Raw genomic sequence first — 57,671 nt, 5'->3', positions numbered from 1 at the left:
TTTGATCAGGAACCGATTGAGCTAACGCATTGAGTGTTTGCCTGATATCGTGAATGCTGCCTGTAGTAGATACGACTCGGATGACTTCGTCCTTCTCATCACGCAGCTCCAGCACTTCCCCGCCAATGCGCGATTTCAATTCCTGCGGTGTACCGGTGGCTACGACATGACCGGCGGAGATAACGGATACCATATCAGCTAGCTGATCGGCTTCTTCCAAGTATTGCGTCGTAAGAAAAATGGTAATCCCGCGTTCTTTCAACTTCAGAATGATTTCCCACAACGCGCGACGGCTAGCCGTATCTAGACCTGTTGTGGGTTCATCCAGGAATAGCACTGGACGATCAATTACCAAGCTGATAGCGAGATCTAACCGGCGTCGCATACCGCCCGAATAGGTTTTTACACGCTTATTTGCAGCTGGCGTCAGATCAAAGTGGCGGAGCAGCTCAGCGGTCCGAGCACGGGCTTCCGCTGAAGTAAGCCCGGAGAGCCTGCATATCATCCGTAGATTTTCCTCACCGGTGAGCATTTCATCGACAGCTGCGAATTGGCCGGTGAGACTGATGGACCCGCTTGACTTCATGCTTGTCGGCAGCAACATCGTAACCGAACACTTTCGCGGTACCTTCATCGGCCTTCACTAGTGTTGTTAGAATGTTAATTAGCGTTGTTTTACCGGCACCATTGGGTCCTAGCAGAGCATAAATCGTGCCGGCAGGAACCGCAAGATCAACACCGTCAAGTACGACTTGATTTCCGAATTTTTTGCGCAAGCCTGTCACTTCAATGGCCAAGTTACTCATATCAACTCTCCTTTTGCTATTCGCAATAATTGCGGATGACATAAATAGTATATCACGTATACAGTATATTATGTATACAGTAATTGAGCAATGGCAAATCTACAAATGAACCCGGAAGGATGAACAATGTTCTTTATTAAATATTGCTGGCGTTTCTCCAAACTGCAGTCCTCCATTCCAGTGTAGTTATGCCACTTGAGATTGTGTATTCCCATTTTACGAAAAGTACCGCGAAACAAAATTTTTGTAATCGGATTACCGAATATCCACTTATATACGAAATTAGGCGTACTCATGACGGTCAATAAAGAAACTCCTTTTATTTTTGGAAGCAAGCTGATAAACGGACGCCCAGGCTTGGGATCATCAAATAAAATTCCTTTAACAAACACCTTATCAATAAAGCCTTTCGTGAGTGCGGGCATCGACTCCCACCATATCGGAAAAATAAAAATAATGTGATCCGCCGCAATGAGCCACAGCTGATAATTGACACTTTGCAAATGCGTCCAAAGTGGAACATGAAAAGTCGGATAGATCGAAGTCTGTCATGTTACTCTAGTCGTGAAGGGAGGTGCGCATTGATCATGCTTGAGTCTATGAATCGTGCTTTAAACTACATTGAAGAGAATCTTGCGGATGAGATGGATTGGAATGAAATAGCGAAAATCGCGCTTTGCTCCGAGTATCATTTTAAAAAAATGTTTTCATTTCTTTCAGGCGTTTCACTTTCGGAAAATATTAGGCGCAGACGGTTGACGCTTGCGGCTTTTGACCTTCAAAACAAAGAGGTCAAAATTATTGATATAGCGATCAAATACGGGTATCATTCGCCCGATTCTTTTACAAGAGCTTTCCAGCACTTGCATGGCATAACGCCATCAGAGGCTAGAAATAATGGTCAATCTCTAAAAGCGTATCCTAAAATGACCTTTCAATTAATCATTAAGGGAGGAAATGAAATGAACTTTCGAATTGAGAATAAAGAAGCATTTCGCATTTTAGGTATCAAGAAAAGAGTGCGGATTGTTTTCCATGGGGTCAATCCGGAAATCGCATCGATGTGGGCAAGCTTAGATGATGAAGCGATCCGTATGCTTAAGAGTCTCTCAAATGTTGAGCCCATTGGATTAATCAGTGCATCGACGAATTTCTCAGAGGAAAGAATGGAAGAGAAAGGGGAGCTCGATCATTACATTGGGGTGGCGACGACGAAGAAATGTCCGGATAACCTGACGCAGCTTGAAGTGCCGGCATCGACATGGGCTGTATTTGAAGCCATTGGACACTTTCCGGGTACGTTGCAAGAAGTTTGGGGACGTATCTATTCCGAGTGGTTTCCCTCCTCAAATTATGAGCAGATAGATGGCCCTGAAATATTGTGGAACGAATCGAAAGATATCACATCACCAACGTTTAAAAGTGAAATATGGATTCCGATTAAGAAAAAGCAGAAATCATTTGAAGATTGAAAATAGACGTAAAGAAGCCGCTGCGATACAAGGGATCGAAGCGGCTGTTTCGTGTCCTTATATAGAAAGTTGTTTTCTAGGGCTAAATATGTTGTTTCTTAGCAAAATACACACCGCACTTAATATCAACGATAGTAATCCCCCTACTACGATGTATTGTGTACCGATTGCTGAAATAAATAATCCACCTACAGCTGTACCAATGGTTGTTCCTATATTAGCGGATGATAAAAATAATCCATTAGCGAAATCAGGAGCTTTGGGAGCTGCGGACGTGATCCAATATTGAGCGATATTACCTCCAATACCAGCTAATATTCCCCAAACCAAAGTAATGATAGCCATAGGTACAGTGAACTGTCCAAATGAGAATAATACGATATAAACTGCTCCTAATGCGAAAGGAAAAGCCGCTACAGTTTTGATGGCATTTTTAGTAAGTAACTTCCCTGCCACAATGTTTCCAATAACATTTGCCCCACCGTATACTACTAACATTAAACTAATCGTTTTCCCAGAAATATTAGTTATGGTTTCAAGATACTCAGCAAGGTAGCTATAAACTCCAAATATTGCTGAATTTATAAATATAACAGCGGCAATGGAAAGCCAAGTTATTGAATTTTTTAATACGCTTAATTGTGATCCGTAAGAAAGTCTTTCCTTAACAGGCATGGATGGTACAAATAGTAATGTAGCAATGAATGTTATAGCGTTAATGGCAGCAAAGAATAACATGGCCATTTCAAACGAAGTTTCACTAGCAATAAAACTAGTGATTGGCACTCCAAGTACCATACCTGCTGATACTCCCAACATTATTTTAGCAACCGCTTTTGGAGCTTCTTCATTGCTAACTGAGTTAGCAGCTACTGTAAATGCCATTGAACAATAAATGGGATGAAAAATAGCTGGAATCACACGAGCAATTAATGCAATTGTAAAGTTAGATGCAAATATCGAGACAATGTTACCCAGAACGAAAACACCGAGTACAAGTAACATTGCCTTCTTGCGATTTATACCTGAAAACAATAGCGGCATACTTGGAGCAGATATTGCAACAGCAAGTGCAAAGAGACTCACAAACAACCCTGCTTTTGCCACACTGACATCATAGTAATCAGCAATCAAAGGCAATATACCAATAACACCCATTTCGGTATTTAAAATTCCGAAAACTCCTACTGTCAATATAAATATAAGCAGATTACTTCGTTTAGCCATAAAGGTTCATCTCCAACCTTCCTTACTTCTCTTTATTTTCAAAGCAACAATAACCCTTAAAGTCGACTTTAAGTCAAGAGACAACTTAAATTCCCAGAAGAAGATGAAAACGCGATGTTGCATTAAAGTGTACTTTAAGGTCTATAATAAGCCCTACGGGTTTGATCACAGTAGTAGTAATAAGAACAAAATAATAAAAAAAGTTATGGAGGATACAATGGAAATTCATATAAAAGAAGCAGCAGAAAAGATAGGTTTGCCTACACATACACTCCGATATTATGAACAAGAGGGTCTTCTACCTTTTATAAAAAGAGATGGAAATGGAAATCGTATTTTTGACGAAGCTGATTTATTATGGTTAGAGCTTATTGTTTGTTTACGGAAAACTGACATACCTCTTTCAGAGTTACGTGCGATCGTGGAATTGACAAAAGAAGGAGACAGCACAGCCTCGCAACGCAAACAGATATTTGAAAAACATAAAGAGAAAATGATGGAGAAACAAAGAGACTTGGATAACGCTTTTATAAAAATTGATTCAAAAATAGAATTCTACGATGAATTAGAAAAGAAGTACCATAAAGAAAAGCTTAATTAAGAACTTACTTATAATTTTCGAAAAAACCCTTGCCTTAAAGTCAACATTAAGGATTAAGCTATTTTTGTAGCTTTTAAATACATTAAAAAATAAGTTTTGAAAGGATTGTGTTATCTTTTATGTGCAATAATCATAAAAACATGACTTCGACACATGTTCTAAGTGTCCCAAGTGCAAAAGCATCATTTGAAAAGACCACGATTGAGCGGAGAGAATTACGGCCACACGATATCTTAATAGATATTAAGTTTAGTGGCATTTGCCACTCTGATATTCACAGTGCATTCGGTGAATGGGGTGGTGGAATCTTCCCAATGGTTCCTGGTCATGAAATTGCCGGAGTCGTAGAAGCAGTAGGAACAGAAGTGACCAAATATGTCGTTGGTGATCGCGTTGGCGTTGGCTGCTTTGTTGACTCCTGCGGAGAATGCGAATATTGCCTCAGTGGTGAGGAGCAGTATTGTACGAGAGGTGTTATCAACACATATAACGGTCTAGACTACGATGGTAATCCAACATACGGTGGATATAGCCAAAAAATCGTTGTAACAGAAGGGTTCGTTGTCCGTATCCCAGACGGTCTGGATATGGATAGGGCAAGCCCACTATTATGTGCAGGCATTACCACATTCTCTCCCTTGAAACACTGGAACGCTGGCCCAGGTAAGAAGGTTGCCATTGTGGGAATGGGAGGTCTTGGCCACGTAGCGATCCAATTTGCTCACGCTATGGGTGCTGAAGTAACAGTATTGAGTCGCTCTAATAATAAGAAAGAGGAAGCATTGGAATTTGGCGCAGATCATTATTATGCGACAAGTGATCCCTCAACATTTAAAGAATTAGCAGGTCGTTTTGATCTGATCTTAAACACCGTGTCTGCAAATCTGGATGTTGATGCGTATTTATCACTGCTTCGCATTGATGGGACACTTGTAAATGTTGGAGCACCAGCTGAACCAGATAAGTATCATGTATTTTCATTAATTATGGGTCGTCGCAGCATTGCAGGTTCACTCGTTGGTGGAATTCGTGAAACCCAGGAAATGCTCGATTTCGCAGCTGAACACGGCATTGCCCCTATGATTGAAGTGATCCGCGCAGACCAAGTCGACGAAGCGTATGAGCGTGTGCTTCGCAGTGATGTTCGTTATCGTTTCGTTATTGACATATCGACCTTATAATCATATTTTCTATCATCTTCGAAAAGGCTCTGATGGAAGATGGGTTAGCCAATTCAATTGGTTGACCCATCTTTTTGTTATTTGTATATTTGTCCGGAGAATTTTCAATCTAGTTTGTAATTTATGTTTAGTCCGATTGGTTTTAACCTTTTCTCCTAGGCGAATAAGTTGAACAATAAATAGGATTGCTTTATAATTTGCTAAATGTAGAGGCTTAAAAATAAGATTCGTTTCGAACAAGAAGTCGATCGGAATTTCAATGAGGAGAGGAGTGTTCATAAATGAGTACCGCAAATCGTGGAGTTAACATAGGGCCTCCTCGTTTCAAAATTGCCGTGCATTCCGTTGTGTGGTTAGCTAAAAGCGGAAGTATATTATCGAGCAGCATGATAGCCAGCCAAGTGAATTCGCACGCTACCTTTATGCGGAGAGTCATGCAGGCTTTAGCGGCCGAAGGGATCGTTGAGTCTAAGGGCGGCCGCGATGGCGGATATATTTTACGGAAATCTGCAGATCAGATCACCTTGGGCGATATTTACGCAGCAGTCGCCTCGGGAGCGGGCGAGCAAGAATTCGACGTGGACTGCGGAGAGGCTGGCGAACAATTGGATGTGGAACTGGAGAAAATTCTCTATGAAGCGGAACAGCAAACGATTGATTACCTCCGTAAATATACCATTGCATGCGTAATGGATCGCGTGGATTTTTTCGTGAATTAATTTTTTCGAAAAGGGTCTAGGCAGACGGTTAGAAACCGATTATAATGTGCTTAATGAAGTTGCAGTTATGCTGCGCTTTTATTTTTGGATTTAAATGTGCTTATCCGAAGCACATTTAAAGGAGTGTATCATAGGGGAAAGCCGAATGTCGTCTTAAAAGGGGAGAGGGTATGGCGATATAACTGTTCGTTGCATTTATTTTGTTTTTTTAATTTTAAATGTGCTTCAGAGAGTTGCATATAAAAAACGAAAAAGGAGATTTTAAAATGAATATTCTTTCAATCGTATTACAAAGTATATTGGCACTTATGTTTCTAATGGCCGGGATCGGTAAAATTTCGGGAGCTAAAATGCATGTTGAAGGATTCAATAAATGGCGTTTACCGCAATGGTTCCGTGTTGTAACGGGTATTGTTGAATTTGTCGGAGCAGCTGCAATGGTTATCGGGTTTTGGGAACCGAGCTGGGCAGCTGCCGGAGCGCTTTTGCTCGGTGTTACATCTATCGGCGGAATCATGACCCATGTTCGTGTCAAGGATTCGTTTAAGGATACGTTTATGATTGTGCTGCTCGGTGTTTTATCTTTTGCCGTGTTTTTTATCCATATATCCAAATTATCTGAATTTCCGGGATTTAACTAATAGATAGAACCTATTCACAAATAACTATCTGAGTGAACAAAGGGCTGGGCTATCGATTATGAATATAAGGCACTCCGATAGCTGACGGTCATCAGACCATCATCAGGGCTATGGAAAAAATGCGAGTTAATAGGTTTATCACACTAGCGACACCGACGGTACAATCAAAGGATGACCGTAAAAATTTCACGACCGTCGTCCCGGGAATCATGGCAAAAATACTTTTTCCGAATGCTTATCGAGAGATGAAAAAAATAGAACAGCTGATAAAAAATTCGGAATTGAATTGGACCGTTGTCCGGATTATTAATCCGAACGTTAAACATAAGAAAGATACGTATGATGTTTCTCTAGGCGACACAACAGCCAAAATGGCGGTATCACGAGAAAATATTGGTAAGTTTATGTATTTGGTGGCTTTGCAAAATTCATATGTAGGTCAGATGCCAATCGTGTTTAATAAGTAAGAAGCATGCTTCATCTTAATAGAATAAACTTGATAAGCCAGCAACAGGGTACCTGCTGCTGGCTTTTTTTTGATCATATTTTGTATCAGTTGATGTGCAGTATCAAATCCGCCAGAAAAATCGCTTCCGTCACCGCCCACGACAATGACTGGGGCAACTACTTTTTCCATTCAGTTCAAGAAAGCGTATTAGGCCAGCTTTGAACCGAGTGCCTTCACTTTATTCAGCCATTTGGCGCGAAGCTCCGGTGATGAAGGCTTAACCGGACCGATCTCAGTTACGCGGACAGGAGTGATCCCGCAAAACTGTAAAATGTTGCGTTTCATTACATTATGACCGGCACGTCTGTAAATCCACCGGTTATACCAGGACGGAGTGTCCATTGTGACAATGAGATGCGCGGATTTGCCTTTTAACAGCTTATCCCATAGGCTGGAATTTTCGCGGTATTTGAATGCGAAACCGGGTAAAAATACACGGTCAACAAAGCCTTTCAGAATGGCAGGCATCGCGCCCCACCACGTGGGATAAACGAATACAAGATGATCGGCCCAGCTGATTAGCTTTTGGGCTTCGATAAGATCCTTCTCGAGCTCGGTTCTTTGACGGTATCCGTACTTTAGGTTCAGCTCAAAATCGAGTTTGCTTAGATCAATCGTTCGCGTTTCGACTCTATTGACGGAAGCGGAAGCCCCTTCCGCGTAAGCCTCGGACAAAGCTGTGCAGAAGCTTTGGGAATCGGGATGTCCGTTAATAACGACTATTTTTGATTTCATATCGATGTTCCTCCTCAGGTTAAAGCCGTTTATTCTAATGAGTGCTGTCCATCATGCTTGTTTTCGATATATGATAGTGGTGCAGGACTACAATTAGCTTAGTATGAAATGAGCGATAAATGAATGAACAACGACGCAGAAATGTTGCTGAATCGCGCAAAGGAGGAATAAAGCTTGAAAAGCGACGGGGTCGCGATCTCGATGGTTTATCCGATTATGAAATCCATCGTTCAAAAAGGATATGATACGGAGCAATATTGCCGTTATGCTTCATTTGACGCTAGTATGATGCAGGATGTGGAAGCCCGTATTGCAGGCGAGGAATTGGAGCGGTTAATGATTGCAGCCGCGGAATATACGCAGGATGATTATTTCGGCCTCCATCAAGGGCAAATAACGGAGTTCGTCGATTTGGGCATTCTCGGTTACGTTATGATGCATTCACTTACGATTGGCGAAGCATTAGCGGCATACCAGAGATATAACGTCATTCTTTGCAGCGGATTCATTTTGGATTGGGAAGTGCAAGGAAACGATGTTCTTATCCGCTTGTTCTTACAGTCTCCCGGGCGGATGTCCAGGCATTGCGTGGAGGATATGGCGAGCTCGTTGTATCGTTTAATCGGCAGGCTCAGCAACCGGCGGATCCCCTTAACCGAAATACAGTTTGAGCATGCTGCGCCGGCTGATTTGGCTCCCTATTTGACCGCGTTTGGAAAAGCGCCCCGGTTTGGCGGGGATGGGACGGTTTTGCGCATGGGAAAGGAAGTACTGGATTATTCGGTCATGTATTCCGATGCAAGGCTCTTAAGCGTATTTGAAGCCATTGCGCAGGAAACAAAAGATGATCTGACTCAGGCAAGCTTGTTTTCAGAGCAAATTGTCCAATGGATGAGAAAAAGCATGCCTTCTTTTTTTCCGACGCTGCAGCAAACGGCCGCATTTTTCGGAACGAGCACGAGAACGCTGCAAAATAAATTGAAAGAAGAAAATACGACATATAATGATTTATCCATCCGCGTTCGTAAGGAAATGGCAATGGGTTATTTGAAGAAGTGGGAGTATTCGGTGGGCGAGATTGCCTATGTTCTGCATTTTTCAGAGCCGAGCGCCTTTCAAAGCGCCTTCAAAAAATGGACGGGAATAACGCCTGGGCAATATCGGGCTAAAATAATGAACACGAAGTAGGAGAGTGTGAGTCAACCTTGTTTTTTATTCGAGCCTGCCTCTCGCAAGAGGCAGGCTATTTGCGATGAAAAACCCAAAAAGATTCCCCTTATCCAACTATTTTCTCCCGTGCTTTCATTCCCAATGAAAGGTCTAAACGCTACAATAAGAAGAGATGATTGTTTCGCAATACGTCTAAGGGGATGTGATGATGATATCAACTAAAATGGAAATCTTGGTTGTCGACGATGAACCCAAGCAGCGGCGCGGTTTGGCTGCTATGGTGCGCTCCCTGAGGCCGGACTATAAGGTGCATGAGGCGAAAAATGGAAAGGAAGCGCTTGAGCTTGCGGAAAACCGTTCGCTGGACATTATATTTACGGATATACAAATGCCGATTGTGAATGGCATCGAATTTCTAATGGCGTTAAACCAAAAGGGATATAACGTGCCCAAGGTTGTTTTTGTAAGCGTATTCCATGAATTTGGTTATGTGCAGCAGGCGCTTCGGCTCGGAGCGAAGGACTATTTGGTTAAGCCTGTTATTACCGAGCATTTGGAACCTATCATTTCCGATTTGGAGCGGCAGCTAGAAAAGGAAAGCACGGTTCAATTAGAGACGAAGAGCCTTAATGATCAATTGGCTCATACGAAGCCTGTATACATGGAGCATCTGCTGTATAAGTGGATGACGGAGGAATTGCAAGCCGCAGAACGGAACGAGGTAATGCGGCATTTTACAAGCAACGGTCACGGCACGGTGCTGATCCTGGAAACCAAGCCTGACGACCGCATGGCGGATGAGCTCGAATGGAGGAGCATCTTGAAACGGGCGATATTACAAGCTTATACCCCTTTGGCAGAAACGATGGTCGTGGCGCCCGAGCATGAGAAGGACAGGCTTTATGTGATTGCAGTCTGGAAACAAGGCATCTCGGGAGCGGAATGCCTGGATCAGCTTAGGAGGGCGCTGAGCCAGCTAGAGAATGTATACAATCGGTCCATTAGCGCGGGAATCGGAAAGGAATTTGCATGTATAGAAACGGAGATCCGCGCGTGCTGCGAAAGCGCAAAGCTTGCTTTGCAATATTTGTATTATTTTCCGGAAGGCATGTGGCTCTCAGCCAATGAGCTTCAAAGGATGCTGAACACGGACGGAAGCCCATTGGTTGCAACCAAAGATACCGATGCGCTCGAGAAGGCTGTGACGGAAAGCCAGCTTGAGCTCGCTGTATTATCGCTTGCTTCCCTGCTCGATCAAATGGCAGCCGCTTATCCATCGCCTTTCCGGCTTAAATGCAATGCAACGCAGCTGCTGCTCACATGCTTAAAACGCGTGGAGCTTGTCATTGACGATGATCAGTACCGCATTCTGGCTAATCGCATCGATCAAGACATCATCGCAGCCAAATCCTTTCGAGACACGCAGCATACGGCAGCAGTCCTGCTTGCGGATATGATCAAGCAAATGAAAAAAGACAAATCCTCGCGCAGCGAGATGATTATGCAGAAATGCCGAGAGTTCGTGGAAGCGAATTTGCACGAGGATTTGGGGCTGGAGCTGATCGCACAGCGTTATTTCTACAATCCGTCCTATTTTAGTATTTTATTTAAAAATAATTTCGGCCTTTCGTTTACCGATTTCCTGGTGAAAGCACGTATGCAGAAGGCACGCAGCCTGCTGCTGCAAACGGATCTGAAAATCGTAGAAATCGCAAAGCAGGTCGGCTATAAAGATATTAAATATTTCAACAAGGTGTTCAAAAAAATGTTCTTATATTCACCAGAAGAATTCCGAAGAATGTTCTCATCCTGATTAAACGAGGCCAAACCGATGCGCATCCTGAGAAAAATGGCGGACATGGCTGCCAACGCAAAATTCCGGATCAAACTGCTTGTCTCTTATTTCGTGCTGGTTAGCTTTATTATTTTGATTCTTGGTTTTGCTTATTATCAGATCAGTGCACGGAATATGCTGTCCAACGTAAGGGAAAGCCTTGGAAATGTCGTCATTAACAATAACCAGCTGCTCGACGAGAAGCTCCAGTATATCCGTGACAAAAGCGAAATGCTTCCGATCGACAATGAATTGTACCGTGTCATTACGGAGGTAGATGCCAGCGATAATGAATCTTTATTGAAAGCGGATCGGCGAATTACGCAAATCCTGTTCAAATATTTCGGCGGCGACACCGATATGTATGCTTCCTTTATCTTGACGCCTGAATATAACTTTGGAAACACAGCGAGAATGTTCGTGATGCCGCAAGGTTTTTTTGCGTCCTCCCTGTATCGCCAAGCGATCTCCGGCAAAGGAGATTTGGTGTGGATTCCAACTTATCGTTTTGCTGAAACCTTAGGCGAAAAGGATATGTCCAATCTAAATTTTGAGTTTAGCAAGCTGGTATCGGCCGTTAAAGTGTTGAACCTCACCTTTCTCGATGAGAAGGGCATTTTCCATTCGCTGCCGCAGACGATGCAGAAACCCATTTTAATGGTCAACTTGACGACCGATTATGTCGGAAAGCTGTTCGCAGACTACGCGCGGCAAAGCGAGTTTCATCATTTGTCGTATGGCATTGTCGACGAGAGCGGTAATGTAGTGATTGATTCTGATCCAGAACGGGTCGCAAGTCTTGATGCGCCTTCCTGGCTTGGCGAAGCCATAGCGAAGAAGAATGGCAGCATTCAGAAGGAGATTAACGGCAAGAGCATGGTCATCAGCTTTAGCCGTATGGAAAGCACGGGCTGGATTTCCTATATCGAAATTCCCGTGAAGGATGCGCTGCAGGATTTGAACGCGCTGCGCAGGTATTCTTCTCTGTTTCTCATTGTCATGCTGCTTGTTTCTATCCTTCTCGCCTATGTGATGTCGGTCTACATTACAAAGCCGATCAGCCGGATGAAGAAGGCGATGAAGCTGATGGAACGCGGCAACTTTCATATTCATATCCCGGAGCATGGCCGTGATGAATTTGGACATCTTATCCGAACATTCAATCATATGAACGGCCGCATTCAGACGTTAATTGAAGAGAATTACGCATCGCGGCTGAGGGAAAAGGAAGCGGAGCTTATGGCGCTCAACCTTCAGCTAAATCCTCATTTTCTCTATAATACACTCACGACCCTTTACTGGATCGCGGTGGAGAACAATCAGCAGGAGATGAGCTTAATTATCCACAATCTAGCGGATATGCTGCAGACCTCGACAAGGAACAAGAAGGAAACTTGGCCGCTGCGGACGGATCTGGATTGGTTGAACAAATACATCTATATTATGTCGAGCCGGTTTGAGAATCTGTTCCATGTCGAGATGGAAGTAGAAGAGAAGCTGCTGGACATGGAAGTCCCTAAGCTGTTTTTGCAGCCTTTTGTAGAAAATGCGATTATTCACGGATTTGCGGAGAAGGAGCAAGGAGGGAAAATCGGTATTAAAGGCTGGTCTGACGGCAATCATGTGCAATTTTCTATCGTTGATAATGGGAGCGGTATGGATAAGGAGCAGATTGATAGAATAAGATCGGGCAAGGCGCATTCGACAGGCATGCCGAACGTGGAGAAGCGAATCAAGCTTTTATACGGACTCCATTATGGGTTTGATATTTACTCCGCCGAGGGCAGCGGAACGACGATAATACTTCGGATGGGCATGTACCCCGGCCAGCAGGACAAGACTGAAGTCCAATGAGCGCGGAGAGAAAGGAGCTAACAGGTGAAAAGAAACAGGCGTGGAATCACGGCGTTATTGATTTTATATGCCATGCTGCTTGTTGCGGGCTGCGACGAGTCACGCGGTGCTGTGAATCGAGATGCGGCAAGCGATGCTGCAGCCATGAAAAATAAAGAAAAAGTCGTCTTGACCTATGCTTCCTGGGGCTCTCCGAACGAGAAGCAGGCCAAGGTGAGAATGATTGAAAAATTTATGGAGAAATATCCATGGATTACGGTCCAATACGTGTATGAGCCGGGCGATTATAATACCAAGCTTACGACGATGTATGCGAGCAACAAAGCGCCTGACGTCTTTATGCTGTACAAGCATACCGCGCTGCAATGGGCGGAGCAGGGGAAGCTCTATAACTTGAAGGAGTTTCTAGACACCGATACTCAAATCAATGAAGCTTCGCTCATTCCTAACGCCCTAATGTACTGGGAGCAAGGTAAGATAGCAGGCGTCAAGGTTGCTGAGGAGTCGTTCGCCCTCTATTATAATGCCGATCTCTTTAACGAAGCGGGTGTAGCACTGCCGCCTGCAAAAGCGGAGGATGCGTGGACGTGGCCGCAATTCCTGGATGCAGCAAAAAAGTTGACGTTCGACGGCAGCGGAAATAATGCTTTGAGCCCGGATTTCGATCCCAATCACATTGTCCAGTTCGGCGTACGCTTCAACACCTGGATGTGGCACTTAATGGTGCCTTCCAATAATGCGAGCGTGATCGCGCCTGACGGCAGTAAAATGAATCTGGACGATCCGGCTGTCATTGACGCGGTCCAAAAGCTTGCAGATCTTATCTACGTTCATCATGTCGCGCCATCGCCGATTCAGGAGAAAAATCTGCCGCAGCCGGCACTTGCCGTGCAAAGCAGAAAGGTAGCCATGAATCTCGATGGCCAATGGGTTCAGCTTGACCTTGGCGCAGCCGGCGTCAACTACGGTGTCGGCGTATTGCCTAAGCTGAAGACAAGCACAACCATTCAGTTTGGGGAACCGCTTGTCATGGCCTCGACAACAAAGCACCCAAGGGAAGCCTGGCTGTTCTATAAATGGCAGCTCGATTCCGAGAATTCCATCGATTTGCATGCCAGCGGCTTGTGGATGCCGCTGCTTAAGGATTATTACACGAAGCCTGAGCTGATTGCGCGCTGGGCGGATGTAAATCCCGGGCATCCGAGCGGCTATCAGGATGCCGTAATGCGGCAGACGTTTGAGAATGGCGTCAATTCATATGACTACTATTTAAAAAACAATGAAAATATATCTGCGATTTTGCAGCCGGCGTTCGATCAAGTGTGGTTAGGCAAAAAAAGCGTCAAAGAAGCCTTCGAAAGCGTGTCGGATAAAATTGCCGAAGCCTTTCAGGGCACATATTCCGACAGCAATCATTAAGTAAAAAAGCCGCGGCGCAGCCGTGGCTTTTTTGATATATAAGAATTTATATGTTTTCACATATAAATGTGCTTATATATCTCCGCGAAACGACTGCTTTGCCACAGAGGACGGCGACAGCCGTTTACGCTTGCTGCGCGCTAAAGTTTATGAGCGGACGACTACCTAATCATCGTCACCGAAATCCAATGATTTTCCGTATTGTTCGCTTTGAAAACGCTTGCTAACATTAAGGCTGTCAAGAGCTGCAGCCGAGACAGCCGGTCTAAACGGATTAACCGATCTATTTTCTTATCGAATATGTAAGCGATATCAAAGAAGAAAAAGGGAGGCCATGCAAGATGAAAAAAACGTTAATCCTTGTTCTGACAGCATGTTTATGCACCATATTAATCGCAGGGTGCAGCAATAACGGCGGCAATCAGGAGTCCTCAAACACAGGTACCGATAAAGGCAGCGCAGGCGGTGCGAAGGTGAAATTAACCGCAATCATCTCGAAGCATCCCTTGACGAAGCCGCTGGCAGAGATGGAATGGCTGCAAAAGGCAGAGGATGCCGCAGGCGTGGATATTGAATGGCAGGAAATTACTGCAGACTGGGCCCAGAAGAAAGGCACGATGCTGGCAAGCGGCGATACGCCGGATTTGTTTGTCGGACCTAATGTCATTACGGACGCCGATTTTGCACAGTTCCAAGGTCTGTTCCAAGATCTAACCGAGCTGCTGCCGGAAGCGCCGAATGTGCAGCAAATGTTTGATGATAAGCCGGAGACGAAAATTATTGCGACGCAGCCCGATGGTAAAATCTATGGATTGCCTAAATACCAAAGATTTTGGCCGGCGTCCGCAACTAGACAATATATAAACCAAACATGGCTGGACAATCTGGGACTGAGCATGCCGACAACCTGGGACGAATTGTATGACGTGTTAGTCGCGTTCAAGGAGAAAGATGCAAACGGCAACGGCAATCCGAACGATGAGATTCCGATGGACTGGCCGGGCGGTATTGGCGGCTTCTTCAACCCTGCAGTTCTTCTTGGCGGCCTAGGCATTACGTTAACTGACGGAAGCGGACAAGGCTATTTCGTCGAAGACGGAAAAGTGAAAAACTTCTTAACGGATGAACGTTACCAAAAAATGGTTGTTTTCCTTAATAAGCTGTATAAAGCCGGATTGATTAACCCGGAGGTATTTACCCATGACTATACGAAATTCCAGTCTGTTGCACGCGGTGAAGGAGATACGGCGAAGGTAGGCTTTACTTGGGGCTGGGTTGCTTCAGACCGCTTTGGCGAGCAGCTTGCGCCGCAATATACATCGATGTCACCGCTTAAAGAATCGGCCGGTTTTTCAGGCAAATTATCATGGAGCTATGATTTCTCGACATTGAATTATGGCGTGAATCAGATCGTGATGTCAGCAAAAACAAAAAATAAAGAAGCAGCTATGAGATTTATCAATGAATTGTATAAACAAGAAGTGAGCATGCAGGTTTTATTCGGTTCGTTAGGAACGAATATCAAGGATAATGGTGACGGTACATACAGCGTGCTGCCGCCTGCGGATTCGAAAATGGATCCAGGGACATGGAAATGGACCTCTACATGGGCAGATAACGGGCCTATGTATCTCCCAGACTCGTTAAATTTAACGCTGGGCAAAGATATGCAGGAGGTTCTCGTTCAGTCGGAGCCCTTGAAGGATGCTTTAGCAGTCGATGCGGTGAAGGATGTTTTCCCAGGCATGTTCATTAAGTATACGACAGCAGACAATAACACGATGAGTCTCAGCAATACGAATGTGATGAACCTCGCCAATACCAATTTTGCCAAATGGGTAACCAAGGGCGGAATTGAAGCGCAGTGGGACGAGTATGTGAAGCAAAGCAAAAAAGCAGGCTTGGACCAAAACATCGAGATTATGCAAAAATACTATGATGATTACATGAGCAAGAAATAAAAAAGACGTGATGCAGGGAGCTATGCCGCTCTTAAACAGGGTATAGCTTCTTTTCAAAAAGAAGGGGGAATTTCTTATGGGCTCTTGGTCGATCTTCAGCACCTTCAAACGAGATATTCAATTGTGGTTGATGATATTTCCGGCAATAGCCGTTATTTTCGTATTCAACTATATTCCCATGTACGGCATTCAATTGGCATTCAGGGATTTCGATTTCAGCAAAGGGCTTACCGGAGGAGAATGGCGGGGTTTATTTTATTTCAAGCAATTTATCGATAGCTTTTTGTTTGTCGATCTCCTGACCAATACGTTCTTTATCAGCTTCACAGCGATCATAATCGGATTTCCCGCACCGATCATTTTAGCGTTAGTACTCAATCAAATTCGCAGGAAAAAAATGAAGCAGCTGATGCAGACGACGGTTTATTTGCCTCACTTTATTTCGATAATCGTACTGGTGGGTATGCTGAATGTCCTGTTATCGCCGGAAACGGGCATAGTCGGATATTTCATGAAGTCCATCGGTTTTGGGCATATCAATTTGCTTGCTTCAACCTCTACGTTTATTCCGGTTAATATCATTTCCGATATTTGGCAGCATTGCGGATGGAACAGCATCATCTATCTAGCGGCGCTTTCGACGGTGGATCCGCAGCTATATGATTCGGCGAAAATGGATGGGGCCAGCAGATGGCAAACGATTCGTTACATCGATTTCCCTGCTCTTATCCCGACGATCGTCATTCTGTTCATTCTTAGCATGGGAAATATACTAAGCACAGGCTTTGAGAAAATCTTTCTGATGCAAAATTCATTAAACCTGCCTGTTTCGGAGGTTATTGCTACCTATGTGTACAAGATCGGTATCGTATCCAATCAGTTTAGCTACGCTTCGGCGATTGGTTTGTTTAATACCTTGATTAATTTTGTTTTCTTGTTTGCGATGAATGCCATTTCAAAAAAAGCTTCCAATACGAGTTTATTCTAAATGGCTGTCGAAGGAGGAGTGGTTATGGTCCATAACCGTGTAAGCGGTAGTGAACTTGTATTTCGAATCGTATTATTCGTGATGTGCGCGCTGATCTTTTTGGCCATTGTTTATCCGCTTTACTTTATTATCATCGCCTCGATCAGCGACTCAACTCTTGTTTCGACCGGAAAAGTGCTGTTCATGCCCAAAAATATCAGCTTTTTCGGTTACAATCAAATCTTTCAGGACGAGCGTATATGGAACGGATACCGCAATACGGTTTTTTATACGTTTGCAGGCACGCTGGTCAATTTGTTGATCACCTTACCGGCAGCCTACGTGCTGTCCAGACGTGAATTCCGGGCGAGACGGATTATCATGCTGTTATTTGTTATCACCATGTTCTTTAATGGAGGCTTGATTCCGACTTACTTGCTGATGAAGGACCTTCACTTAACCAATACGGCTTTGATGTTTATCCTGCCGTTTTGCGTGAATGTGTTTTACCTCATTATCGCAAGAACGTTTTTTGAGTCGTCTTTGCCTTCCGAATTGTATGAAGCGGCGGCCATCGACGGCTGCTCCCATTTCGGATTTTTTATCAAAATCGCGCTCCCGTTGTCAAAAGCTTTAATATCAGTCGTTGGACTGTATTATTTAGTCGGCCATTGGAATGATTTCTTTACTGGATTGATTTATATTCGGGACAATAAGCTGCAGCCGCTGCAAATTATTTTAAGAGATATCCTTTTATCTAACCAGGTTTTTCAAAATGGAGCTGGCTCCGGCGGGAACGCTGGGGGCTACGCGCAAAAGTATGCGGACCAAATCAAATACGGGGTTATCATCGTATCGACTTTGCCGATTTTGGTGCTCTATCCTTTCCTTCAAAAATATTTTGAGAAAGGCGTTATGATTGGTTCCGTAAAAGGCTGACAGAAAACGCAGGATGCGGATGATAGATCCGTTATCCTGCGTTTTTTAGGCTTGCATAGATGAATAGCTGGTCCAGATTCAAGTAAGAATATAGGCAGGTGAAGAAACATAAGGAAATGGACAACCTTTTCGGTTAAAAATTTACAATCCGATGACCATCCATTAATACCTGTATGAAAGTCGCCTTGTATGATGAACTCAAACTACCGCTTGAATGGGGAGAGTATATGACATCGGATCAAATTTCACAATTTGAAAAGAAGGTAATTATCCGTAACATTGGACCGGCAGATTTTGCGAAAATTATTGCGCTGCAGCATATTTGTTTTCCGAATATGATTCCTTGGAAGATTGAACAATTGGAAAGTCATATACGTATTTTTCCCGAGGGGCAAATATGTGTAGAGCTGGATGGCGAAATCATCGGCTCCTGTTCAAGCTTGACCGTTAATTTCGATGATTATTTAGAGCAGCATACGTATTCGGAAATTACGGATAAGGGCTATATCCGCAACCACAACCCGCATGGCGGAAGCTTGTACGGCATGGAAGTCATGGTCCATTCAGACTATCGCCGAATGAAAATTGGCAGACGGCTGTATGAGGCCCGCAAGCGGTTGGCAGAAAAGCTGAATCTTAGAGGAATTATCGTCGGGGGACGTATTCCGGGGTATCACAAGCATAGCGACAAAATGACGCCTAGAGAATATGCGGAAGAAGTGCTGCAGCAAAATATTTACGATCCTGTTCTCACCTTTCAAATGATGAATGGCTTCACGTTAAAGCGAATTATTACGAATTATTTGCCCGATGACGATGACTCGAAAAACTTCGCCGCTTTGCTGGAATGGAACAATATCGACTATAAGCCGAGCAATAGCAAGACACACTATAAGCTGTCATTTCCCGTTCGAATTTGCGTCATTCAATATATGATGAAAAAAATCGATTCCTTTGAGGAGTTTGCGACCCAGTGCGAGCATTACGTCGATGTCTCGGCGGATTATAAATCGGACTTTGCCGTTTTCCCGGAAAATTTTACGATGCAGCTGCTTTCTTTCTTGGAGGAACGCTCGCCAAGCCTTGCCATACGGAAACTGACCACGTTTACTGTGCAGTATGTCGAGTTATTCTCCGAATTAGCGGTTAAGTACAACGTAAACATTATTGGAGGCTCCCATTTCGTCGAAGAAAATAATCGGATCTATAACGTCGGCCATCTATTTCGGCGCGATGGGACCATCGAGCAGCAGTATAAGCTTCATATTTCACCGAATGAACGCAAGTGGTGGGGGATAAATGGCGGCACGAAGCTGGAAGTATTCGATACCGATTGCGGTAAAATATCGATCCAGCTTAGCAGTGATATTGAATATCCGGAAGTCTCGCGAATTGTGGCAGAGGAGGGCGCTCAAATTATATTTGTCCCTTTCTGCGCAGAGGATCGCCAAGCCTTTCTCCGTATCAAATATTGTGCGCAAGCTAGGGCGATTGAGAATCAGGTGTTTACCGTTACTGCGGGAACGGTAGGCAATCTTACGCATGTGGACAACGTGGATATTCAGTATGCACAGTCAGGTGTATACACACCTGCCGACTTTTCGTTCCCGCGAGATGGCATTGCAGGAGAATGCAGTGAAAATACAGAAACGGTTATTATGGCCGAGGTGGATATGGAAATCTTGCAGCGTCATCGCAAATCGACGGATGTACTCACCTTCCGTGATCGTCGAACAGATATTTATTCGCTTCAAATTCGATCTTAAATTAGATCTCCAATAAAAAGCGCTCTAACAGCCGGTTGAAGGTATTGGGGGCATCTGCATTTGCGCAGTGCCCCGCCTCCTCCAAAAATACCAATTGAACCTCTTTCTCTAACTTTTGAAGTTCGATAGCTGCTTCTTTAATGATTTGAAGATCATATTCGCCCACGATGATCAGAAGGGGATAAGGCATTGGCGTATCCTTACGGATAAAGAATGTGTTCATTCCAGCCATTGCGGTAAAGGAGCTTCTGTTAAAATGCTGGGCTCCCCGCGCAAAGCTTTCTCGGCCGGCAGCAGTGAAGCAGGAAACGGAAGTCACATGATTTCTGAACCTTTTCATTGAGAATAGAAGATACAGCATCCATTTTAACCCTTCGGTTTTTTGCCTCCTCAATACCTGCTCATTCGCTTTATGAATGGAATATCCTCCAACGATAATGACCGACTTTACCTGATGCGGACAACGATCAGCAAACGCCTGTGCGACAAGCGAACCCATGGAGACACCGAGCACATGACAGGCATCCAAGTTGTTTTCAGATAAAATTTGGCTTATCGCCTCAGGCATATCTTTTATGGTCATTTTAGATACTCCGATATGATTATTCCGATTGCCGTGACCAGGCAGATCGATCACGATGATTTGATAGTTATTTTTAAAATAAGCAAGCTGGTTTTCGAATATCGTGTGGTCAGCAAATGCGGGATGAAGCATCAAAAGGGTATCTTTACCTTCATTTTCAAACATAAAATAAGTCAGTTGACCCTTTTGACCCATCTGGCTTGTTTTTCTCTTAAGTTTGCTCTCCACCTAGCTCAGCCTCCAGTTCCATTGCGAATTTTTCAAACCAGGTCAACATGCTTTGGTGATAATAGAGTCCTAAATCTAAAGTTTTAAGTTGGTAGGCTACGACTGAAGTGACATTCTCAGGGACTTCTTTCCGATTTGCCTCAACAGAGGCAGCACTGAATTCCTGAACAGAGGTTTCTAATTGTGCAACGACTGCTCTTATAATGGCTAGACGCTCTGCAGGTGTCATAAACCCTAAAAAAAACAATCGAGTTGTTACCTCTTGCTCGAAACGGCTTGGCGTAATAGAAGAAAGCATCCATTCCATAAAATGTTCTCTTCCTAAGTCGTTCAATGTATAAAGCTTTTTTCTTCGGCCGTTCTCGGTGACCTCTTGAAAGGTTACATGGCCATCATTCTCCAATTTCTTTAATGCTGCTTGTATGCTCCCGAGACTTGCGCTTATAAAGGGAGATATTTTTTGCTGAAGCACGTTTCTGATATCGTATTGCGATAGATTGCGAAGCATGAGCAGCCCTAAAATAACAAACGCCATGGAAATCACTTCCTAATTTTAGTAATAAGCCAATCATAACATACCTATTAGGTGTATGTAAGTGTCGTTTTTATTTAAATTTAAAGGCTGCTTGGAGAGCGCTTACCATCGGGGCGGAATGCAGCTATAATTGGGTAATGAAGGAATGAATTACAAGTCATTTTAGCGCCGAAGGGAGACGTTTATGGAAAAGAATCGCAAGCTTATTCCTGTGCAAGAAGGGCCTTGGGAGCTGCTTTTTCAACCGGTGAAAACAGGTGGCTATGTTAATGATCACAGCTTAATCTGTGCTGATGACGGCAGCTGGAACATAACGACATGCGGGTGGAGAGGGATGGGAACGCCTCATGAAGGGGCAGTATCTATTGCGCGCTTTATTTGGGAGGAAGAAGCGGATGAATAGGACAAGCAATAAAGCTAAATCAACAATGACCGGCGAGCAGCAGGTAGCAGACTTCATGCAAAAGCTTGAGCATCCTCAAAAACAGGAAATAGCAGCGGTCAGAACTATTATCCTAAGCGCAGATCAGCAATTGCATGAGCATATCAAGTGGAATGCGCCAAGCTTTTGCGTGGACAATGAGGATAGAATCACGTTTAACCTGCGAGGTAAAGGATATTTCATGCTCGTTTTTCACTGCGGCGCGAAAGTAAGAGAAAGAAATGGAGAAGGACCTTTCATTGACGATACGTCTGGTTTATTGGAATGGGCGGCTCATGACCGGGCAACTTTGAAGTTTACAAATATGGCGGACGTAGAAGACAAGAGAGATAGGCTGACGGAGATTATACGGAAGTGGCTCGCAGCTGCAAGCTCCGAGTAGCTTAAACAAATGATGAGAGGTGCGAAGCGGTATGCAAAAAATCACGCCATTTTTATGGTTCAATGACAATGCGGAAGAAGCTATGCTTTTTTATATCTCTGTTTTTAAAAACGCAAGCATAAAGAGCGTTACGCGGGGTGGCGAAATCGGTCCAGGAGGGAAGGGGGCTGTCATATCCGGGACATTTGAAATCGAAGGTCAACGATTTATGGCATTGAACGGCGGCCCCCATTTCGCCTTCACGCCTGCCATATCGCTGTTCGTAAGCTGCGAGACGCAACAAGAGGTAGATGAGCTGTGGGAGAAACTCTCAGCGGGAGGCTCCAAGGAGCGATGCGGCTGGCTTAAGGACAAGTTCGGCTTATCCTGGCAGATCATTCCTACGATGCTGGGCGAGATGCTTCAAGACAAGGATGCTGAAAAATCAGGCAGAGTCATGCAGGCGATGCTTCAAATGGATAAGATCGACATCGCGCTTCTGAAACAAGCCTATGAAGGTTAATATGTAGAATTAAAGCTTTTTTCATTCCCCCATTCAAGCTTGATTTTATGGAATTATTATTTGAAACGAATAACATAGAATCAGTCAACCGCGTGTTTTGCACGTGGTTTTCTGTTTTATTGGTCGCTTTCCTTTTTTATATTATAATAGCTAGTATCGCTTATTTTTATCAGGGCAATTAAGCATGGCTAAATATCCTTTTATAGATTGGAGCAACAAAATGATATATCGCAATTTAGATGAATGCATCATTGATTTGGAGAAAAACGGGCATTTGGTTCGTATTCGCGAAGAGGTAGACCCTCATCTTGAAATGGCTGCCATTCATATGAAGGTTTTTGAAGCGGGCGGTCCCGCGTTGTTGTTTGAAAATGTAAAAGGATCAAAATTCCGTGCCGTGTCCAACCTTTTCGGAACGGTTGAACGCAGTAAATTCATTTTCCGGAAAACTTGGGAATCGGTTCAAGATGTCATTGCACTGCGCAATGATCCGATGAAAGCTTTAAAAAATCCGTTCAAACACATTGGGGCGGGACTCGCGGCGAAAAATGCACTGCCCTTAAAAAAATCAGACGGCATGCCGGCTGCCATGCGGGAAATTAACATAGCCGACCTGCCCCTCATCAAGCATTGGCAAGAGGATGGAGGAGCTTTCGTCACTCTTCCTCAAGTTTATTCTGAGGACCCGGAAAAGCCGGGCATCATGAACTCCAATCTGGGGATGTACCGCGTTCAGCTTAACGGGAACGAATATGAATTAAATAAAGAGGTCGGCATCCACTATCAGATTCACCGCGGCATTGGCATCCATCAGGACAAGGCAAATAAACAAGGAGCTCCCCTAAAGGTGAGTATCTTCATTGGCGGTCCCCCTGCGCACACATTATCGGCTGTTATGCCTTTGCCGGAAGGCATGAGCGAGCTGACCTTTGCAGGTTTGCTTTCAGGCCGGCGCTTCCGCTACAGCTATGTTGACGGTTTCTGCGTAAGCCATGATGCGGATTTTGTAATTACGGGAGAGATTCACCCAGGCGAGACGAAGCCGGAGGGGCCTTTCGGCGATCATCTGGGTTACTACAGCCTCACGCATCCGTTTCCGGTTATGCGAGTGCATAAAGTGTATGCCAAGCAAAACGCAGTTTTTCCGTTTACCGTCGTTGGCAGACCGCCGCAGGAAGATACCGCGTTTGGCGCACTGATTCATGAGCTGACCGGATCGGCAATCAAACAAGAAATTCCAGGGGTAAAAGAGGTTCATGCCGTTGATGCTGCAGGTGTGCATCCGCTGCTGTTTGCTATTGGAAGTGAACGTTATACGCCTTATCAGGAGATAAAGCAGCCAGCGGAACTACTTACCATTGCCAATCGGATATTAGGAACGGGACAGCTGAGCCTAGCCAAGTATTTGTTCATTGCGGCGGAGGATAAGAAACCAATCGATACGCATCAAATCGAGGAGTTCCTAACCTTTATCTTGGAACGCATCAATCTTCGCAGGGATATTCATTTTCAGACCAATACGACCATAGATACCCTTGATTATTCGGGTACGGGATTGAATACCGGAAGCAAGGTTGTTTTCGCGGCAGTCGGCGATAAGAAAAGAGAGCTGTGTCATGAGGTTCCGGGCATTTTGAATGAGATTCCAGGGTTTGAGAAAGCTGCTTTGGTCATGCCTGGCATTGTGGCGATACAAGGTGCCGCCTTTACGGATTATACGGAAGCGCAGGAGGAAATGAAGGGCTTAAGCAGTTCTATAAGTGAAAAGGGCGCGCTCCCTTCCTGCCCGTTCATCATTCTTTGTGATGACAGTACATTTATGAGCGCGGATTTGAATAATTTTCTCTGGGCAGCATTCACTCGCAGCAATCCTTCACATGATATTTACGGCGTTAACAGCCAATACGAAAATAAGCATTGGGCTTGCGACAACGTCATTATCGATGCCCGTGTTAAACCGCATCAAGCGCCGCCGCTGATTCCGGACCCAGCAGTGGAAGAAAATATCAAACGCTTATTTAGAAATGGAGCCAGCTTAGGCGGGATTTCGATCTCGTAAGCGAGCAAGAGCAATAAGCGGATCAAGAAGCCATTTGCTATCGAGACAACAAGGGGACCACCCTTTTTCTAAAGGAACCCTTTACGTTTTCACTGCTCATCGGTCTTGTTTTCATCCTTCTAAGCATTTATTTTGTAAACCGACAGCCTTCTCGCAGACAGCAAAGAGGCCGGGTATAAGCATGAGGAGCGATAGGTGAAAGCGCAGGAACAAACATATGCTTCAGAAAAAAAAGCTCTCGGGATCAATGGATCTCGAGAGTTTTTTTCCTTTTTCCTTTATCTTTGTTCTTCCCCTCTTTTATTCAAGAAATTTTCTGCGATACTCCCCTGGAGATAAGCTGTTTTCACGCTTGAAAATGTTATGAAAAGACGTCGTACTAGTATATCCGACCCGCTCGGCGATCTGTTCAACGGTATCATCCGTCGTCTCGAGCAAATGCATAGCCACATCCAGCCGGATGCGGATGACATATTGAATAGGGCTGAGCCCGGTTTCTTCTTTGAAAAAATGACTTAAGTACGACGGACTCGCCCAAGAAGCCCTTGCAATGTGAGCTAATGTAATGGGCTTGTTGTAGTTTTCGGCTATGAATTTTTGGGCTAATGCTGCAGAGTCTGCCCGGTGAGTCCGCTTCTTTTTCTCCGCTTCGGGCAGGTAATGCAAATGCCGGCATAGATAAGAGATGAATATCGCAAGCTGCTGGTCAGCAATAAACGCGGACTCGGGAGCGCTGCTATTCGCCTCCCGGTAGAGTTCGCGAATGATCCGCGAGGCCTCAGCGGCAAACGAAGGAAGGAAAATGACTGCCGCCTTTGTCCTCTCGAGAATGAAATTTTCGGGAAGTCCGGAAAGCTGAAGCCCTGAAAAACCCAAGCAAAAAAATTCGATAGGCTTGCCCGGCAAGCTCCATTCCTCATGCCATACGCCTTGCTGGAATAGAACGAAAGCATTCTTTTCTGCTTCGTAGCCGTTCCCGTCTATGGTATATTTTGCTCCCCCATCCGCAATAAATAAAAGCTCGGTCAGTTCCGGATGATGATGCAAGGGATAATGCATGCCGGACTCTGCTGAGTAGGAATAACGGGAAATGAACTTGAGCTTCGGCAGCTCGTTAATAAGCGAACGCTGCATTTCAAGTCTCCTTTCAATAAAAGCAAGAACGAAGAGCCTAATAGCAAGAAATAGAATAAAAATCCATATAACTATAGGATATAGTAGGCTTATGATTTTCACAATATTCAATAAAGGAGACATTAGCCGATGCTCAAATTCCACAAGAGGAAGCTCTCTGATGAACGTTACGAGTCATGCTCCGTATTTGATGTTAACGGAGACGGCATCTTAGACATCGTTAGCGGTGCTTATTGGTATAAGGGACCCGATTTTCAAAATAAACATCGAATCTGCGAAGTCGCTGAGATCGACGGTTACCATGATGACTTCTGCGATTTTCCGATGGATGTTGACGGCGACGGGAATATGGATATCATAACGGCCTCTTATTGGAGCCTAGCCGTTCGTTGGCGCAAAAATCCCGGAAGAACGGATACTTTATGGGAAACCATAGATGCGGGTCCGACAGGGAATGTAGAGACGCTTCGTTTTTATGATATCGACGGCTGCGGCATGCCGGAAATATTTCCGAATGCGGTGGATGAGCCGCAGGCGTTTTTTAAGCTCCTGCGCGATGAATCGGGCAAGGGAACGGGTGTTTTTCGAAAAGTGGTTATTGGCACAGAGCCGGCCGGGCATGGGATGGGCTTTGCCGATATCAACGGGGATGGAAGGATGGATATCGTACTTCGCGGAGGTTGGCTGGAGCAGCCGGATAATCCGTATGCGGGCCCGTGGACTTTCCATCCAGAATTTGAACTGGGGTCAGCAAGCATACCGATTGTTGGCCATGATGTAAACGGAGATGGGCGATGTGATATCATCTACGGCTCGGCACATGATTATGGGCTGTTCTGGTTGGAACAACGAATGGCTGATAATGGGCAGCGCGAATGGATAAAGCATGAGATCGATACAAGCGGATCGCAATTTCATGACATGCAGCTCGTTGACTTGGATGGTGACGGCCGATTGGAGCTTGTAACGGGAAAACGGTACCGGGCGCACAATGACGGTGATCCAGGAGCTTTTGACCCTATAGGGTTGTACTACTATTCGATCAAGGACGGCTGCTTTAGCAAACATATTATTGACTTTGGGGAAGCATCGGAAGGGGCTTCGGGAGTCGGCATCTATTTTTGGGTAACGGATTTAAGCGGTAACGGTTATCCGGATATTATCGCGCCGGGCAAGGATGGTTTGTTCCTTTTTGAGAATCGGGGGCCGGGGAGTGATTAACATGAAAAAATTGAAAATTGCTTTTGTAGGAACAGGCGGGATGGGACAGATGGCACATCTCTCCAACTATGCGGTGCTTGGCGATTTATGTGAAGTTACCGCGATCGTGGAGCCCCGTCCGCAGCTGGCCGCTATGATAGCTGCCCGCTACGGAATCGAACAAGTCTATTACGATCACCTGTCACTGCTGGAGAATGGTGGATTCGATGTGATCGTAGCACCGCAGCAATACCGGAAGCACAGCATCCTTATTCCTGATATACTGCGTGCCGGCATTCCGGTGCTTACAGAGAAGCCGCTGTGCCTGACGGTAGAAGCAGGCGAAGAGCTTGTTCGGTTAGGTGAAGAGCGTCAGGTACTGCATATGGTCGGCTATCATAAAAGGTCAGACCCCGCAATGGAATATGCCAAAGCCTGCGTTCAAGAGTGGAAGCAATCCGGTGAATTCGGCCAGCTTCGATATATTCGGATTTCGATGCCGCCAGGCGACTGGGTAGCGGGTGCGGACAAACCGCTGATGACCGAAGAGCCATACCCGGACGGCGGGTGGGAGCCCGAATCTTCTATATTTACGGAACAGCAGAACCTTGAGTATGACAGCTTCGTCAATTATTATATTCATCAAGTCAACGCTATCCGATTTTTCCTAGGGGAGCCTTACCGCTTGACCTTCGGTGATCGCTCCGGCGTTCTGCTGACCGGTGAAAGCGCAAGCGGCGTATGCGTCGCTCTTGAAATGGCAGCCTATCACACGAGCATAGAGTGGCATGAAACCATTTTAATTGCGTTTGATAAAGGCTATTTAAAGATTGAGCTTCCAGCTCCATTAGCAAGGCAGCAAGCCGGGAAAGTGACGATAATGACCGATAACGGGCAAAGTCCGCCCGCATATACCATCCCAATCCTGCCTAATCAGTCGGCAATGCGAAAGCAAGCCATCAATTTTTTGGCAGCAATCCAAGGGACGGTTCAACCGCCTTGTACCGCAAAAGAAGCGCTTGAGGATTTGAAAATAGCAAGAGATTATATCCAACTTATGTCCGCCTATACCTCTGATTAACGGAGCAGATGATTAACTGAACCTGATCTCATCATTTCGCTATCAAGCATACTGCCCGATATGATACTATGAAACTATTATTTCTATTATTCGAGAGCAGGTGCAGGAAATGGCATCACAAAAAATAGATAAAACGACCTCTGGCAATACGGGAGCTGCAAAGTCTGCCCCTAGCAGCACAACGGCTTCCCTGACTGCTGAAGCTGCACATACAAAACAAGCTGCGGGCATACAGCCGAATACGCTGCTGCAGCTTCAGAGTAAAATTGGCAATCGCGGCGTCACTCAGCTGGTTCGATCTCATACGGGAGCCGGTGCCTCTAATGCGGCGGTTCAAAGAAAAACGAATCGGACGGGAATGCCGGATCAATTGAAATCAGGGGTTGAGAGCCTTTCGGGGCTGGCGATGGATGATGTTAAAGTCCATTACAACTCCGCCAAGCCGTCGGAGGTAAATGCGCTTGCTTATGCGCAAGGATCGGATATCCATCTTGGCCCCGGGCAAGAGAAGCATCTGCCGCATGAGGCATGGCATATTGCCCAGCAGAAGCAAGGCCGCGTGAAGCCGACAGTTCAGATGAAGGGCGCTTCGATTAATGATGACGCAGGATTAGAGCATGAAGCGGACGTTATGGGAGCTAAGGCCATATCTGAGCATAGGGACAAATAAATGCCTGGAAAACGGAGACGCTGGGGTTGGAGCGTTATTCTATTATGCGTGCTTTATGTTCTGTACACGGCGTATTCCATAGCAGCTTTTGCCAAGGAGAGCGGGTTTACGCGAACGTACGCGGCCATTGTGCTCGGTGCGGCAGTGATTGAGGATGAGCCTTCACCGGTAAACAAATTTCTACGTTTACCATTGTAAGCGATCCGCTCCATATGAAGCGTGCGCTCCGGATGGCTGAAGATCTCGGCATGGATGCGTATTCCTCGCCAACCCAAACATCCGTATACAGAAGCTGGCGTACAAAGCTGCCCTTTCTATTAAGAGAAGTATTTTTCTATATCGGATATCAAGTCAAAGCACAGACCTGAAGCCGGTAATGCCACGTGTATTTTGAAGGTGCACTTGCGTCCTACCTGTGAAACCGGATTTTTAAATATGGATGAAGAAGCGCTGCGAGGAGTATTGGCTCCTGCAGCGCTTCTTTTTTTAAATCCGAATCTATTATTTTACAAGGCCTTGTGCTTACTCATTTTCATGGTTGGCTCACTCAGGAATGAGAGCTATAATTAAATGACTGATCTGAGAGGCTAGGCGATTGCAGAAACGAAGAGGAGGCTAACAAATGACTAGATTGTTTCAAACGAATGAGCTTCGCAAGGTGCAGCCGCTTGACGGCAGCTGGGATTTCACTGCTGTTCAGGATGAGGAGCTAAAGCTGGAGGAGCTCGTTTATTCCTATAAGCTGACGGTTCCAGGCTGCTGGGAAATGCATCCCGATTTTCTGACCTATAGAGGCAGAGGGGCATATAGAAAGCGAGTAACAATCAAGAACAAAACCTCGCTTCGTTTCGTGTTCAAAGGAGTCAGCCACACCGCCCGCGTGTTTTTTGACGGTGTGCTATTGGCCGAGCATTACAACGCTTATACGGCATTCGACGCGATTGCTAGAGATGTGGAGCCAGGAGAGCATGAGCTTGTCGTGGTTGCGGATAACAGCTTTGGCGAATTTTCCGCCCTGCATGTACCTAACGATTACTATACATACGGCGGTATTAACCGCTCCGCTGCAATGGAGGAAATTAAGGATCTTTATTTGGAACGAATCGCATTTTCCCCGATTTGGGAAAATGGTGAATGGAAGGCTCATATCAAAGCCATTGTTCGACACCTGCAGAGCGAGAAGCAGGATTATCGGATCTGCGTCGAGCTCGGCGGAAAGGAATATGAGCTGGGTGAACTTCATGCTGAAGCTGAGTGCACAACCAGCCTGAGCGGAACCTTCACATTTCCTGAAGCCGAGGCGTGGTCGCCCGAAAAACCTGTTTTGTATGCGCTTAAAGTTGTTTTGTCCGTTGGAGAAGCGAAGATCGATGATCTAATCGAACGGGTAGGTTTTCGCGTTGTAACCACTGAAGGGGGCAAAATACAGCTCAACGGCAAGGATATTGTATTTAAGGGTGTCAATCGCCATGAGGATCACCCGATGGTGGGCTCTGCGATTCCGCATCAGTTAATGGCGGTTGACGCTGATTTAATATCGAATATGGGCTGCAACTCGGTACGGACAAGCCATTATCCGAATGATGAGCTTTTTCTCGATCTATGTGACGAGCGGGGCATACTGGTTTGGGAGGAAAATCATGCTAGGGGCCTAAGCCTGGATCAGATGCAAAACCCTAATTTCCGTTGGCAGTGCGAGCAGGTAAATCGCGAGATGGTGGAGCAGCATTTTAATCATCCATCGATTGTAATATGGGCCATTTTAAATGAATGCGCAAGCCATACCTTGGAAGGCCGGGAGATGTACAAGGAGCAGCTTGAACAAATTCGTGAGCTTGATGCGAGCCGTCCGCTGACCTTCGCTTCCCACCATAGAGAAAACGAGCTTTGCTTCGACTTAGCGGATATCGTATCCTTTAATTTATACCCAGGGTGGTATGGAGACGAGGACCCGGGAGAGCTTTGCGATTTGGCGCGAGGCTGGGCTGACGCAAACGGAGGATTAGGCAAACCGATGATCATGAGCGAGTTCGGCGGTGACGGCTATTACGGCCATCGCGATGCAAGCAGAGTCCGCGGAACAGAGGAGCGGCAAGCGGATATCATTGAAGCCAACTTGTCGGCCTATACTAAAAGAGAGTTCATCTCGGGCATGTTCATCTGGCAGTATTGCGATTGCAGGGTGACCGAAGGAACGGACTGGCTTATTACCAGAGCGGGCACGCAGAACAGCAAGGGGATTGTCGACCGTTATCGGCGACCGAAGCTCGCTTATGCGACCGTGCAGAAATATTTCAAATCATAAAAGAAAGATTGAGCTGAGGGATAGGATTCGGTTCTTCTTCATAAATGGTATGACGGTAATAAATGGCGTGCTAAGCTTAATTCTGCACGCCATTTTTATTTTGATTTACAATGACGCATTTCGTTTAAAAGAACATAAAGGGTTTTGATCAAGCGAATTGAATAATTATCCCAAAACCCTCCAATATTATAATGAAGAAGTTAATTGCTTCCCATAAACTTACAGGCAAAGGTTAGGAAATCGCAGTAACGGTGCACATCTAAATACATGTATGGTATGATATTAATAACAAGTAAAACAAGCTAAAAAGTAAAGCTGCCATAATGAAGGAGTTTTTATTTTGAATGATGCGATGATCATGTTGAAGAAAACGAGCCGTACTTTTTATATCCCTATAAGTCGGTTGAAAGCAGGTTTAAAAGAGGCGGTCGCATCCGCTTATTTATGCATGAGAGCGATTGACGAGATCGAGGATCATGAATCGATTTCAGATGATTTGAAAGTGCAGCTATTACTTGGTGTTCATGAAGTTTTTCAGTCCTCTGACGTGGTCGCGGAATCCCAAAAGCTGCTCTCGCCCTATCGTGATGTGCTGGCTGACGTTACGATGCAGATTCATGAATGGGCACTCCTTTGTCCGCCAACCGTCAATGAAGTGGTTTACCGCCATATAGCCAAAATGTCCAAGCAAATGGCAGATTGGGTCCATGTGAGCTGGAATATTAGAACGGAAGAGGATCTTGATCGCTACACCTATAGTGTCGCTGGCATGGTGGGAGAGATGCTTTCTGAAATCTGGTTTTGGTTCGATGGCACTAAATCGGATCAAGATAAAGCGATAGCTTTTGGCAGAGGCTTGCAAGCCGTAAATATTCTTCGCAATCGCGACGAGGATTTGTCGCGAGGCGTGGATTTCTTCCCGGATGGCTGGGGTGCGAAAGAAATGATTAAATACACGCGCCGCAATTTGAAAATAGCGGATTCTTATATCGTAGATTTAAAGGGCGGACCCGCGTTGGATTTCTGCAAAATCCCTCTCACACTGGCGCATGCAACCGTCAACCTGATCGCGGCTGGCGGCAACAAGCTCACGAGAGATGCGGTTATGAAGCTTGTAAGCAGTATAAATTAATGATCGAATGAAAAAAGCAAGGCTCATGAGCCTTGCTTTTTTGTTATTTTTTGATAGGCATTATACAGACGCCTGCATGCCGGAATTTCTTGTCAAAGAAGAAGGCAGCAATGAGTAAACATTCTGAAGCATAAGCAGCTTAGGACTTAGTTTGAATTTTGAGCCCGAAAAGGTGCACCGGTCATAATTGAATAGCAGTGATTCGATATGGATGGTGCAGTCTGTAAAGGAGCAGCCGATATAATGAGAGCCGTCGAAGTAAACATCCTCGTTTTTATATGCTTTGTTCATAATGTATTCCATATTTTTTTCCCCCTATGATTAAGTGCAACTCTATTAAATGATATGCAGCTTCTTTATTTCTAATGTGTATAACCGCTTTTCCGGCATTTGAAACAATAGATTGATAGCTTTATATTAGGGAAAAATCAGGATTGGACGGTTGATTTGCTATCTACTCTGTTCAATGGTGCCCATATGACGGAAAGCAAGCAATTAAAAGGTGAAGAACTTTCTGATCAATGCGATATATTATGTTATATAATATAACATACAATCATTGTTTTTTGTTAATTTTTCAAAATTAATGTATTCTCATTATTTTTATATGGTTATATGTCATGTATAGTGACATAAAGGTTGAAATCTAATCGATATTGACAAATCGATTGTTCCATCTTATTATTAGTTTGAATTCAAACTAATTTAAGGGGTGAGACTCCGCATGGGCCGAGAATCCTTTATCACCCGTTTTCCTTGGGAGCAAGAGGACAGCAGTACCTTATTGATTAAGCTCGCCTTCATCAACATTCGCCGTGAAATCGAAACCGCTCTTCGTCCGCTTGGCTTGACCCCCCAGCAATCGCAGTCGCTTCATTTGCTTGCGATGAAACCCGGGGCGATGAATGCCGATTTGGAGAAGCTTCTTTACATCGACAAGTCGAGTGTAACCAGCATAATCAATGGCATGGTGAAACGCGGATGGGTAGTCCGCCGCGAGCATGAGCAAGATGCCAGAATGAAACGTATCTTCTTGACGGATGAAGGACTACAGATGTACAAGCTAACTACCCACGCCGTTCAGCAGGCAAAGGATAAATCGAATCAGCTTCTAACAAAGGATGAAACAGCTACCCTTCATGATTTATTGAAAAAAATTATAAAAGCTTACGAATAGCGAAGGTGCCTGCTAAATTTTTTTGTAATTTTGTTTGAATTCAAACGATATACTATTTTAAAAAAAGAAAGGATGTTTAGAAAATGGAAGCCGCAGTCGTACAAAACAATGGCGAGAAGCTGATGCCTATTTTAGCATTTACGTTAGTCTTCTCGATTATGAATGCTTCGATGTTTAATGTGGTTATGCCTGTCATCAGCAAGGAGTTTGGCATCACGCCCTCGCAGGTCAGCTGGCTCCTAACGGGTTATATGATCGTTTACGCCGTAGGCTCCGTTACATACGGTAAGCTTGCCGACAAATATCGATTGAAGGATTTATTAACCTTCGGACTAATTTTCTTTGCGCTTGGCTCTGTCGTAGGGCTGATAGCTACTGAATATTGGATGATTGTGCTTGGACGAATTTTGCAAGCCAGCGGTGCGGCTGTTATTCCCGCCACGGCAATGATTGTTCCTGTTCGTTACTTCACGCCGGAGAAGCGGGGCAGAGCACTCGGTACCGTTGCCGCAGGTCTTGCCCTCGGAACTGCGTTGGCTCCTATAGTAGCAGGTCTAGTCACGACCTTTGCGAGCTGGCGGTTTCTGTTTTTATTATCGCTGATCCCGCTGCTTGCACTGCCATTCTTTCGGAGATATTTGGATAACCAAAAAGGCAGCACGAAAAACATCGACTTTTTGGGAGGAATACTGCTAGGCGGAGCAGTCGCATTATCGCTGCTTGCGATTTCACTTGGGGAGTGGCTGCTCGCGCTGGGCGGGGCCGTGCTGCTAATTTTGTTCATTATTCGCATCCGGACAGCAGCTGATCCTTTTATCCATCCAAAGCTATTTAGCAATAAGAAGTATTCCATGGGTTTATTTATTACCTTTCTCGCAACCGCATTAAGCTTTGGCATGCCTTTCGTAACGCCGCAGTTTCTATCCGGATTAAATCAATTGTCTCCAGCAGTCATTGGTCTAATCATGTTTCCGGCTGCAATTACTTCCGCATTCTTGGGACGCAGGGGAGGCAGGCTGGCGGATGAGAAGGGCAATTCATTTCTAGTGTACACGGCAATTTCACTCAGCTTTGTTTGCTTCGTTTTGCTTTCAATTTTTGTGGGAGCATCGCCATATCTTATCCTGTTTCTGCTGATATTCGGTAATACGGGTCAAACGTTTATGCAAATTGCCATGTCTAATACCATTTCCAGAACGCTCACCAAGGAGCAAATTGGTGTAGGGATGGGATTAATGTCCTTGCTCAATTTTATCTCTGGCGCGATGTCTACAAGCGTTATTGGCAAGCTGCTGGACACAAAGGAAACGTCATTTCATTTGAATCCGGTGGCTGTGTATAACGGAGCTTATGTTTACAGCAATATCTTTTTTACTCTAGCTATTCTGGCAGCTGTTATTGTTTGCATTTATTATTTTTCTTTCAGTGCTTTCAGCGGAAAAAGAGGGATGAAGGCAAAGCTCGATGAGCGTAAATCCTCGTCTACAACGGCGTAGATGCATAGTAAAAAGCATTCTCAGCCATAAGGCATAAGGCTGTAATGAGCAAAAAAAATAAACAACACTATGGGCCGTCCTTATGGAAATTAGGGGCGGCTTACATTCGTTAACGAGATGGTCTGATATTGAATATCGCACTTCCCAAAGGCAAAAAAAGAACCCTTTGCAGGGTTCTTGGAAGAGACGATTAATGAGTTGAACTAGACGGCATTACACTTTAGAAGTGGAACGGTTGAGCCAATCCTCAAAGCGCGTCGAGGCAATGCGTGCGTTGCTATCGCTTGGAACGAGAGATTGATCATTCACCGCTGCTGATCCGAAGTAGAGCGCGTTGGAATCTGTGACCACCTGGCGTGTGTCTTGATTTGCGCTCAAGAATTGTCGAACGAGTTGGTCGAGAGGAATCTGATCTGGACCAGCCACTTCGACAATGCCATTCACTGGCTCCTCAAGTGTGAAATCGGCCAACGCGGCTGCAACATCATCCGAAACGATAGGCTGCGTAAGAGCGGAAGGCAGACGGACAATTTCCCCTTCTGTCGCCACATAGGCGATGCTGCCGACGAACTCGAAGAACTGCGTCGCGCGGACGATTGTATAAGGGATGTTTGAAGCCGTGATTAGGTCTTCTTGGGCCCTCTTCGCACGGAAATAACCACTTTGGAGCAGGCGGTCTGTACCAACGACCGATAGCGCAACATGATGTTTCACTCCGGCAGCCGCTTCAGCGGCAAGGAGGTTTCGAGTGGACGTTTCGAAGAACTCCAAGACTGCCTTATCCTCGAATGAAGGAGAGTTCGACACGTCTACGACAACTTGAGCACCGCTAAGGACATCAGCAAGTCCCTCACCAGTAACGGCATTTATGCCAGCAGAAGGCGATGCCGCCAATACCTCATGGCCAAGCTTACGAAGGTTGTTTACAAGTTTTGTTCCAATAAGTCCAGTCCCGCCAATAACTACAATTTTCATGTATATCCTCCTAGTTTTGTAGCCCATATATAAGGGCTGATCAATTTTCAAATCTCGCTCAGATAGGCGGTCTTTCTCCCATTCGAATCCTAGCTTGAACATATAACGATGCTCCGATTCATTTCGTGACAAGCAAGCGGGTATCAAGAATTGGAAAAGATACGGCTCCTGATTGGATTACTGAAGTATCTAAACAATCTTTTCTAGCTATACATATTAAAAACGAAGTATGAAATGATATCGATATAAGCAAGGACTTGCGTTTGTCACAAAATCGATCCTCATCTCGTTTAATGAAAGGCCCTTATTCTAAGGAGAATAGAGTGTATAAGAATAAGATTGGAGGTGGAATGATGCAAGAATTGTACAATCAGTATAAAGGGCTGTTGTTTAAGCTCGCCTACCAGCTAACCGGATCAGTATCTGATGCGGAGGATGTTGTACAGGACGTTTTTCTAAAGATATATGACGTACCGCCTGAGAAGCTGACTGAGCCGAAAGCTTATCTTTGCAAAATGGTCACGAATCGCTGTAGGGATTTACACAAGTCAGCCCGCAAGAAGCGGGAACAATATTATGGTGAATGGCTGCCAGAGCCCTTTCTTAGTTCTGAAGTTGATTCAATGGACTCGGTCATTCAAGACGATCTCTTGTCGTATGCGATGCTTGTGCTGCTAGAAAAGTTATCTCCTACTGAACGGATTGTTTTTGTCCTTCATGAGGCGCTTAGCTTCGAGTATCGCGAGATCGCTGTGCTCATTGAAAAAAGCGAAGTGAATTGCCGGAAACTGCTTAGCCGTGCGAGAACAAAGATGGGAATTGAGTCAGAAGAACTTGTTCATACGGAAACAGCCAACAGCGAGTGGGTTCATGGCTTCATGGCGGCGCTCAAGCAAGGAAACCTGAACCAAATCTTATCAATGCTTGATCAGGACGTTATCCTTGTCTCAGACGGAGGAGGCAAAGTAACTGCCGCAGTCGATCCGATCGAAACGCGGGAACTCGTTGCGCAGTTTCTTCTTGGTCCGGTACGCCAGGCTTCTATGAAAGAAGGAATCCCGGTAATTGAAATTGGCCAAATAAATGGACAACCCGGACTCATTCTTCGATCAAGCGAGGGCATTCATACGGTGGCGATGCTTCATATCGAGGAGAATAAGATTCAAAACTTATATGTTGTTCGAAACCCTGATAAGCTGAAGCATGTAGGATAAGCGGCTATTCCAAATAAAGTAGCCGCATCATATTCAGATTTAACAGCAAGTATAAGAATGTTAGTTCCCAAAATAAGGGCGATTTTTACTTTAAGATGAGGGATCAAGTTCGTGCCTTTGGGCATTGTCAAAACTTGATCCCATTCTTAGGTTCCCAAAAGGGGATTTTATGAAAATTTGTTTAAGCCTATATGTTTTAATTTATCCGGATTCACGATAATGAATATTCCTTGAACCATCGTAGTTTGGGGCTCCCGATCAAAACTAATGACCCCGATTGGAATGTCTTCTTTTGTGATTAATATCCCTTGTTGTCCATTGATCTTGACTGACTGTGCTTTGGATCTGAGAAATATTGTTAATGCCAATGCATTTAAAATAACGAGTATGAGTTTTCTGCTGTATATTGGACGGATTAAAGTAAATACTTTCCCTCCTCCGTCAACAATTAACACAACATCTTCAGTAATCAATTCCAAAAGTGATTCAGAGTTTCCACTCGTAAGGGCATACATGAACTGGTTCACAAACCTTGCTTTGTCGTCAAACCTGCTATTGTTCATAATATCTTCGATCCTCCCCATTGTTTAGAAGTTCCCCTAAATATATTTTGTTATGTTACCAATAAAACGCTTGGCGACGTTAATTTGTGACATGTACCAGCATTTACCTCTTAGAACGCTCTAGTCTGCTAACAAACTTATTTCAAAACTGTAGATACGTTTCCTGATGTTACGCACTTGACAATATGATTTGCGATAAATTATAGTTAACGTATGAATGGTTAACTGATTAACTATATAGCAGGAGGTCATGTCGTATTGAAAAATGGAGTCCTTTTGAACAACCGATTCTGTCGGTAAATGTTTTTCTTACACTTTATAAAACAAATCATCATTTGGTCCAACAATTGGAGGAACAACTAGGAAAGTTTGATCTGACATTGGGGCGGTGGTGTGTACTCGTTGCACTCAAATCCAGCGGCAGAGCGATGGTTCCTTCCGAGTTAAGCGACGACCTTGCTGTTACGAGGGCAAATATAAGCAATTTATTAAATGCTCTGGAGAAAGCTGGCCGCATCCGAAGGAATTTCGACCCAACCAATAGGAGAAGAATTCTAGTCAGTTTAACACCAGAAGGTCATGAGATTATTTTGAATGTGTGGCCTGTATATGAACAAACTATCTTTCAAAATGTAGGTAATAAACTTACTCAGGAAGAACAGAATCAGTTGAAAGACCTGTTGAAAAAGTTGTTTTAAGAAATATGACTTTCTGTCCTTTTTATAGGACAGATTCGAGTAATAGTTAATTGATTAATTATTAATTCATTAATTGTTTATGTATGTGCTTTGAAGCTGGAAATGGCTGCGGGTCTACAAAAAAGCTATCGAAAAGCTAAGTGGCACTAAGCATGAAATATAATTTAAATTCTAAGGAGACATGAACATGTTAAAAGACAAGGTTGTAATCATCACAGGTGGAGGTGCCGGTATCGGACTGGCAGCGGCACGGTTATTTGTAGAAAAGGGGGCAAAAGTGCTCATTACCGGTCGTAAAACGGGCCCGTTGGAGGAGATTGCCGCTAGTGACCCGAACATTAAGGCTTTTACGGCGGATGTAAGTGATCCGGAGTCTGCGACCAGAACGGTTGCAGCCGCAATTGAACATTGGGGGCGACTCGATTTAATCGTGAACAATGCTGGAAGTGGTGTCATACAGCCGCTTATCGATGCAAACTTGAAATCAATAAATGATATTTTCGCTGTAAATGTGGCTGGGCCTACAATGCTTGCCGCAGCAGCGATCACTCATCTAGAAGAAACCAAAGGTTCGATAATCAATATTTCAAGTACTTATGGCAGTAAAGCAGCGGCCGGCTTATCACTGTATGCAGCGAGCAAAGCTGCTATGGAACATCTGACGCGGTGCTGGGCTCTTGAACTCGCTCCGAAGGGCATTCGTGTAAATGCGGTCGCGAGCGGACCTGTCGAAACTGCGTTCCTTCGCGACCGCATGGGACTTACTGACGAGCAGATTAATGAAGTTAAAGAACATGAGCGTCAGATAATTCCGCTGGGAAGACGTGGTGAGCCGGATGATGTAGCACGATGGATCGTGAATTTAGCGGATGCGGATTCAGGTTGGATCACGGGTCAAATCATTGGAGTTGACGGTGGACTCGTCATATCTTGATCAAACATATTATGAAGCGAAAAACAAGCCAGAGGTTGCTCAGGCTTGTTTTTTTGCGTTTTTGTCAGTTTTTTTTGTGATAGCGAAATCAAAGATTTAGCAGTTGTTTTAGTACTAAAGTTATTGTATCATTATAAAATAGGTAGGCAACCTAATTAAATGTTTTAAGTAGTCTGGCTGCCAATTGGCCATAATAAATAAATATTAGGAGTGCAGGGCATATGGAGCATTTGACACAAAAGAAAAAGTTAACCATTATGATTGCTCTGATGGCAGCTATGTTCTTCGCTGCAATCAACCAGACCATCGTAAGTACAGCAATGCCGCGAATTATCGCGATTTTAGGGGGCATTGAGTATTACACCTGGGTAATCACGATTTATATGCTCACTTCTACGATAGCAACCGTACTTGTGGGGAAGTTATCCGATATTTATGGACGGAAACCTTTTCTCTTAGCGGGTATTGTGTTTTTCATTATCGGCGCGTTTCTCTGCGGAACTTCAACCACGGTTTTTCAATTGATAACGTACCGCGGCATTCAAGGTTTAGGCGGCGGTATCCTCATGTCGGCTACGGTTACCGCTGTCGGAGATTTGTTCGCTCCGCGTGAGAGAGCCAAATGGACCGGCATCATGATGGCAGTTTTTGGTTTCTCGAGCGTTATTGGACCGACACTCGGCGGCTTTTTAGTCGATCATATCGCATGGAAATGGATTTTCTGGATCTTCCTGCCGCTTGGCCTCGTAGCATTCGGGATGATATGGTCGATGTTTCCGAAAACAGCAAGGAAGACGTCGGAATCGATTGATTACCTTGGCTCTTTATTCTTAACGTTAATGTTGATTTCGCTGCTTCTAGGTTTCTCGTGGGCAGGAACCAAATATGATTGGGGCTCCTCTCAGATTATTGGCCTGCTTGCAGCTTCCATCGTTTTCTTAATTATTTTGCTGCTTGTGGAACGTAAAGCAAAAAGCCCTGTTTTACCGTTATCGCTGTTTAAAAACAGTATCGTAACGATTTCCAATTCAATTGGTTTTCTCATGAACGCCGGAATGATGGGCGCAATGATGTACCTGCCGTTTTTCGTGCAGGGCGTTCTCGGAATTTCCCCTACTAACTCTGGCTTTGTCAATATGCCGATGTCGATCGCGATGATCTTCCTGAGCACTATGTCCGGACGTTGGATTTCTAAATCAGGCAAGTACAAACGTTTTGCCATCGCAGGGATGCCGTTTATGGTTGTCGGCATGCTCTTGATGGCCTTTATGAATAATGTTGGAGTTGCGGTCGCGGCGATGATCGTTTTCGGTATCGGGCTTGGGATTTCAATGCCGGTATTCACGCTTACGGTTCAAAATGCTGTTGCTCCGACACAGCTTGGCGTGGCAACCGCAACTGCAACCTTGTTCCGTAACTTAGGCGGCACAATCGGAATTGCGGTGATGGGTACAGTGATGAACTCGACGATGTCGAGCAAGCTGGAGGCTGCCGTAAAAGCAGGCGAGGGTCCGGATTTGTCGCAGGTAGATCCCGAAACGGCAAAGCAGCTTTCGAGTTTCTTGAATCCGCAAATGCTGCTTGACCAACCTAAGCTTAAGGAGCTGCATGCAACGCTCCCTGAACAAGTTCAGCCTATGTTTACGCATATTATCGAAATGGTTCGTTCGGTATTAAGCGATTCGCTAACCGTTGTATTTTTATTCGGCATGTCACTCTTGGTCGTAGCGTTCGTTCTTGTTCTTTTCTTGAAGGAAATTCCTTTGCGCTCCTCGAATGACATGAAAGCCAAAGTCGAAGCGGAACAAACAGAGCTGATCAAAAAAGAGCCTGCTCTCAATGCTTGAGAGCGGCTCTTATAGAAAGGATTTCACCTGCAGCTGCTGCAGCAGGTGAAATCCTCTTTCTGTATTTATTGATCCTCTGCATTGTTCGCAGACTTGAGATATTCGAATACTTGATTCAGCATAACGATCAGCTGGTCGGATTGTTCTTTGCCCAATTGGTCAATGATGCCTTTGAAAATGGAATGAAAACGATCGATCGCCTTGGTGGCCAGCTGATCGCCTTTATCTGTTAATGTGATTTCGGTTATTCTGCGGTCGGTTTTATCCGCTGTTCTTATCACGTAACCGGCTGCAATAAGGCTGTTGAGCATCTGCGTAACGGTAGGGGACGTGACCTGCAGGATTTTGCTGATCTCCGTTACCGTAGTACCCGTTCCAACTTTGTCATTGCTCTGCTTGACACAAGCGAGCATTCTAATTTCGCTCGCTTTTAGACCGCCCCACATCGTTTTTTTACGCCAGTCCGCTTTAGCGAAACGTTGAAAAACATCTATAAGATCCGTCAGATTAGCGTATTTATCTCCGCTCATTCGATTCACCTCGGTGAATATATTTTATAAATTAATTAGGTAACCAAAGTAATTATAGTAATGATTAACTGCAGAAGTCAATCCTGTACAAGAAAAGAGGTGCAGCATGAACAACGATGTGGAGTGGAAGGTAGTATACCCGATTTTGAAGAGTGTATATAAGAAATTGAGAGAGGAGTGGCATAAAGGCTCCGATTGCAGTTTTTCTATAAACCAAACAAGAATGCTTCAATTTTTGAATCGAAAAAGTCCTATGAAATCAACGGAGTTAGCTGAACTGCTATTTATTACTGCGGGCGGAGTTACGCTTATGGGGGACAAGCTCTTAGAGAGAGGTTTAATTCATCGATTGCGCTGCGATGAGGATAGACGCGTCGTGCTTCTTGCCATTACGGATGACGGGAAAAAATATATCGAATCTTTTGAAGAAAGAGACGAAGCTATTATACAATATATCAGCGAGCGCATTTCCAATGAGGACCTGCAGCATTTAAAACGCATTTTCAAGCTGCTTGATAGCTAGCAGGTCTTCATTCAATGATCAAAACCCACAGGAATCGGAAGGGGATCACAAAAGCATGGCGATGGATCAAATGCATAAGATGAAAGAAATAAAGCAGCAAGTTACACGGTTTTTGATGATGTATAAATTTGCGCTGCAAGAGCTGGAAACGAAAGTTGAAATTTTAAAAGAGGAATTTCAATTGCTGCATGAGTATAATCCCATCGAGCATACAAGCTCACGGTTGAAATCACCAAAGAGCATCATTGAAAAAATGTTTAGAAAGCAAAGCGATCTTACTTTTACCAGCATTCGAGATCATATAAAAGACATCGCCGGCCTGCGAATTAATTGCTCCTTTATCTCCGATATCTACCGGATAAGCGATATGCTGCAAAATCAAAGCGACTTGAAATTGCTGGCTGTCAAGGATTATATCAAGAATCCTAAACCAAATGGCTATCAAAGCCTCCATCTTCTCATCGAGGTACCTGTGTTTATATCGGACAGACGCGAGAATGTTTGCGTAGAGGTGCAAATACGCACGATTGCTATGGATTTTTGGGCTAGTTTAGAGCACAAGATTTTTTATAAGTATAAGCATGCAATACCGCCTCACCTCTTACAAGAATTGAAAGAAGCTGCAGATTCTGCGGCAGCACTGGATAAGAAAATGGAACGCTTGCATAACGAAATCGAAGAAATCAAGGAAGAAAGCGAAAATGATTTGGGGGATGAGATGATTCGGCTGCTCATGGGCAATCAAAGAGGCTCGATCCCAACGATGCTGCTTGAACTTTTCGAAGAGGGTCAGCAAAAAAAATAGTCGTGAACCCTTAAACCGCGACATAAAGTGAAAGTAGCGCGATAACGTGCTGCCAAGCTTAATGCGTTGTTGAAGGGTGGTCATGGGCAATGGTCATTTCTAGCTTTCAAGCCTTCGTTGAAGTGTTTGGCTTATCGATTTCCATGAGCTTAGTGGGCGGATTAATTGGACATTTTGTCAAAAACGGGATCATCGAATTGCCAAAGCTCGTCATTGAATATGATGAGGATGGGCTTACTCTTTCTTCGAATTGGTTAATCAAGTGGATTCAACGTATCTATTATTTCGCGATCTTCGTCATCGGCTTCCGGGACCACAGCAACGCGAAGAAAAAGATTTTTTTCGATCTCGGTTTTTTAGGCGATTTATTGATTGCCATCGGAACGGGGATTTTGGCTAAGACCGCATTATCTATGGCGAACACGACGGATAACTTCGCAGTTATAAGCAGCTCCTTGCTTGCCGGCTATGCAGGCTTATCCTATTTGAAGAGTAAGCAAAACAAAGAATTCGCAGATTTGTTCCCGGAGGAAATGGATGACCCAAATCCGCGAACGCCGCCAAAATAACATGCAAGTTTATTTTTCTTTTGCGTATAATGACCATAGCTGATAAACCAAAAGCTTTTGAATCTATTCCAGATCAAAACATGGTAAGGAGGGTGGAGCACGTGGGGAAAATTACGGTCAAAGTGACCCCTGCGGAAATGCAGGAGCTCAAGAAGTTAGCCGAGATTGTTAAAAACCCTCACCTTCCGATGTCTGACCGCCGTATCGCTAAGACGCAGTATGAGTCGATCATCAACTTTGCGAAGAACAGTAACCGCGGCATCATATCATCCGTTTAACCGATGTAAGTACTTTGACAGCTGTTCTCTCGCAGAACGGCTTTTTTGTTGTAAAAAAAACAGCCCGAACGGTCATTGACCGCCCGGCTGCTCTTATTGTTTCCCTTTAGTAAGTTGTATTATGGCAATTCAATCGTAACTTCGCGCTTGCTTGCCGCTGAGCGGAGTACGCCGTCGATAATCGCTTGGTTATACAAAATTTCCGCCCCAGGAATCGGTGCCGGCCGATCATCCGTGATGGCGGCCACAAAATCTCTTACTTTCTCATCAAATAAATTCAAACCGTGGTCAATAACGGGAATGGTTGATTGGATATGTTGGTTTACGACATCATGGTAAAGCGTCATGCTGCCTACGCTTCCATCCCATACGCCGCTCCAAGGTCCGGTTCCCGCAGGAGTGACTTTGAGACCTGCGTCCGTGCCGAGAAACATGGTGGCTCCGAGCGTATCCATGTGCATAGCCCAGCTCGTTTTGTAATTTAATATGATATCGCCTTCAAGGCGAATCATCGCCACGCCAAAATCCTCGACGTCAAAATTTGCGGCTTCGCGATGGTAAAGCGGATTTGATCCAAAATGGTTCGATGTGTAAGCGGACACGGTGAGCGGCTTAGGGTAACCAAGGGCATTAAGCGCCATATCGAGCGAATAGCAGCCGATATCGGCCATGGCGCCTGCACCGGCAAGCTCCTTGCGGATAAAGGTACCGCCAGGCATGCCGCGACGTCTGCCGCCGCCTGTTTCTACAAAATAAACCTTGCCTAGCTTGCCCGATTGCACGATCTCTTGTATTAATGACATATTGGGATCATATCTTGGCTGAAAGCCGACCGTAAGCATTTTTCCGCTGTGTTCAGCAGCTTCGACCATCTCGATAGACTGCTGCAGGGTGACGGACATCGGTTTCTCCACTAGAACATGCTTGCCTGCGTTCAAAGCATTTACAGAGGTTTCATGGTGAGCAAAGTTCGGTGTACAGATGCTAACGCCGTCAAGGTCAAGCTCCAGAAGCTTCCTATGATCTTCGAAAGCTGTCGCATTAACAAGCTCCTCTTGGTCGATAAAAGCTTGCGCTTTGCCAGGTATACTATCAGCCACCGCAACAATCTCTACATGAAGAGGCATTTTCTTATAAGCTGAAGCATGGGCTCTTGCTATGCCGCCGCTTCCTATAATTCCAATTCGGATCGTTCTAGTCATTGCTTTTCCCTCTTTTCGTTGTGTTGCTTTTACTTTAGCACAGCTCAATAGGTCATGAAATGATGAGAAACGGACATGGCCTCTATAAAATCATGACATGACCCCTTCGAATTAGCGAAGCTTCATTTTATACAAAAAACCGTTCGCGTTTGTCCATTGCCCCTTGTACCGCAATTGTTTTACGATTAACGGGCTGCAAATGATAATGATTATCATTGATTTTAGATTTTACCTGTGCCATTCTGGCAGCATTGCTCGAGCTTGCTTTTCCGCTTGCGGTGAACAGTGTGGTTGATGATTTGCTGCCGAGCGGCAATTGGAAGTGGATCTTGTATGCGTGCATAGGCCTATTAGCTATTTACGCCTTCAGTGCCGTCCTGCATTACGTGGTCACCTATTGGGGGCATAAACTCGGCATTAATATTGAATCGGATATGCGCAACCAGCTGTTCGACCGCGTTCAGAAGCTGAGCTTTCGATTCTTTGATAACAACAAGACCGGCCATCTTGTTTCACGAATGACGAATGATCTGATGGATATCGGTGAAATAGCGCATCATGGGCCGGAGGATTTGTTCATCGCATTAATGACGCTTGCCGACGCGTTTGCCATCATGCTAAGCATCAATTGGCAGCTTGCGCTTATGACCTTCATTATTATTCCGTTAATGATTTATTTGTCGCTTTATTTCAGCCGCAAAATGTCAGCGGACTTCAATCGCATGTTCGCTGACATTGCGGACTATAACGCGCGTGTTGAAAACAACGTGAGCGGCATCCGTGTTATGCTTTTGAGTTTGTCCAAACGCGGTTTATGCTTGCAGCTTTCCATGCGGTCTACATGCTTTGAATTTAGGAGTTAAGCAATGAAATGAAAAGAAGGTAACGTTCAAGAAGGCGAAAAATAACCTTTTGAAGCGGTACCTTCTTTATGCACTTTACGCTGCCGTTCCATTAATCAGCTCATAGTCGTTCTACGCGTCTCCACTGTTCTTCCAGCTCCTGTTTGTTTAAATCGATTCCGATCAAAACGAGGTAGCATTCTCCCTGACGGGAGGTTTCCGTCCATGTAAGTTGATTTCCTGCCAGCTGCAGCAGCATAACGGGGGAGTTGGGCTGCAGGCGAATGTAGCCTTTGGCGCGAAGGAGCTGGTTTTTATTTTTTTGCAAATATTTCTCGACGGCCCTTCGTCCTGGAAATATACCCTCGGCAAGCGATATGGACAATGTCTGAACGCGTGAGAACGAAGCGGTTTCAATGTCCACGTGCCCGGTGCGGCTGCTATGTAAAGAATGGGAACGGGAACCTGCGGCCGGTGCATGCTTTAAAATCCGGAAGGAGGAAGCGGCCGCCGAGGCGGGTTGGCGTTCCTCCTTCACGATATCCGCAAGCATAAGAGCAGGGTTAACCTGACTATGAGTAGCAGGGATTACAACAGCAGTTGAATTATGTTTGAGAAGCAGCTCGCCGATTTTCTTGCGCTTGGCAGCAGATGCGAGATCTGTTTTGTTCAAAACCAAAATATCAGCGGTTTCCATTTGGCGGCGGAGTGTCCGGATTAAAGCCCTATCTGATTCAAAAAAGCTGTTGTAGTCCAGCACGTTCTCTGCATCGAACACGGTAACGATTTGTTTTAAGTGAACGGACGCACGGATTTCGGGCTCAGTCAGCACATCTGCGATTTCCTCAGGATTTGCCACGCCGGTCAGCTCGATGAAAATAACATCAGGCCTGCTTAGGCACAGGGTTTGAATGCTGGAAGCGAGCTCACTGCGCTTGCTGCAGCAGACACAGCCGTCCAAGAGCTTCTCAACCTTCGTTCCGGAATATTCCTTCAAAATATGACCATCAACATCGAGCTGGCCAAGCTCGTTCATAATCACGCCGGTCTGCAAACCGGTTGCTTCGGCTGCTGCTAACAGGCGAAGGAGCAGCGTCGTTTTTCCGCTTCCAAGAAAACCGCTTAGCACGATAACGGGGATTTTCAATTTAAATTCCTCTCCAGTTCCTATAAATGAACGTTAATTGCGTCGGCAATAAATAAGATATGCAAACTAAACGTAATAATTACGATTATTTTACGGTATCCGTGCTTTTACGTAAAGCAAGGAATGGCCGCCTGGAGAGGAGGAATTCATTAGTCGTCATACCCTTTATAAAATACGCGACAGCTTCCGGTATTCTCGCGGTGAAATGCCTTCAAGACGGCGGAAAATCCGGCTGAAGTAGTGAATATCGGAGTAGCCTACGCGGTCCCCGACCGCTTCGACGGACAGATCCGTTTCGCGCAGCAGCTTCCTTGCCTCGCGGTGTCGAATGGACTGCACATACTCGCTTGGCGGCATGCCGCAGGTTTGTTTGAAAAGTTTTGCTGAGTGGTCGACGCTTAAATTCATATTTTCCGCGATGCTTGTATTCGTCCATGCGGAAGAAGGCGAAGCTTCAATTCTTTCCATTAGTTCGACAAGCTTTCCTCCATGCATCGAAGCCGGAGAAAGAGCGCGTATTCGCGGGGAACACAGCAGCTGGGCTAATATGTTCAGCATAAGCGCCTTGCAGACGAGCTCATATCCAAGGTGACGCATCGTAAACTCGTGTACGAGCTGCTCCATCAGCTGAACGCATGCGAGAGGGGGCGTATATACCGGATTTTGGGACAAAGCCGGGAGTCCTTCAACATTCGGCTCGAAAGTAAATTTATGAGGCTGGACATCGGATTCGTTTACAACCATATCAGCCTCCGTCTGGATATCTAGCTCATCAAAGAAATCGAAATGAATCCCCAAAAAACGTGCGTCCGAGGCGGAGGTAATTTCATTTTGGTGATAGACCCCCGAGGGTAAGAAAATTAGCTGGCCGGCGTCTAGCTTATAGCGTTGGCCATGCATTCTTGTGGCCGCTCCGCCCTGGCAGACGTACAGCAGCTCGAAATCATACAGTCTTCGCTGCGGCAGCACCCCGGTAGGCATGCTTTGGAATTGTGCGTAATGAATGCTCGGCGACCATTCTTGGAACCGGGCTTTGCGCTGTTTCGGAAAGGCGGATGCAGTGGTATCCAAGTGAGCGGCTCCTTTCTTGAAAATAAAATAAAAGAACGGAATTGTCCAAAAAATCGCTCTTTCCGCTAAATAATTTTAGGATTTAATCATTTAATATATAGGTATTATCACATATTACTGGTTAAGCTTCAATAGCACGTAATTAGACAAAAGAGTCTGATTCCTAGGCTTTGCCACAGGAATGTGTAAAGGGCTATTCAGTAAGCTGCCATTGATTTAATCCATTAGTATAGGAGGCAATGCCCATGAAAAAAGGAATTAACATTTGGTCGTTTGCAGACCGTTCGACGATCGCGGATTGCATTGGCTTGGCGAAGAAGGCCGGTTTTGACGGCATCGAGCTGTCTTTGAACGAAACAGGCGAACTCAGCCTGGCGTCATCGGATCAGGAAGTTCGGAGGATAAAAGAGATGCTGGCGGAGGCAGAGCTTGAAATTGCCGGATTAGCGACGGGCTTATATTGGTCATATCCCATGACAAGCGGGAACGAGGCAACGAGAGCGAAAGCCATCGATGTATGCAAGAAGCAGCTGGAGCTTGCGGCCGCGCTTGGCGTCGATACGATTTTGGTCATTCCCGGCGCGGTCGGCGTTGATTTTATACCTGGCAGCGAGACGGTCGATTATGAGTATGCTTATGACCGGGCGCTTGAAGCGATTGGGAAATTGGTCCCTTATGCGGAGAGCGCAGGCGTATCCATCGGCATCGAGAATGTTTGGAACAAGTTTCTGCTCTCGCCCCTTGAGCTGCGCACATTTATTGATGCGCATGGTTCCAATTATGTGGGCTCGTATTTCGATGTCGGCAATGCGCTGCAGAACGGGTACCCCGAGCAATGGATCCGGATTTTGGGCAGCCGCATCAAGAAGGTTCACTTTAAGGATTACCGCCGCGCTGCGGGCGGCTTACATGGCTTTGTTGATTTATTGGCAGGCGATGTGAATTATCCAGCCGTCATGGCGGCATTGGAGGCCACTGGCTACGACAACTATGTGACGGCAGAGATGATCCCGCCTTACACGCATCATACGGAACAAATCATTTTCAATTCTTCCCGGGCAATGGATGCCATCTTGGGACGCTAGCGCTAGTAAACACAAATTGAAGTGAAGAGGAGATGCTGTCATGCTAAAGGTTGGTATCATCGGTTTTGGTTTTATGGGACGCATGCACTTCGATAATTATGTCCGCCTTGCAGCGGAGGGGGCGCCGGTGCAGCTGGTCGCCATCTGCGATCTACTGATCGGGGAGTTGAAGGATGGCAAGGCTTCAGGCAATATTGCGACGGAGCAGGAAGTGTACGATCTCACGCCGTACCGCCTGTACGAAAGCATCGAAATGATGCTGGAAAGCGAGCAGCTCGATATCGTGAATATTACGCTGCCTACTTATTTGCATGCGGACTTAACCTGCAAGCTGCTTGAGAGAGGGATACATGTATTGTGCGAGAAGCCTGTGGCGGGCAGCTCCGAGGATGGCTGGCGCATGGCAAACACCGCAAAGAAGACGGGGAAAACCTTGATGATTGGCCAGTGCTTACGTTTCTGGCCGGCTTACGAGTATTTGAAATCCGCGGTCGAGGATGGGCGTTACGGCGCGGTTACGGGCGGTTATTTCTTTAGAGGCTCCGGTGCGCCGAAGGGATGGTTTCTCGATGGCAGCAAAAGCGGAGGATGTTTACTGGATATGCATATTCATGATGCGGATATGATCCACTGGCTGTTTGGCAAACCGGATAAGGTATCGGCAATTGCCCGTAATGTCATACCAGGCAGCGGCTATGATGCGGTATCTACTCATTATATATATCCCGACGGCAAGGTGCTGAACGCGCAAGCGGACTGGACGCTGGAAGGAGACTACGGGTTCTCGATGACTTACCGCGTCAATTTCGAGGGCGGAAACCTCGTTTTTGAAAATGGGCAGTTGAAGGTGAATCCGAAGCATGCACCGGGCTTTATCGCGGAATTACCGGAGGAGATGGGCTATTACCGGCAAATCAACTATTTCGTCGAATCGGTTTATAAGGGGCAGGCTGTATCGATTTGTACGCCGGAGAGCGCGGTCGGCACGCTGGAAATAATAGAAGCTGAACTGCGTTCAGCGGGCAGCGGAGGTTCGTTAGTGGAGCTTTAACGTGAACATATACATGAATAGGGAAGAGAAGCTGCATATCTTAGCGCAGCTTCTTTTTTTTGCTGCATTGCTATTCAAATTCCATAGAGCTGGCGGTAAACGGTAGGCGTCATGCCCTCATGCTCCATAAATCTTTTGTTAAAGTAGCTGACGCTGGGATAGCCGGCATCAGCAGCAATCTGGCCGATATTGGCGTCCTTCCGTTCGAGAAGCCACTGTTTAGCCATCTGAAGACGGCTGCGGGTGATGAAATCCATGGGTGTCATTTCCATCACGTTTCGGAACAATTTGCAAAAATAATAGGGGCTGACGCCGGCTTGCTCGGCCCATTGCTCAAGTACGAAAGGCTGTGCCGCATCCAGCTGCATGAGAGGAAGCAGCTCTAGGATGCGGTTACCGGAGCTGCTTGCCTTGCTGCCTGAAATCGGCACGGCCTGCTCGACGAATACGCTCAATATCGCATAGGTTAATGCTGAAAGCTTGGTCGGTCGCAGCATACGATGCGTTTCCGCCTCGACGAGCAGCTCTTCATGTACCTGCACCCATGCGGCAGGCTGGCGAATTGTCCAGAGCTGGCTTTTATGAAAGCCTCGTTCAATCATATAGTCCTGCAAGCCGCTGCCGTAGAAATGCAACCACCTAATATCCCAAGGATCATCCTTGCTGCTGTAGTAGTGCTGCCTCTGCAGCGGGAAATAGAGAACGGCCTCGCCTGCCTCGAGCGTATGAACTTTGCCATCCCATTCCACATAGCCTTTGCCGGAAACGACGTAATGTATATTGAAGTTGTTTAACGAGCCTGCCGTCCGAAGCGTGAAATGGTCGGGATGGTTCCAGTAATTTCCGACCGATTCAGGAAAGCAGAAGAAAGGATTGTTTGGCAGGGTAAGCAGATGGCTTTGCCTTTGCATGTCGTTCACCTCGATGACAATATTGTTGTAATGTATAACAAAATAATATCATTTTATTTTTTGAGAATCTACTTTAAACTAGGGGAAAGCGTTAGATATCCGATTGATTCTTATTTCATCACGATAATTTTTATGCTGCTATGAGCGATAGCAGTGACGGTTATCTATGCTTGAAATCACAATATAGTCATAAAATTTCAATTGAGGTGACGATAGTAATGACGACGAAAAAGCTTAAATGGGGCATCATGGGATGCGCGGGTATCGCAAAGAGAGCCGTTATTCCCGGCCTTCATCTCTCAAACTTAAATGAAGCTGCGGCCATTGCAAGCCGCGACGGGGAGAAGGCGAAAAAGACGGCGGAGGATTTGAACATCCCTGTCGCTTACAGCAGCTACGAAGCACTGCTTGCGGATGATTCCATCGATGTCGTGTACATTCCGCTCCCAAACCATTTGCACTGGGAATGGACGATTCGGGCAGCAGAAGCAGGAAAGCACATTTTATGCGAGAAGCCGCTCGCTTTGACCGAGAAAGAAGCGGATGAAATGGCGGAGGCAGCCGCGAAAGCGGGCGTACTGTTGTCTGAGGCCTTTATGTACAGATACCATCCGCGGTATGAAATGATCAAGAAGATCATTGATGAGGGACAAATAGGAGAGGTTCGCGGCATTCGCAGCGCGTTTACCTTTAACAATGCAGGTCATAAGGAAAATGTCAGATATCGCAAGGATTGGGGCGGCGGTTCGATTTACGATGTAGGCTGTTATCCGATCAATGCCGCGCGTCTGCTGCTTGGCAAGGAGCCTGAAGCCGTGACGGTGCAGGCGCTATTTTCGCCGGAGCATGACGATGTCGATATGATGGCTTCAGGCCTCGTGGAGTTCGAAGGCTCGGTTTCGCTCACATTCGATTGCGGCATGTGGGCTGCATTCCGCAACCCGCTTGAAGTGCTCGGCACGGAAGGGCTGATCGAGGTTCCTTCCGCTTACTTGTCGAACGAGCCTGGTCTCGCTAATTTTTACGTGAGCACGAAAGACGGGCGCAAGGAAATCGAGGTGCCTTTCATGAACACCTATACCGAGCAAGCCGATCATTTGGCGCGGGCCATAACCGGTGGACAGCCGCTGCAATTTGGTGCTTCGGATGCTTTGAAAAATATGAAAGTCATTGACGCATGTCTGCTTTCTGCTCGCGAACGCACACGAATCACGCTATAAATAATCAGATAACCGAGGAGGAAATTCATCATGGAATATATAAAAATCGAGGGCTCGCCCAAGCAGGTTTCACGTTTAATGAAAGGCTCGGATTATTTTTATCATGATGCCTACGAGAAAGCGGCAGCAAATTTGGATGCCTTTATGGCTATCGGCGGTAACTCGATCGATACCGCCCATATTTACTGCGGCGGCCAAAGCGAGGAAGTAATCGGACGTTATATGCAGGAGCGGGGCAATAGAGAGCAGATGGTTATTTTGACCAAATGCGTGCATCATGATCAAAACGGCCCGCGTGTGAACAAAGAGGCGATAAGGAAGGATTTGGAGGATAGCCTTGTGCGCCTGCAAACCGATTATATCGACCTTTATGCGCTTCACCGGGATGATCCGTCTGTACCGGCAGGCGATGTCATCGATATTCTGAATGAGCATGTACAGGCTGGTAAGGTGAGAGCGATTGGTGTATCGAACTGGACATGGCAGCGGATTAAGGAAGCAAATGAATATGCAGCGGATAAAGGGCTCGTTGGATTCTCGTTTAGCAGCCCGAACCTGAGCCTCGCCAAAGCGAATGAGCCGTTCTGGGCAGGCTGCGTATCCGCGGATGAAGAAACATGCGCTTGGCATGAAGATGAGCAGTTCCCGCTGCTTTCTTGGTCCTCGCAGGCAAGAGGCTTCTTTACGGGCAGATTCTCCCCGGAGATTCGCGACAATGCCGATTTGGTCCGTGTATTTTACAGCGATGGAAACTGGGAGCGGTTAGAGCGTGCCAAACAGCTGGCGGCGGAGAAAAATGTCAGCGCCATCCAAATTGCGCTTGCTTATGTGCTGAATCAGCCATTTCCAACCGTCGCGCTAATCGGAGCCCAAACAGCTGAAGAGCTCCATTCCTGCGATGCAGGCTCACTCATTAAGCTGACCAAGGCAGAGATGGAATGGCTGGACCTTGCTGCACAGAAGGTATAACAGGCATTAGCCCACTCGAAAAAGAAAAGAAAAGACTACTCCTTGCGTTTTATTAAACGACTAGGATATGGCATTAAATCTTTTAAGAATTAGATTTTCATAAGAAGTGACACATTTTCTTTGAGAACGGCTACATTGATGCCGTTCTTTTTGTTTTCTATTCGCTAACGGGCAGGGCGCGCCTAGCCAAGCTAGGTACAACTAACTGATGCAAGGTTCAGTTGACCTTGCCTTTAAGTATAGATAATGTTCCTGAGTCTTTTAGTTCACAAGTATACAAGCTGAATCTTACAAGTGGAGAAACTGTATATGCGAAGATCCCTTATAATAGGGATAAACTGTACGTTGAATATCGTATGCTTGAAATGTTGAGACAGATATTACCGGTTCCCAAAGTGTTAGACTTCTGGAGTGGGGATGACTTAGTTTCTGATGCCTTACTTTTATCTGAGATTAAAGGTATACCGTGTACAGGTGCTATTGACGATGAACTAGCATTTCAAATTGGGGTATTTCATGCAACGCTGCATGAAGTTAAAACGCCGGGATATGGTGTTGAAGTATTAGATGGGTTTCAATTTTCTAATTAGAACAATTGGAGACTTTATATAAAAAAATAACTTTGAAAAGTTTACAGAACCTTGTAAGGAAGTCCTTGAGAGAGGACTTTTCGAAAAATGTAGTACTCACTTTGAGAGTACCTTCTCAGTATTACCTCATCCTGATGACCCTGTGTTGTTCATATGGACTTTCGACCAGGTAATATACTAATAAATAATAATATGGTTGTTGGAATTATTGATTTTGAGAGTGCACGGGGTGGATCCTCTGAAATAGATTTCACAAAAATTAGTCGATATGTTTGGGAAGTAAATCCTCAAAATAAAATTTCGTATAAAAAGGGGTATTCGACAATTCGTCCTCTAATGGATTTGGAAACAATACTACCCTTTTATAATTTTTACGATGCTTTTAGTGCTGTTGTCTGGTGTAAAAATAGAGGGATTGAAAAAAACAAGGCGTTCCTAAAGGAAGGTATTTCTGTATTACAGAAATCCGTAGGCTGTTGAGCTAACGGGTACGATAGCTCAAAAAACGATCTTGCAAACCAGTCCTTTGAGGGGGCTGGTTTTTCAGTTTTAATACCTTAATATTCGCGAACCGAGTCGATCCAGCGCATGGATGTATACTAATTTTCCTTTGCGAATCATCATTCACATGGCCTGATAGCGCGGCAGGATAAAATCTTTACCACATAATTTATCGACCAATATATAGCGCTCATTGATTAGCTAATGCTAAACTTAACAAGCTATCGCTCGGGTTTTATCTTTTGCGAAGACCCCTCTGTTTTCCATTTCAGTCTGTGTATCCTCATATTATCTTGCCAAAACAATAACTTGTATCGTGGCACGTGCCTGAATTTATTTAGGATTAATTTGGAATAAGAAAAGAAACTGTATTCTCTGTACCGAAAAGTAGCATTTTTACATCACGTTGTAAAGGAAATCTACTATCGCCCCATTCCTGCATAGCATGTTTTATGTAACAGAAGAGACCAGCCGGATTCGATCATTGCAACCAGGAAACAACAATTTCGGAACATTTTTTCTTCCTAGAGATCAATTCAAGACCCTTTTAGGCTTTTCAAATAATCACCTTGAACATTTCCTGTTTTTGTTAAAGAGTATCTATTCTATTAATTCTCCAACATTTATAATACATATAGCTAGTGGTGGACTTATTTTCTAGAAGTGGTCTGAATACTACCCATTATTTGCGTTTCTGGAAGTAACAGAGAACAGTCAGGAGAGATTTTAATGTGGACATAATCAAGGAAATCATGGTGCAGTTTCTCTTCGCCCTTTTGCCATTTGTCAGTTTTAACGTTTACTATCGAGATAAAGCACAAAATTATAATAAAAATTTTATCATTATTACGTGTATGTTATCGCTGTTCTTGGCGATGACATTTTCCCTGAATTTGAAAACAGGATACATTTTTGATGCTCGCCATATTATCATGTTTTTTGGAATTATCTTTGGTGGTTTTCAGACGGGGATTATTCTTTTAGTTGAGTTCGTCATGTACCGTTTGTATTTAGGTGGGGAAGGTAAATGGATCGGGATAATGGTATTGACAAGTACATTTATCATGTCTGTCATTTTTAGCCGATTTTATAAACGAGCAAATCGCAGATGGTTGGTATCGATAATAGCAGGAATTGTTTTCTCAATACATTCGGGACTTTTTCTTTATGGCTACGACCCGGACTACGTTCAAAGCAATTTGTATACCCATCTAATATTTGTTCCGCTCTTTTACTTGATAGGAATATGGATGTTAACTTTCTTATTTGACAAAGCAGTATCCGACAAGAATTTGTTTATTAAGTATACAGAAAATGAAAAAAATGAAGCGATTGGCCATGTTGCAGCTTCGCTTGCTCATGAAGTGCGAAATCCAATTACCGCGGTAAGCGGTTTTTTAAAATTAATTCGTAACGATACTTTGCCTAAGAATAAATTGGACGAGTATATCAATATCAGTCTTAATGAGCTTAAACGTATGGAGGATGTTATTTCTAACTACCTTGCCATTGGCAAACCACATGATAAACAGAAGGTACGAACAGATCTTTTATATCAGCTACAAAACACAATCGATGTGATGATACCGTATGGAAATATGAACAATGTTCAGATTGAGTTAATAAAACCGCAAGCCTCTGTTTGGATTATGGCTGATCCGGATGAGATTAAGCAAGTGATCGTTAATTTCATTAAAAATGCGATAGAAGCATGTTTGGAGGTTTTGGAAGGAAAAGTATCGTTAAGTTTGTCACTTGATGGTAAGAATGCCATTCTTATCATTAGGGATAACGGGATTGGCATGAATAAAGATCAGGAAAATCGTCTGGGTACCATTTATTTTTCAACTAAATCAAATGGTACAGGCCTAGGGCTTACCTTTTCATTTCAAGTAATACGTGCGTTAGGGGGGACTATATCCATCAATAGTCGACCTCAAAAAGGCACAGAATTTAAAATTACTATCCCCCTTGCATGACGCCTTTTCTTTAGGGTTCTATTAACACGTATGATAGACGGCAAATAGGGCAGCGAAGGACCGTTCAACTAACGGGTACTATAGTTGAACAAACAAGGAGCAGTTTGCTAAGGCAGTTGCTCCATTTCTTTATTAAGCTAACGGGTAGAACACTTCCAATATGAGTTAATATTAGAGGGTTGCTTAAGCAATTAATTAAGTGGTTAGAAAACTTGTAAGAAAGGAGTATTGGGTAGGCTGTAATGTATTTGGATGATCTAGAAGACGAGGAAGAAGTTCCATAGATTGCTCTTGATAACAATCTGATTTATGTACTTAAGAATCCTGCTGTACGACGGGATTGCAGTAACGCTTCAAGTACAGCCGCTACGCCGTCATCGTCATTTGTCTCCGTTATTCGTGCGGCTTTAATTTTCAGTTCATTAATAGCGTTTCCCATTGCCACCGGATACCCGCAAAGATCAAACAGCTCCAGGTCGTTATAATCATCCCCGAAAACCATCACTTGATCCGGATGAAGTCCTCTTCGGTTCAAAACTTGTCCCAATGCACCAGCTTTGGATACGGAAGAATTCATAATCTGAACCAGCCTGCTTCCATCTGTTAGAATTAACTTAACCCGGTGCGAGAAGCTGCTTTTCAGCTCCGTGTAAATATTTTGCACATTGGGAAACAGCAGCTTTGAAGGACATAGCTGGTTAATTCCTTCTCTGGACAGTACCGTAGGAATCGGAGCGTCTGAAGGCATGCCGAGAATATCAAAATGCTTCGAAGCCAAGGAACGATTACAGAATATGGCGTCCTGCGCTTCAAAGCAAACTAGAGGCTCACCACTTTGGGCGGTAATGGCGTCATAAAGATCAGAGACAGTTTCATGGTCAATCAGCACATGGTCCTCTGTTTCGTATGAAGAGTCTACGGTATGGGCGCCATTGTAGTAAATCATGCAGCCTAATTGCAGAAGTGCTTCTGGCAGCAGCATTCGCACCGACCGTGAAGGTCTTGCAGTAGCAATAATGATTTGAATCCCATTTTTGTGACAGTCCAATACAGCGTGAAGGTTTCGCTGGGAAACCTCACGCTGGGTATTCAACAACGTTCCGTCTAAATCCAGAACAACAGATAGTATATTGTTCATGACGCCTCCCATTGAAAATTTTATCAAAAATATCACAGGATACCTTCAACTGTAAATCATTAGTAACCATGGAAGGAAACCGTTAGTAAACTTCGTGCTATTTTGCTAAACATTCCTGTAGGGCCTAAGAAATGGCCTTTGTCAAAAAAGGAGCGCCTCGGTATGATGGGTTTGTCGAAAGGTCTAATAACCCAACACCATCAAGGAGGCGCTCTTACTATGAAGTTTAAGCAATCAGCCGAACAAAATCAACGCATTGAAAGAATATCTACATCTCACCTTGTTGTGGGTATAGATATCGCG

At 45.0% G+C, this 57,671-nt stretch carries 56 protein-coding genes and 3 pseudogenes (1 of these 59 running past the window's edge); 42 read left to right on the top strand and 17 right to left on the bottom strand.

The genetic code is table 11. From position 1 onward, the window contains the following. The 3 genes and pseudogenes from RCO25_RS27130 to RCO25_RS27120 form a co-directional block, all read right to left on the bottom strand. A protein-coding gene (locus RCO25_RS27130; RefSeq protein WP_308999206.1) for an AAA family ATPase crosses the window boundary here: on the bottom strand, nucleotides 1–385 show its 5' portion. 83 nt of this gene lie to the left of the window's left edge; the window shows 385 of its 468 coding nt (coding positions 1–385); the start codon lies at nucleotides 383–385; its stop codon lies off the left edge, out of view. Further along, a pseudogene (locus RCO25_RS27125) lies at nucleotides 371–806 on the bottom strand (ABC transporter ATP-binding protein); the annotation flags it as partial. The pseudogene RCO25_RS27125 and the gene RCO25_RS27130, both read right to left, overlap by 15 nt. A gap of 68 nt (nucleotides 807–874) precedes the next feature. Continuing rightward, entirely contained in the window at nucleotides 875–1,231 is a 357-nt protein-coding gene (locus RCO25_RS27120) for an NAD(P)H-dependent oxidoreductase (RefSeq protein WP_374992174.1), read from the bottom strand. A 156-nt stretch (nucleotides 1,232–1,387) separates the two neighbouring features. Here RCO25_RS27120 and RCO25_RS27115 point away from each other — a divergent pair, with 156 nt between their 5' ends. After that, complete coding sequence (locus tag RCO25_RS27115) at nucleotides 1,388–2,278, top strand: AraC family transcriptional regulator (RefSeq protein ID WP_308999198.1); 891 nt, start codon at nucleotides 1,388–1,390, stop codon at nucleotides 2,276–2,278. 57 nt (nucleotides 2,279–2,335) lie between these two features. Here RCO25_RS27115 and RCO25_RS27110 read toward each other — a convergent pair whose 3' ends face one another. Beyond that, nucleotides 2,336–3,505 carry an MFS transporter gene (locus RCO25_RS27110; protein ID WP_308999197.1) on the bottom strand — a complete coding sequence of 390 codons (1,170 nt, stop codon included), beginning with the start codon at nucleotides 3,503–3,505 and terminating at the stop codon, nucleotides 2,336–2,338. 217 nt (nucleotides 3,506–3,722) lie between these two features. On the opposite strand from RCO25_RS27110, the gene RCO25_RS27105 reads away from it, so the two are divergent. From RCO25_RS27105 to RCO25_RS27085, 5 genes are all read left to right on the top strand, one after another. Beyond that, a complete protein-coding gene (locus RCO25_RS27105) occupies nucleotides 3,723–4,106 on the top strand; it encodes a MerR family transcriptional regulator (RefSeq protein ID WP_308999196.1) in 384 nt (127 codons plus the stop codon). Nucleotides 4,107–4,225: 119 nt separating this feature from the next. Beyond that, a complete protein-coding gene (locus tag RCO25_RS27100) occupies nucleotides 4,226–5,287 on the top strand; it encodes an NAD(P)-dependent alcohol dehydrogenase (protein ID WP_308999195.1) in 1,062 nt (353 codons plus the stop codon). A gap of 281 nt (nucleotides 5,288–5,568) precedes the next feature. After that, a complete protein-coding gene (locus RCO25_RS27095) occupies nucleotides 5,569–6,006 on the top strand; it encodes an RrF2 family transcriptional regulator (protein WP_308999194.1) in 438 nt (145 codons plus the stop codon). A 266-nt stretch (nucleotides 6,007–6,272) separates the two neighbouring features. Next, entirely contained in the window at nucleotides 6,273–6,647 is a 375-nt protein-coding gene (locus RCO25_RS27090; RefSeq protein WP_308999193.1) for a DoxX family protein, read from the top strand. A 77-nt stretch (nucleotides 6,648–6,724) separates the two neighbouring features. Then, on the top strand, nucleotides 6,725–7,114 hold the full coding sequence (locus RCO25_RS27085; protein ID WP_308999205.1) for an NAD(P)H-binding protein: 390 nt from the start codon (nucleotides 6,725–6,727) through the stop codon (nucleotides 7,112–7,114). A gap of 188 nt (nucleotides 7,115–7,302) precedes the next feature. Here RCO25_RS27085 and RCO25_RS27080 read toward each other — a convergent pair whose 3' ends face one another. Continuing rightward, nucleotides 7,303–7,890 carry an NAD(P)H-dependent oxidoreductase gene (locus tag RCO25_RS27080; protein ID WP_308999192.1) on the bottom strand — a complete coding sequence of 196 codons (588 nt, stop codon included), beginning with the start codon at nucleotides 7,888–7,890 and terminating at the stop codon, nucleotides 7,303–7,305. A gap of 201 nt (nucleotides 7,891–8,091) precedes the next feature. Here RCO25_RS27080 and RCO25_RS27075 point away from each other — a divergent pair, with 201 nt between their 5' ends. The 8 genes from RCO25_RS27075 to RCO25_RS27040 all read left to right on the top strand — a co-directional run bounded on the left by RCO25_RS27075 (nucleotide 8,092) and on the right by RCO25_RS27040 (nucleotide 19,800). Next, complete coding sequence (locus RCO25_RS27075; protein WP_374992175.1) at nucleotides 8,092–9,078, top strand: AraC family transcriptional regulator; 987 nt, start codon at nucleotides 8,092–8,094, stop codon at nucleotides 9,076–9,078. A 187-nt stretch (nucleotides 9,079–9,265) separates the two neighbouring features. Next, on the top strand, nucleotides 9,266–10,873 hold the full coding sequence (locus RCO25_RS27070; protein WP_308999190.1) for a response regulator transcription factor: 1,608 nt from the start codon (nucleotides 9,266–9,268) through the stop codon (nucleotides 10,871–10,873). 18 nt (nucleotides 10,874–10,891) lie between these two features. After that, entirely contained in the window at nucleotides 10,892–12,748 is a 1,857-nt protein-coding gene (locus RCO25_RS27065; RefSeq protein ID WP_308999189.1) for a sensor histidine kinase, read from the top strand. Between the two features lie 24 nt (nucleotides 12,749–12,772). After that, the gene (locus tag RCO25_RS27060) at nucleotides 12,773–14,167 is read left to right on the top strand and encodes an ABC transporter substrate-binding protein (RefSeq protein ID WP_308999188.1); all 1,395 of its coding nucleotides are present in this window, start codon (nucleotides 12,773–12,775) and stop codon (nucleotides 14,165–14,167) included. Nucleotides 14,168–14,508: 341 nt separating this feature from the next. Then, the gene (locus RCO25_RS27055; RefSeq protein ID WP_308999187.1) at nucleotides 14,509–16,128 is read left to right on the top strand and encodes an ABC transporter substrate-binding protein; all 1,620 of its coding nucleotides are present in this window, start codon (nucleotides 14,509–14,511) and stop codon (nucleotides 16,126–16,128) included. Nucleotides 16,129–16,204: 76 nt separating this feature from the next. Then, entirely contained in the window at nucleotides 16,205–17,116 is a 912-nt protein-coding gene (locus RCO25_RS27050; protein ID WP_308999186.1) for an ABC transporter permease, read from the top strand. 24 nt (nucleotides 17,117–17,140) lie between these two features. Then, a complete protein-coding gene (locus tag RCO25_RS27045) occupies nucleotides 17,141–18,034 on the top strand; it encodes a carbohydrate ABC transporter permease (RefSeq protein ID WP_308999185.1) in 894 nt (297 codons plus the stop codon). A 227-nt stretch (nucleotides 18,035–18,261) separates the two neighbouring features. Beyond that, the gene (locus RCO25_RS27040) at nucleotides 18,262–19,800 is read left to right on the top strand and encodes a GNAT family N-acetyltransferase (protein WP_308999184.1); all 1,539 of its coding nucleotides are present in this window, start codon (nucleotides 18,262–18,264) and stop codon (nucleotides 19,798–19,800) included. Nucleotide 19,801: 1 nt separating this feature from the next. Here RCO25_RS27040 and RCO25_RS27035 read toward each other — a convergent pair whose 3' ends face one another. After that, nucleotides 19,802–20,611, bottom strand: coding sequence for an alpha/beta fold hydrolase (locus tag RCO25_RS27035; protein WP_308999183.1), 810 nt, complete (start codon nucleotides 20,609–20,611; stop codon nucleotides 19,802–19,804). Next, entirely contained in the window at nucleotides 20,595–21,146 is a 552-nt protein-coding gene (locus RCO25_RS27030) for a PadR family transcriptional regulator (RefSeq protein ID WP_308999182.1), read from the bottom strand. The genes RCO25_RS27035 and RCO25_RS27030 overlap by 17 nt, the downstream gene beginning before the upstream one ends. Before the next feature lie 184 nt (nucleotides 21,147–21,330). Between RCO25_RS27030 and RCO25_RS27025 the strand changes: the two genes are divergently transcribed. From RCO25_RS27025 to RCO25_RS27010, 4 genes are all read left to right on the top strand, one after another. Next, a complete protein-coding gene (locus tag RCO25_RS27025; RefSeq protein WP_308999181.1) occupies nucleotides 21,331–21,549 on the top strand; it encodes a hypothetical protein in 219 nt (72 codons plus the stop codon). Beyond that, nucleotides 21,542–21,970 carry a DUF1801 domain-containing protein gene (locus tag RCO25_RS27020; RefSeq protein WP_308999180.1) on the top strand — a complete coding sequence of 143 codons (429 nt, stop codon included), beginning with the start codon at nucleotides 21,542–21,544 and terminating at the stop codon, nucleotides 21,968–21,970. Before RCO25_RS27025 ends, RCO25_RS27020 begins: the two co-directional genes overlap by 8 nt. Before the next feature lie 31 nt (nucleotides 21,971–22,001). After that, nucleotides 22,002–22,472, top strand: a complete 471-nt coding sequence (locus tag RCO25_RS27015; protein WP_308999179.1) for a VOC family protein — start codon at nucleotides 22,002–22,004, stop codon at nucleotides 22,470–22,472. 220 nt (nucleotides 22,473–22,692) lie between these two features. Further along, nucleotides 22,693–24,531: a UbiD family decarboxylase gene (locus RCO25_RS27010; RefSeq protein WP_308999178.1), complete on the top strand. Its 1,839-nt coding sequence runs from the start codon at nucleotides 22,693–22,695 to the stop codon at nucleotides 24,529–24,531. A gap of 300 nt (nucleotides 24,532–24,831) precedes the next feature. On the opposite strand, the gene RCO25_RS27005 is transcribed toward RCO25_RS27010, so the two are convergent. Next, nucleotides 24,832–25,665 carry an AraC family transcriptional regulator gene (locus RCO25_RS27005; RefSeq protein WP_308999177.1) on the bottom strand — a complete coding sequence of 278 codons (834 nt, stop codon included), beginning with the start codon at nucleotides 25,663–25,665 and terminating at the stop codon, nucleotides 24,832–24,834. 129 nt (nucleotides 25,666–25,794) lie between these two features. Here RCO25_RS27005 and RCO25_RS27000 point away from each other — a divergent pair, with 129 nt between their 5' ends. From RCO25_RS27000 to RCO25_RS26975, 6 genes are all read left to right on the top strand, one after another. Then, nucleotides 25,795–26,886 carry an FG-GAP repeat domain-containing protein gene (locus RCO25_RS27000; RefSeq protein ID WP_308999176.1) on the top strand — a complete coding sequence of 364 codons (1,092 nt, stop codon included), beginning with the start codon at nucleotides 25,795–25,797 and terminating at the stop codon, nucleotides 26,884–26,886. 1 nt (nucleotide 26,887) lies between these two features. Continuing rightward, complete coding sequence (locus RCO25_RS26995; protein WP_308999175.1) at nucleotides 26,888–27,946, top strand: Gfo/Idh/MocA family protein; 1,059 nt, start codon at nucleotides 26,888–26,890, stop codon at nucleotides 27,944–27,946. 109 nt (nucleotides 27,947–28,055) lie between these two features. Further along, nucleotides 28,056–28,616 carry an eCIS core domain-containing protein gene (locus RCO25_RS26990; protein ID WP_308999174.1) on the top strand — a complete coding sequence of 187 codons (561 nt, stop codon included), beginning with the start codon at nucleotides 28,056–28,058 and terminating at the stop codon, nucleotides 28,614–28,616. Then, nucleotides 28,617–28,814 carry a hypothetical protein gene (locus RCO25_RS34935; RefSeq protein WP_374992173.1) on the top strand — a complete coding sequence of 66 codons (198 nt, stop codon included), beginning with the start codon at nucleotides 28,617–28,619 and terminating at the stop codon, nucleotides 28,812–28,814. 424 nt (nucleotides 28,815–29,238) lie between these two features. Further along, entirely contained in the window at nucleotides 29,239–30,921 is a 1,683-nt protein-coding gene (locus RCO25_RS26980; RefSeq protein ID WP_308999173.1) for a glycoside hydrolase family 2 protein, read from the top strand. Between the two features lie 352 nt (nucleotides 30,922–31,273). Then, nucleotides 31,274–32,053, top strand: a complete 780-nt coding sequence (locus RCO25_RS26975; protein WP_308999204.1) for a squalene/phytoene synthase family protein — start codon at nucleotides 31,274–31,276, stop codon at nucleotides 32,051–32,053. A gap of 60 nt (nucleotides 32,054–32,113) precedes the next feature. Here the strand turns inward: RCO25_RS26975 and RCO25_RS26970 are convergent, their stop codons facing one another. Continuing rightward, on the bottom strand, nucleotides 32,114–32,356 hold the full coding sequence (locus RCO25_RS26970) for a hypothetical protein (protein WP_308999172.1): 243 nt from the start codon (nucleotides 32,354–32,356) through the stop codon (nucleotides 32,114–32,116). A 421-nt stretch (nucleotides 32,357–32,777) separates the two neighbouring features. Between RCO25_RS26970 and RCO25_RS26965 the strand changes: the two genes are divergently transcribed. Continuing rightward, the gene (locus RCO25_RS26965) at nucleotides 32,778–33,230 is read left to right on the top strand and encodes a MarR family winged helix-turn-helix transcriptional regulator (RefSeq protein ID WP_308999171.1); all 453 of its coding nucleotides are present in this window, start codon (nucleotides 32,778–32,780) and stop codon (nucleotides 33,228–33,230) included. Between the two features lie 83 nt (nucleotides 33,231–33,313). Next, nucleotides 33,314–34,726 carry an MFS transporter gene (locus tag RCO25_RS26960; RefSeq protein ID WP_308999170.1) on the top strand — a complete coding sequence of 471 codons (1,413 nt, stop codon included), beginning with the start codon at nucleotides 33,314–33,316 and terminating at the stop codon, nucleotides 34,724–34,726. Nucleotides 34,727–34,939: 213 nt separating this feature from the next. On the opposite strand, the gene RCO25_RS26955 is transcribed toward RCO25_RS26960, so the two are convergent. After that, nucleotides 34,940–35,701, bottom strand: a complete 762-nt coding sequence (locus tag RCO25_RS26955; protein ID WP_308999169.1) for an SDR family oxidoreductase — start codon at nucleotides 35,699–35,701, stop codon at nucleotides 34,940–34,942. A 353-nt stretch (nucleotides 35,702–36,054) separates the two neighbouring features. Here RCO25_RS26955 and sigJ point away from each other — a divergent pair, with 353 nt between their 5' ends. Further along, nucleotides 36,055–36,915, top strand: a complete 861-nt coding sequence (gene sigJ, locus RCO25_RS26950; RefSeq protein WP_308999203.1) for an RNA polymerase sigma factor SigJ — start codon at nucleotides 36,055–36,057, stop codon at nucleotides 36,913–36,915. A 167-nt stretch (nucleotides 36,916–37,082) separates the two neighbouring features. On the opposite strand, the gene RCO25_RS26945 is transcribed toward sigJ, so the two are convergent. Continuing rightward, nucleotides 37,083–37,499, bottom strand: a complete 417-nt coding sequence (locus tag RCO25_RS26945) for a sigma-70 family RNA polymerase sigma factor family protein (protein WP_308999168.1) — start codon at nucleotides 37,497–37,499, stop codon at nucleotides 37,083–37,085. A 314-nt stretch (nucleotides 37,500–37,813) separates the two neighbouring features. Between RCO25_RS26945 and RCO25_RS34930 the strand changes: the two genes are divergently transcribed. The 3 genes from RCO25_RS34930 to RCO25_RS26935 all read left to right on the top strand — a co-directional run bounded on the left by RCO25_RS34930 (nucleotide 37,814) and on the right by RCO25_RS26935 (nucleotide 40,957). Continuing rightward, a complete protein-coding gene (locus RCO25_RS34930; protein WP_374992172.1) occupies nucleotides 37,814–38,176 on the top strand; it encodes a MarR family winged helix-turn-helix transcriptional regulator in 363 nt (120 codons plus the stop codon). A gap of 187 nt (nucleotides 38,177–38,363) precedes the next feature. Beyond that, complete coding sequence (locus RCO25_RS26940) at nucleotides 38,364–39,110, top strand: SDR family NAD(P)-dependent oxidoreductase (protein WP_308999167.1); 747 nt, start codon at nucleotides 38,364–38,366, stop codon at nucleotides 39,108–39,110. A gap of 221 nt (nucleotides 39,111–39,331) precedes the next feature. Then, the gene (locus tag RCO25_RS26935) at nucleotides 39,332–40,957 is read left to right on the top strand and encodes an MDR family MFS transporter (protein ID WP_308999166.1); all 1,626 of its coding nucleotides are present in this window, start codon (nucleotides 39,332–39,334) and stop codon (nucleotides 40,955–40,957) included. Between the two features lie 65 nt (nucleotides 40,958–41,022). Here the strand turns inward: RCO25_RS26935 and RCO25_RS26930 are convergent, their stop codons facing one another. Continuing rightward, the gene (locus tag RCO25_RS26930) at nucleotides 41,023–41,487 is read right to left on the bottom strand and encodes a MarR family winged helix-turn-helix transcriptional regulator (RefSeq protein ID WP_308999165.1); all 465 of its coding nucleotides are present in this window, start codon (nucleotides 41,485–41,487) and stop codon (nucleotides 41,023–41,025) included. 106 nt (nucleotides 41,488–41,593) lie between these two features. On the opposite strand from RCO25_RS26930, the gene RCO25_RS26925 reads away from it, so the two are divergent. From RCO25_RS26925 to RCO25_RS26910, 4 genes are all read left to right on the top strand, one after another. Continuing rightward, nucleotides 41,594–42,010, top strand: coding sequence for a MarR family winged helix-turn-helix transcriptional regulator (locus tag RCO25_RS26925; protein ID WP_308999164.1), 417 nt, complete (start codon nucleotides 41,594–41,596; stop codon nucleotides 42,008–42,010). A 55-nt stretch (nucleotides 42,011–42,065) separates the two neighbouring features. Continuing rightward, a complete protein-coding gene (locus tag RCO25_RS26920; RefSeq protein WP_308999163.1) occupies nucleotides 42,066–42,815 on the top strand; it encodes a GTP pyrophosphokinase in 750 nt (249 codons plus the stop codon). An 89-nt stretch (nucleotides 42,816–42,904) separates the two neighbouring features. Continuing rightward, entirely contained in the window at nucleotides 42,905–43,384 is a 480-nt protein-coding gene (locus RCO25_RS26915) for a hypothetical protein (protein ID WP_308999162.1), read from the top strand. Nucleotides 43,385–43,485: 101 nt separating this feature from the next. After that, on the top strand, nucleotides 43,486–43,662 hold the full coding sequence (locus RCO25_RS26910) for a hypothetical protein (RefSeq protein ID WP_308999161.1): 177 nt from the start codon (nucleotides 43,486–43,488) through the stop codon (nucleotides 43,660–43,662). Nucleotides 43,663–43,781: 119 nt separating this feature from the next. Here the strand turns inward: RCO25_RS26910 and RCO25_RS26905 are convergent, their stop codons facing one another. After that, the gene (locus RCO25_RS26905; protein WP_308999160.1) at nucleotides 43,782–44,864 is read right to left on the bottom strand and encodes a Gfo/Idh/MocA family protein; all 1,083 of its coding nucleotides are present in this window, start codon (nucleotides 44,862–44,864) and stop codon (nucleotides 43,782–43,784) included. 215 nt (nucleotides 44,865–45,079) lie between these two features. On the opposite strand from RCO25_RS26905, the pseudogene RCO25_RS26900 reads away from it, so the two are divergent. Continuing rightward, nucleotides 45,080–45,652 (top strand): annotated as a pseudogene (locus RCO25_RS26900) (ABC transporter transmembrane domain-containing protein); the annotation flags it as partial. A 175-nt stretch (nucleotides 45,653–45,827) separates the two neighbouring features. Here RCO25_RS26900 and RCO25_RS26895 read toward each other — a convergent pair. Next, entirely contained in the window at nucleotides 45,828–46,853 is a 1,026-nt protein-coding gene (locus RCO25_RS26895) for a CobW family GTP-binding protein (protein ID WP_308999159.1), read from the bottom strand. A gap of 165 nt (nucleotides 46,854–47,018) precedes the next feature. Next, nucleotides 47,019–47,924: a helix-turn-helix transcriptional regulator gene (locus RCO25_RS26890; protein WP_308999158.1), complete on the bottom strand. Its 906-nt coding sequence runs from the start codon at nucleotides 47,922–47,924 to the stop codon at nucleotides 47,019–47,021. A 245-nt stretch (nucleotides 47,925–48,169) separates the two neighbouring features. On the opposite strand from RCO25_RS26890, the gene RCO25_RS26885 reads away from it, so the two are divergent. Both RCO25_RS26885 and RCO25_RS26880 read left to right on the top strand, forming a co-directional pair. Beyond that, the gene (locus tag RCO25_RS26885; protein ID WP_308999157.1) at nucleotides 48,170–49,009 is read left to right on the top strand and encodes a sugar phosphate isomerase/epimerase family protein; all 840 of its coding nucleotides are present in this window, start codon (nucleotides 48,170–48,172) and stop codon (nucleotides 49,007–49,009) included. Between the two features lie 40 nt (nucleotides 49,010–49,049). Continuing rightward, a complete protein-coding gene (locus RCO25_RS26880; protein ID WP_308999156.1) occupies nucleotides 49,050–50,060 on the top strand; it encodes a Gfo/Idh/MocA family protein in 1,011 nt (336 codons plus the stop codon). A gap of 74 nt (nucleotides 50,061–50,134) precedes the next feature. Here RCO25_RS26880 and RCO25_RS26875 read toward each other — a convergent pair whose 3' ends face one another. Further along, complete coding sequence (locus RCO25_RS26875; RefSeq protein ID WP_308999155.1) at nucleotides 50,135–50,971, bottom strand: helix-turn-helix transcriptional regulator; 837 nt, start codon at nucleotides 50,969–50,971, stop codon at nucleotides 50,135–50,137. Between the two features lie 218 nt (nucleotides 50,972–51,189). On the opposite strand from RCO25_RS26875, the gene RCO25_RS26870 reads away from it, so the two are divergent. From RCO25_RS26870 to RCO25_RS26850, 5 genes and pseudogenes are all read left to right on the top strand, one after another. Further along, the gene (locus RCO25_RS26870) at nucleotides 51,190–52,191 is read left to right on the top strand and encodes a Gfo/Idh/MocA family protein (protein ID WP_308999154.1); all 1,002 of its coding nucleotides are present in this window, start codon (nucleotides 51,190–51,192) and stop codon (nucleotides 52,189–52,191) included. Nucleotides 52,192–52,221: 30 nt separating this feature from the next. Beyond that, complete coding sequence (locus RCO25_RS26865) at nucleotides 52,222–53,160, top strand: aldo/keto reductase (protein WP_308999153.1); 939 nt, start codon at nucleotides 52,222–52,224, stop codon at nucleotides 53,158–53,160. A gap of 227 nt (nucleotides 53,161–53,387) precedes the next feature. Continuing rightward, entirely contained in the window at nucleotides 53,388–53,750 is a 363-nt protein-coding gene (locus RCO25_RS26860; RefSeq protein ID WP_308999152.1) for a phosphotransferase, read from the top strand. A 150-nt stretch (nucleotides 53,751–53,900) separates the two neighbouring features. After that, nucleotides 53,901–54,230 (top strand): annotated as a pseudogene (locus RCO25_RS26855) (phosphotransferase); the annotation flags it as partial. 752 nt (nucleotides 54,231–54,982) lie between these two features. Next, the gene (locus RCO25_RS26850; protein ID WP_308999151.1) at nucleotides 54,983–56,230 is read left to right on the top strand and encodes an ATP-binding protein; all 1,248 of its coding nucleotides are present in this window, start codon (nucleotides 54,983–54,985) and stop codon (nucleotides 56,228–56,230) included. A 307-nt stretch (nucleotides 56,231–56,537) separates the two neighbouring features. On the opposite strand, the gene RCO25_RS26845 is transcribed toward RCO25_RS26850, so the two are convergent. Continuing rightward, nucleotides 56,538–57,368: an HAD family hydrolase gene (locus RCO25_RS26845; protein ID WP_308999150.1), complete on the bottom strand. Its 831-nt coding sequence runs from the start codon at nucleotides 57,366–57,368 to the stop codon at nucleotides 56,538–56,540. Nucleotides 57,369–57,671: the final 303 nt, after the last annotated feature.

The sequence above is a fragment of the Paenibacillus sp. LHD-38 genome (assembly GCF_031157315.1).
GTDB lineage: Bacteria > Bacillota > Bacilli > Paenibacillales > Paenibacillaceae > Pristimantibacillus.
This window is presented reverse-complemented; position numbering and strand designations above follow the sequence as displayed.

Bases quoted from the DNA above. Each gene is read 5' to 3' on its own strand.
- RCO25_RS27030 (WP_308999182.1), bottom strand. From the start codon at position 21,146: ATGGCGTTTGTTATTTTAGGGCTGCTCATGCTTCGCAATCTATCGCAA.
- RCO25_RS27020 (WP_308999180.1), top strand. From the start codon at position 21,542: ATGAATAGGACAAGCAATAAAGCTAAATCAACAATGACCGGCGAGCAG.
- RCO25_RS27105 (WP_308999196.1), top strand. From the start codon at position 3,723: ATGGAAATTCATATAAAAGAAGCAGCAGAAAAGATAGGTTTGCCTACA.
- RCO25_RS34935 (WP_374992173.1), top strand. From the start codon at position 28,617: ATGCCTGGAAAACGGAGACGCTGGGGTTGGAGCGTTATTCTATTATGC.
- RCO25_RS26945 (WP_308999168.1), bottom strand. From the start codon at position 37,499: ATGGGGAGGATCGAAGATATTATGAACAATAGCAGGTTTGACGACAAA.
- RCO25_RS26980 (WP_308999173.1), top strand. From the start codon at position 29,239: ATGACTAGATTGTTTCAAACGAATGAGCTTCGCAAGGTGCAGCCGCTT.
- RCO25_RS26930 (WP_308999165.1), bottom strand. From the start codon at position 41,487: ATGAGCGGAGATAAATACGCTAATCTGACGGATCTTATAGATGTTTTT.
- RCO25_RS26875 (WP_308999155.1), bottom strand. From the start codon at position 50,971: ATGCAAAGGCAAAGCCATCTGCTTACCCTGCCAAACAATCCTTTCTTC.
- RCO25_RS27070 (WP_308999190.1), top strand. From the start codon at position 9,266: ATGATGATATCAACTAAAATGGAAATCTTGGTTGTCGACGATGAACCC.
- RCO25_RS27025 (WP_308999181.1), top strand. From the start codon at position 21,331: ATGGAAAAGAATCGCAAGCTTATTCCTGTGCAAGAAGGGCCTTGGGAG.
- RCO25_RS27010 (WP_308999178.1), top strand. From the start codon at position 22,693: ATGATATATCGCAATTTAGATGAATGCATCATTGATTTGGAGAAAAAC.
- RCO25_RS26845 (WP_308999150.1), bottom strand. From the start codon at position 57,368: ATGAACAATATACTATCTGTTGTTCTGGATTTAGACGGAACGTTGTTG.
- RCO25_RS26920 (WP_308999163.1), top strand. From the start codon at position 42,066: ATGGCGATGGATCAAATGCATAAGATGAAAGAAATAAAGCAGCAAGTT.
- RCO25_RS27090 (WP_308999193.1), top strand. From the start codon at position 6,273: ATGAATATTCTTTCAATCGTATTACAAAGTATATTGGCACTTATGTTT.
- RCO25_RS27040 (WP_308999184.1), top strand. From the start codon at position 18,262: ATGACATCGGATCAAATTTCACAATTTGAAAAGAAGGTAATTATCCGT.
- RCO25_RS27000 (WP_308999176.1), top strand. From the start codon at position 25,795: ATGCTCAAATTCCACAAGAGGAAGCTCTCTGATGAACGTTACGAGTCA.
- sigJ (WP_308999203.1), top strand. From the start codon at position 36,055: ATGCAAGAATTGTACAATCAGTATAAAGGGCTGTTGTTTAAGCTCGCC.
- RCO25_RS27045 (WP_308999185.1), top strand. From the start codon at position 17,141: ATGGTCCATAACCGTGTAAGCGGTAGTGAACTTGTATTTCGAATCGTA.
- RCO25_RS27005 (WP_308999177.1), bottom strand. From the start codon at position 25,665: ATGCAGCGTTCGCTTATTAACGAGCTGCCGAAGCTCAAGTTCATTTCC.
- RCO25_RS27075 (WP_374992175.1), top strand. From the start codon at position 8,092: ATGGTTTATCCGATTATGAAATCCATCGTTCAAAAAGGATATGATACG.
- RCO25_RS27015 (WP_308999179.1), top strand. From the start codon at position 22,002: ATGCAAAAAATCACGCCATTTTTATGGTTCAATGACAATGCGGAAGAA.
- RCO25_RS27100 (WP_308999195.1), top strand. From the start codon at position 4,226: ATGTGCAATAATCATAAAAACATGACTTCGACACATGTTCTAAGTGTC.
- RCO25_RS26955 (WP_308999169.1), bottom strand. From the start codon at position 35,701: ATGAAAATTGTAGTTATTGGCGGGACTGGACTTATTGGAACAAAACTT.
- RCO25_RS27065 (WP_308999189.1), top strand. From the start codon at position 10,892: ATGCGCATCCTGAGAAAAATGGCGGACATGGCTGCCAACGCAAAATTC.
- RCO25_RS27095 (WP_308999194.1), top strand. From the start codon at position 5,569: ATGAGTACCGCAAATCGTGGAGTTAACATAGGGCCTCCTCGTTTCAAA.
- RCO25_RS26995 (WP_308999175.1), top strand. From the start codon at position 26,888: ATGAAAAAATTGAAAATTGCTTTTGTAGGAACAGGCGGGATGGGACAG.
- RCO25_RS27055 (WP_308999187.1), top strand. From the start codon at position 14,509: ATGAAAAAAACGTTAATCCTTGTTCTGACAGCATGTTTATGCACCATA.
- RCO25_RS27110 (WP_308999197.1), bottom strand. From the start codon at position 3,505: ATGGCTAAACGAAGTAATCTGCTTATATTTATATTGACAGTAGGAGTT.
- RCO25_RS26965 (WP_308999171.1), top strand. From the start codon at position 32,778: ATGGGCCGAGAATCCTTTATCACCCGTTTTCCTTGGGAGCAAGAGGAC.
- RCO25_RS26915 (WP_308999162.1), top strand. From the start codon at position 42,905: ATGGTCATTTCTAGCTTTCAAGCCTTCGTTGAAGTGTTTGGCTTATCG.
- RCO25_RS26975 (WP_308999204.1), top strand. From the start codon at position 31,274: ATGATCATGTTGAAGAAAACGAGCCGTACTTTTTATATCCCTATAAGT.
- RCO25_RS27080 (WP_308999192.1), bottom strand. From the start codon at position 7,890: ATGAAATCAAAAATAGTCGTTATTAACGGACATCCCGATTCCCAAAGC.
- RCO25_RS26990 (WP_308999174.1), top strand. From the start codon at position 28,056: ATGGCATCACAAAAAATAGATAAAACGACCTCTGGCAATACGGGAGCT.
- RCO25_RS26865 (WP_308999153.1), top strand. From the start codon at position 52,222: ATGGAATATATAAAAATCGAGGGCTCGCCCAAGCAGGTTTCACGTTTA.
- RCO25_RS26870 (WP_308999154.1), top strand. From the start codon at position 51,190: ATGACGACGAAAAAGCTTAAATGGGGCATCATGGGATGCGCGGGTATC.
- RCO25_RS26940 (WP_308999167.1), top strand. From the start codon at position 38,364: ATGTTAAAAGACAAGGTTGTAATCATCACAGGTGGAGGTGCCGGTATC.
- RCO25_RS26935 (WP_308999166.1), top strand. From the start codon at position 39,332: ATGGAGCATTTGACACAAAAGAAAAAGTTAACCATTATGATTGCTCTG.
- RCO25_RS26960 (WP_308999170.1), top strand. From the start codon at position 33,314: ATGGAAGCCGCAGTCGTACAAAACAATGGCGAGAAGCTGATGCCTATT.
- RCO25_RS26880 (WP_308999156.1), top strand. From the start codon at position 49,050: ATGCTAAAGGTTGGTATCATCGGTTTTGGTTTTATGGGACGCATGCAC.
- RCO25_RS26905 (WP_308999160.1), bottom strand. From the start codon at position 44,864: ATGACTAGAACGATCCGAATTGGAATTATAGGAAGCGGCGGCATAGCA.
- RCO25_RS26925 (WP_308999164.1), top strand. From the start codon at position 41,594: ATGAACAACGATGTGGAGTGGAAGGTAGTATACCCGATTTTGAAGAGT.
- RCO25_RS27050 (WP_308999186.1), top strand. From the start codon at position 16,205: ATGGGCTCTTGGTCGATCTTCAGCACCTTCAAACGAGATATTCAATTG.
- RCO25_RS26970 (WP_308999172.1), bottom strand. From the start codon at position 32,356: ATGGAATACATTATGAACAAAGCATATAAAAACGAGGATGTTTACTTC.
- RCO25_RS27120 (WP_374992174.1), bottom strand. From the start codon at position 1,231: ATGCCCGCACTCACGAAAGGCTTTATTGATAAGGTGTTTGTTAAAGGA.
- RCO25_RS26885 (WP_308999157.1), top strand. From the start codon at position 48,170: ATGAAAAAAGGAATTAACATTTGGTCGTTTGCAGACCGTTCGACGATC.